General features: G+C 51.2%; 40 protein-coding genes (1 of these 40 cut by a window edge). 28 read left to right on the top strand and 12 right to left on the bottom strand.

Annotation, left to right across the window (positions count from 1 at the left end; genetic code table 11):
* Positions 1–151 precede the first annotated feature (151 nt).
* The 6 genes from rbsR to rbsD form a co-directional block, all read right to left on the bottom strand.
* Positions 152–1153 carry a ribose operon transcriptional repressor RbsR gene (gene rbsR / locus J5224_RS06020; protein WP_264624491.1) on the bottom strand — a complete coding sequence of 334 codons (1002 nt, stop codon included), beginning with the start codon at positions 1151–1153 and terminating at the stop codon, positions 152–154.
* A 3-nt stretch (positions 1154–1156) separates the two neighbouring features.
* Positions 1157–2083, bottom strand: coding sequence for a ribokinase (gene rbsK / locus J5224_RS06015; RefSeq protein WP_264624490.1), 927 nt, complete (start codon positions 2081–2083; stop codon positions 1157–1159).
* Positions 2084–2150: 67 nt separating this feature from the next.
* Positions 2151–3041 carry a ribose ABC transporter substrate-binding protein RbsB gene (rbsB, locus tag J5224_RS06010; RefSeq protein ID WP_264624489.1) on the bottom strand — a complete coding sequence of 297 codons (891 nt, stop codon included), beginning with the start codon at positions 3039–3041 and terminating at the stop codon, positions 2151–2153.
* A 33-nt stretch (positions 3042–3074) separates the two neighbouring features.
* Entirely contained in the window at positions 3075–4040 is a 966-nt protein-coding gene (gene rbsC, locus J5224_RS06005; RefSeq protein ID WP_264624488.1) for a ribose ABC transporter permease, read from the bottom strand.
* A gap of 7 nt (positions 4041–4047) precedes the next feature.
* A complete protein-coding gene (rbsA, locus tag J5224_RS06000) occupies positions 4048–5553 on the bottom strand; it encodes a ribose ABC transporter ATP-binding protein RbsA (protein WP_264624487.1) in 1506 nt (501 codons plus the stop codon).
* 7 nt (positions 5554–5560) lie between these two features.
* On the bottom strand, positions 5561–5980 hold the full coding sequence (gene rbsD / locus J5224_RS05995) for a D-ribose pyranase (protein WP_264624486.1): 420 nt from the start codon (positions 5978–5980) through the stop codon (positions 5561–5563).
* A 373-nt stretch (positions 5981–6353) separates the two neighbouring features.
* Here rbsD and J5224_RS05990 point away from each other — a divergent pair, with 373 nt between their 5' ends.
* Positions 6354–8063: a pectate lyase gene (locus tag J5224_RS05990; protein WP_413544646.1), complete on the top strand. Its 1710-nt coding sequence runs from the start codon at positions 6354–6356 to the stop codon at positions 8061–8063.
* Positions 8064–8103: 40 nt separating this feature from the next.
* On the opposite strand, the gene kup is transcribed toward J5224_RS05990, so the two are convergent.
* A complete protein-coding gene (kup, locus tag J5224_RS05985) occupies positions 8104–9972 on the bottom strand; it encodes a low affinity potassium transporter Kup (protein ID WP_264624485.1) in 1869 nt (622 codons plus the stop codon).
* Positions 9973–10283: 311 nt separating this feature from the next.
* Here kup and ravA point away from each other — a divergent pair, with 311 nt between their 5' ends.
* Together ravA and viaA are read left to right on the top strand one after the other, a co-directional pair.
* A complete protein-coding gene (ravA, locus tag J5224_RS05980; protein ID WP_264624484.1) occupies positions 10284–11786 on the top strand; it encodes an ATPase RavA in 1503 nt (500 codons plus the stop codon).
* Positions 11787–11790: 4 nt separating this feature from the next.
* Positions 11791–13260, top strand: coding sequence for an ATPase RavA stimulator ViaA (gene viaA, locus J5224_RS05975; protein WP_264624483.1), 1470 nt, complete (start codon positions 11791–11793; stop codon positions 13258–13260).
* 20 nt (positions 13261–13280) lie between these two features.
* Here viaA and asnA read toward each other — a convergent pair whose 3' ends face one another.
* Positions 13281–14273 (bottom strand): aspartate--ammonia ligase, encoded by a 993-nt coding sequence (gene asnA, locus J5224_RS05970; protein WP_264624482.1) that lies wholly within the window; start codon positions 14271–14273, stop codon positions 13281–13283.
* A 151-nt stretch (positions 14274–14424) separates the two neighbouring features.
* Between asnA and asnC the strand changes: the two genes are divergently transcribed.
* From asnC to J5224_RS05905, 13 genes are all read left to right on the top strand, one after another.
* The gene (gene asnC, locus J5224_RS05965) at positions 14425–14886 is read left to right on the top strand and encodes a transcriptional regulator AsnC (protein WP_195313263.1); all 462 of its coding nucleotides are present in this window, start codon (positions 14425–14427) and stop codon (positions 14884–14886) included.
* Between the two features lie 91 nt (positions 14887–14977).
* On the top strand, positions 14978–15421 hold the full coding sequence (mioC, locus tag J5224_RS05960; protein ID WP_264624481.1) for an FMN-binding protein MioC: 444 nt from the start codon (positions 14978–14980) through the stop codon (positions 15419–15421).
* Between the two features lie 406 nt (positions 15422–15827).
* Complete coding sequence (gene mnmG, locus J5224_RS05955; protein WP_264624480.1) at positions 15828–17717, top strand: tRNA uridine-5-carboxymethylaminomethyl(34) synthesis enzyme MnmG; 1890 nt, start codon at positions 15828–15830, stop codon at positions 17715–17717.
* Between the two features lie 86 nt (positions 17718–17803).
* A complete protein-coding gene (gene rsmG, locus J5224_RS05950; RefSeq protein WP_264624479.1) occupies positions 17804–18424 on the top strand; it encodes a 16S rRNA (guanine(527)-N(7))-methyltransferase RsmG in 621 nt (206 codons plus the stop codon).
* A gap of 618 nt (positions 18425–19042) precedes the next feature.
* The gene (atpI, locus tag J5224_RS05945) at positions 19043–19426 is read left to right on the top strand and encodes a F0F1 ATP synthase subunit I (protein ID WP_264624478.1); all 384 of its coding nucleotides are present in this window, start codon (positions 19043–19045) and stop codon (positions 19424–19426) included.
* Between the two features lie 37 nt (positions 19427–19463).
* Positions 19464–20234, top strand: coding sequence for a F0F1 ATP synthase subunit A (atpB, locus tag J5224_RS05940; protein ID WP_264624477.1), 771 nt, complete (start codon positions 19464–19466; stop codon positions 20232–20234).
* 50 nt (positions 20235–20284) lie between these two features.
* Positions 20285–20524 (top strand): F0F1 ATP synthase subunit C, encoded by a 240-nt coding sequence (gene atpE / locus J5224_RS05935; protein WP_005976545.1) that lies wholly within the window; start codon positions 20285–20287, stop codon positions 20522–20524.
* Between the two features lie 60 nt (positions 20525–20584).
* Positions 20585–21055 (top strand): F0F1 ATP synthase subunit B, encoded by a 471-nt coding sequence (gene atpF / locus J5224_RS05930; RefSeq protein WP_195313257.1) that lies wholly within the window; start codon positions 20585–20587, stop codon positions 21053–21055.
* 14 nt (positions 21056–21069) lie between these two features.
* Entirely contained in the window at positions 21070–21603 is a 534-nt protein-coding gene (gene atpH, locus J5224_RS05925) for a F0F1 ATP synthase subunit delta (RefSeq protein WP_264624476.1), read from the top strand.
* A gap of 12 nt (positions 21604–21615) precedes the next feature.
* Positions 21616–23157 (top strand): F0F1 ATP synthase subunit alpha, encoded by a 1542-nt coding sequence (gene atpA / locus J5224_RS05920; RefSeq protein WP_264624475.1) that lies wholly within the window; start codon positions 21616–21618, stop codon positions 23155–23157.
* A 52-nt stretch (positions 23158–23209) separates the two neighbouring features.
* A complete protein-coding gene (gene atpG, locus J5224_RS05915) occupies positions 23210–24073 on the top strand; it encodes a F0F1 ATP synthase subunit gamma (protein WP_264624474.1) in 864 nt (287 codons plus the stop codon).
* A gap of 47 nt (positions 24074–24120) precedes the next feature.
* A complete protein-coding gene (gene atpD, locus J5224_RS05910; protein ID WP_264624473.1) occupies positions 24121–25503 on the top strand; it encodes a F0F1 ATP synthase subunit beta in 1383 nt (460 codons plus the stop codon).
* Positions 25504–25522: 19 nt separating this feature from the next.
* Positions 25523–25942: a F0F1 ATP synthase subunit epsilon gene (locus J5224_RS05905; protein ID WP_264624472.1), complete on the top strand. Its 420-nt coding sequence runs from the start codon at positions 25523–25525 to the stop codon at positions 25940–25942.
* Between the two features lie 100 nt (positions 25943–26042).
* Here J5224_RS05905 and J5224_RS05900 read toward each other — a convergent pair whose 3' ends face one another.
* The gene (locus J5224_RS05900; protein WP_264624471.1) at positions 26043–28241 is read right to left on the bottom strand and encodes a right-handed parallel beta-helix repeat-containing protein; all 2199 of its coding nucleotides are present in this window, start codon (positions 28239–28241) and stop codon (positions 26043–26045) included.
* Positions 28242–28583: 342 nt separating this feature from the next.
* Here J5224_RS05900 and glmU point away from each other — a divergent pair, with 342 nt between their 5' ends.
* The 4 genes from glmU to J5224_RS05880 all read left to right on the top strand — a co-directional run bounded on the left by glmU (position 28584) and on the right by J5224_RS05880 (position 34196).
* On the top strand, positions 28584–29957 hold the full coding sequence (gene glmU / locus J5224_RS05895) for a bifunctional UDP-N-acetylglucosamine diphosphorylase/glucosamine-1-phosphate N-acetyltransferase GlmU (protein WP_264624470.1): 1374 nt from the start codon (positions 28584–28586) through the stop codon (positions 29955–29957).
* Positions 29958–30136: 179 nt separating this feature from the next.
* The gene (glmS, locus tag J5224_RS05890; RefSeq protein ID WP_264624469.1) at positions 30137–31969 is read left to right on the top strand and encodes a glutamine--fructose-6-phosphate transaminase (isomerizing); all 1833 of its coding nucleotides are present in this window, start codon (positions 30137–30139) and stop codon (positions 31967–31969) included.
* A 135-nt stretch (positions 31970–32104) separates the two neighbouring features.
* Positions 32105–33496, top strand: a complete 1392-nt coding sequence (locus J5224_RS05885; RefSeq protein ID WP_264624497.1) for a sensor histidine kinase — start codon at positions 32105–32107, stop codon at positions 33494–33496.
* Complete coding sequence (locus tag J5224_RS05880; protein WP_264624468.1) at positions 33486–34196, top strand: response regulator transcription factor; 711 nt, start codon at positions 33486–33488, stop codon at positions 34194–34196. Before J5224_RS05885 ends, J5224_RS05880 begins: the two co-directional genes overlap by 11 nt.
* On the opposite strand, the gene J5224_RS05875 is transcribed toward J5224_RS05880, so the two are convergent.
* Positions 34174–34491 (bottom strand): hypothetical protein, encoded by a 318-nt coding sequence (locus tag J5224_RS05875; RefSeq protein ID WP_264624467.1) that lies wholly within the window; start codon positions 34489–34491, stop codon positions 34174–34176. The two genes, J5224_RS05880 and J5224_RS05875, sit on opposite strands and share 23 nt — an antisense overlap.
* 587 nt (positions 34492–35078) lie before the next feature.
* On the opposite strand from J5224_RS05875, the gene pstS reads away from it, so the two are divergent.
* The 5 genes from pstS (at position 35079) to phoU (ending at position 39668) form a co-directional block, all read left to right on the top strand.
* Positions 35079–36122 carry a phosphate ABC transporter substrate-binding protein PstS gene (gene pstS, locus J5224_RS05870; protein WP_264624466.1) on the top strand — a complete coding sequence of 348 codons (1044 nt, stop codon included), beginning with the start codon at positions 35079–35081 and terminating at the stop codon, positions 36120–36122.
* 122 nt (positions 36123–36244) lie between these two features.
* Positions 36245–37204 (top strand): phosphate ABC transporter permease PstC, encoded by a 960-nt coding sequence (gene pstC / locus J5224_RS05865; RefSeq protein ID WP_264624465.1) that lies wholly within the window; start codon positions 36245–36247, stop codon positions 37202–37204.
* Positions 37204–38091 carry a phosphate ABC transporter permease PstA gene (gene pstA / locus J5224_RS05860; RefSeq protein ID WP_264624464.1) on the top strand — a complete coding sequence of 296 codons (888 nt, stop codon included), beginning with the start codon at positions 37204–37206 and terminating at the stop codon, positions 38089–38091. Before pstC ends, pstA begins: the two co-directional genes overlap by 1 nt.
* Positions 38092–38142: 51 nt before the next feature.
* Complete coding sequence (pstB, locus tag J5224_RS05855) at positions 38143–38919, top strand: phosphate ABC transporter ATP-binding protein PstB (RefSeq protein ID WP_264624463.1); 777 nt, start codon at positions 38143–38145, stop codon at positions 38917–38919.
* A 14-nt stretch (positions 38920–38933) separates the two neighbouring features.
* On the top strand, positions 38934–39668 hold the full coding sequence (gene phoU / locus J5224_RS05850; RefSeq protein WP_264624462.1) for a phosphate signaling complex protein PhoU: 735 nt from the start codon (positions 38934–38936) through the stop codon (positions 39666–39668).
* Between the two features lie 68 nt (positions 39669–39736).
* On the opposite strand, the gene J5224_RS05845 is transcribed toward phoU, so the two are convergent.
* The gene (locus tag J5224_RS05845) at positions 39737–40939 is read right to left on the bottom strand and encodes an aspartyl protease family protein (RefSeq protein WP_264624461.1); all 1203 of its coding nucleotides are present in this window, start codon (positions 40937–40939) and stop codon (positions 39737–39739) included.
* A gap of 434 nt (positions 40940–41373) precedes the next feature.
* Here J5224_RS05845 and J5224_RS05840 point away from each other — a divergent pair, with 434 nt between their 5' ends.
* The 3 genes from J5224_RS05840 to J5224_RS05830 all read left to right on the top strand — a co-directional run bounded on the left by J5224_RS05840 (position 41374) and on the right by J5224_RS05830 (position 43836).
* On the top strand, positions 41374–42213 hold the full coding sequence (locus tag J5224_RS05840) for an ABC transporter substrate-binding protein (RefSeq protein WP_264624460.1): 840 nt from the start codon (positions 41374–41376) through the stop codon (positions 42211–42213).
* A gap of 130 nt (positions 42214–42343) precedes the next feature.
* A complete protein-coding gene (locus J5224_RS05835; RefSeq protein ID WP_264624459.1) occupies positions 42344–43096 on the top strand; it encodes an amino acid ABC transporter permease in 753 nt (250 codons plus the stop codon).
* A 2-nt stretch (positions 43097–43098) separates the two neighbouring features.
* Positions 43099–43836, top strand: a complete 738-nt coding sequence (locus J5224_RS05830; RefSeq protein ID WP_264624458.1) for an amino acid ABC transporter permease — start codon at positions 43099–43101, stop codon at positions 43834–43836.
* A 15-nt stretch (positions 43837–43851) separates the two neighbouring features.
* Here the strand turns inward: J5224_RS05830 and yieH are convergent, their stop codons facing one another.
* On the bottom strand, positions 43852–44378 hold the 3' portion of the coding sequence (yieH, locus tag J5224_RS05825) for a 6-phosphogluconate phosphatase (protein ID WP_264624457.1). 139 nt of this gene lie beyond the right edge of the window; only the last 527 of its 666 coding nucleotides appear in the window; its start codon lies off the right edge, out of view; it ends in the stop codon at positions 43852–43854.

Genomic DNA, 44378 nt, shown 5'->3' with positions numbered 1-44378 from the left:
AGGCGCAGTATAGACACTTCTCGCGCCCTGACAAGGGCTAATTTCAATTTTATTTCTGAGTGCGTGTTTTTTCGGCGAATCGCATAGCAAACCAGCATAGATGACGCTATTTCATCCCAAACGCCCCATTTTACTGCGTCGTGAATCCTATTTACCGATGAGCCACCGACTCGCGCATCACCAACTCTGGCGTTAATACCAGTACTGTTGGCTCGGTTTCAGGGTGTTCCAAACGGTATAACAGCGTATCCACCGCCAGTTCCCCCAATTCATCTTTAGGTTGATGAATGGTCGTTAACGGCGGAGACATATAACGCGCCAGCTCGATATCGTCATAACCCACCACGGCCATATCCCTTGGAATAGATAATCCTGCCTGATAGAGCGCATGATAAACCCCAACGGCCATCGCATCGTTACTACAGAACACGGCATCCGGCCTTTGCGCCAGCGACAGCAGTTTACGCATCGCCTGGTATCCGGTTTCAAACTCGAAATCCCCTAATACCACGTAGTCATCAGGCACGGGCAAACCGGCACGCTGCATTGCCTGCCGATAGCCTAACAGTCGGTTATAGGCCGTTGTTTTATCTTGTGGGCCAGCAATACAAGCGATATTGCGGTAACCACTGTCGATGAGATGGCGAGTTGCAATATCGCCGCCAAGCAGAGAATTGTCCTTGATAACATCACTCACACCTTCAAACGGCGACCAGTCCATCATCACCAGTGGAATTGATGGGTAGCGGCTAATGGTTTCCGAGGAGGGGCGGTGGTTCTCGGTACACATCAGGAGCAAGCCATCAACCCGCTTTTGCATCAAGGTTTCCAGGCTGCGGTCCAGTCGATTGTGGTCACCTTCGGTATTGCACAGGATCAGGCTATACCCGCGCTCGTAGCAACTGCGCTCAACGCCACGCACCACTTCAGCATAAAACGGGTTACTACTGGCCGTTAGCAACATACCTATCGTTTGCGTCTGATTGATCTTCAAACTGCGCGCCAGCGCAGACGGTGCGTAGTTGAGAGCATCGACGGCCGCCAATACCCGCTCTCGCACCGTGTCACTCACAAAGCGATTATTATTGATTACATGTGAAACGGTTGACGTCGACACGCCCGCCAGGCGAGCAACATCCTTCATTGTGGCCACATATCACCCCTGAGAGTGTAAAAATGCGTCGATCTCATTGCGCCACGGCACAGAGGGCTGAGCACCCGCGCGCGTTACCGCAATGGCCGCAGCAGCATGAGCAAATTTCACGGCGGTTTGCATCGGTTGATTTTCCAAAAGTGCAGTGACCAGCGCACCATTAAAGGTATCGCCCGCCGCAATCGTATCTACGGCCTGAACCTGGAAACCGGGAATACGCTGACCTTGCCCGTTTTCACTCAGCCAAACGCCGCGACTCCCCAATGTAATCAGTACGGTAGTAATGCCTTTATTATGCAACAGTTGTGCAGCCTGTGCGGCATCTTGTTCGTTCTGCACGGTGACACCTGTCAGTCGCTGCGCTTCCGTTTCATTCGGCGTAATCATATCCACCAGCGCCAGCAGTTCATCCGGCAAGTCACAGGCGGGAGCCGGGTTTAAAATGACACGCGTTTGGTGCTGATGCGCCAACTGCGCAGCGGCAATAACGGTCTCCAACGGAGACTCGAGCTGCATTAATAAAGCAGAAGCATCAATGATTTTTTGACGGTGACGCGCCAGAACATCGGGAGTGATAGCCGCATTGGCGCCCGCGTTAATGCCAATCATATTCTCAGCATCGCCATTGACAAAAATCAGCGCGACGCCCGTAGTTTCATCGGCAACGGTTTCAACGGCAGAAACATCTATCTGGTCACGAGACAACTGCTCGCGAATACGAGCACCGATATCATCCTCACCCACGCCAGCGATAAAGGCGATATCGGCACCGCTGCGCCCGGCAGCAACCGCCTGATTGGCACCTTTACCACCAAAAGCGACCTGATATTGCTTACCGATAACCGTTTCGCCCGGTTGAGGAAAGTGTGCCAGATTGAGGATATGGTCGGCATTAATACTGCCCAACACCACGAGTTTGCCCGTTTTCATAAAATCGCCCCAAAAGTGATTAAAAGCGCCGCCTTGTTTCGGCGGCGCTGTATATCGTTGTTATGCGTTATTCTTTAGAAACCAGCTTTAGATCAACCGGGATAATCGCCTGTACCTTTTCCCCCTTGATGACCTTGTCAGCGGTTTGTACGCCAATTTCACCGATTTTTTCAGGACGTTGTGCAACAGTGGCAGCCAGTTTCCCGCTCTCTACGGCTTTTACGCCATCCTGCGTGCCATCAAAACCGACCACCATGACGTCTGTTTTACCCGCCGTTTGCAGAGCACGCAGCGCACCCAGTGCCATTTCATCGTTTTGTGCGAACACCGCTTTTACATCAGGGTGTGCGGTGAGCAGGTTCTGCATCACGTTCAGCCCTTTGGTACGATCGAAATCAGCGGGCTGGCTGGCCAGCATGACAAACTTGTTTTTCTCAGCGGATTTCATAAAACCGGCTCCGCGCTCACGCGCAGCGGAGGTTCCGGCGATACCTTCCAACTGAATCACCTTGGCACCTTCACCCAATTTTTTCGCGATAAAATCACCGGCCACTTTTCCACCGAAGGCGTTATCAGATGCCACGTGGCTCACGACCGTGCCACTGCCCGCTACGCGGTCCAGGGTAATTACCGGAATGTTGGCCTGATTCGCCAGTTTCACCGCGTTACCCACAGCATCGGAATCTGTCGGGTTGATGAGCAGCAGTTTGGTACCGCGCACGGTCAGATCCTGAACGTTGGAGAGCTCTTTGGCCGGGTTGTTTTGCGAATCCAATACCACCAGGTCGTAACCCAATTTCTCCGCTTCTTTTTGTGCACCGTCTTTCAATGACACGAAGAACGGGTTATTCAGGGTAGAAACCACCAATGCTATCGACTCTTTCGCCAGCGCATTAGCGCTAACCGTGGCACTTAATGCAACAGCAGAAACCAGCGTAGCCAGTTTTTTCATATTCATAATCCAATTCCTATGCGTGAGAATGAAGGTTATTTACTGCTTTTTGTTATCTACCAAAACCGCCAACAAAATAACGGCTGCCTTAACGATCATTTGGTAGTAAGAAGAAACACCTAACAGGTTCAGTCCATTGTTGAGGAACCCAAGAATCAGCGCGCCGATGAGCGTGCCGACAATGCGCCCTTTACCGCCCGCCAAACTGGTTCCGCCCAGCACCACTGCCGCAATCGCATCCAGTTCATACCCCGTGCCCGCCGTCGGCTGTGCCGATGACAAACGCGCGACTTCGATAATCCCCGCCAGTGCGGACAACAACCCACATAAGGCGTAGACGATAATTTTGACTTTATCGACGCTGATGCCCGACAAGCGGGTCGCTGCTTCATTGCCGCCCAGCGCATAGATATAGCGCCCAAGCCGCGTGTGGTGCAGCATGTACCAGGCCGCGATAAAAACGATAACCATCAACCAGATCGGTGTAGGAATACCCAGAGGGCGACCAATACCAAACCAGCCGAAAGCATCGGCAACGTCAGAAAAACCGGTGTTGATCGGGCTGCCGTTGGTGTACACCATGGTGACGCCGCGCAGCAGCAACATCATCACCAGCGTGGCGATAAACGCCTGAACTTTTCCTTTCGCCACAATAACGCCGGTGCCCGCCCCGATTGCCGCACCCAGCGCCAATGCACCAAACACCGCCAGCAGCGCGTTCACTTCCAGGCCAACAATCGATGCCGCCACCGCACCGGTCAGCGCCAACAATGACCCGACGGACAAATCGATGCCCGAGGTCAAAATAACCAGTGTCATTCCTACCGCCATAATGGCGTTCACCGATGTCTGTTGCAGGATATTGAACAGGTTATTGACCGTGAAAAAGTTAGGGCTCATGGACGAGACCACTGCGATCAGGATCAGCAGGGCAATCAGCGACTTTTGCTCCAACAGCCACTCTTTACTGAACCAGCGCTTTGCTGTGATAGATTCGGAACTCATGTCTGACTTACTCCTGCTTTACGCTATATTGCTTGCCAACCGCCGCCGCCATCAGCACTTCCTGAGTGGCCTGCTCAATAGAGAATTCACCGCTCAAGCGGCCTTCATGCATCACCAAAATGCGATCGCTCATACCGAGAACTTCCGGCATTTCCGATGACACCAAAATGATGCTGAGGCCTTCCTCTTTGAACTGGTTGATTAACTGGTAGATCTCTTTCTTGGCCCCCACATCAACGCCGCGTGTAGGTTCATCGAGAATCAGCACTTTCGGCCGAGTCATCAGCCCACGGGCAATCGCGACCTTCTGCTGGTTACCGCCGGACAACAGGCCAATCGGCTGCGCCATTGAGGGGGTTTTGATATTAAACAAACGGATAAAATCACTGACGGCGGTGCGTTCGTCTTCATGTTTGAGTGCGCCAAAACCACGGCTGAAATAACGCAGTGCCGTCAGCGACATGTTCTCTTTGACGGACATTCCCAACACCAGTCCATCACGTTTGCGATCTTCTGAGATATAAACGATGCCGTTTGCCAGCCCATCCTGCGGACTGCGCGTCACCACCTCACGGCCATCCAGCACCACGTCACCGCGCGTGCGAGGAAGTGCGCCATACAGGATCTTCATCAGTTCTGTACGGCCTGCGCCCATCAAGCCGGAAATACCGAGGATTTCCCCCTGGCGCAACGTAAAGCTGACGCCTTCAACCCCCGGCCCCGACAGATCTTTAACGCTCAGGCGAATATCACCCGGTACGGTATTCAGTCGAGGGTACTGCTCTTCCAACTTGCGCCCCACCATCATTTCAATGAGCTGTTCTTCATGCAGTTGGTTGACCGGGCGCTCACCGATAAACTGACCGTCACGCAGCACGGTCACGTCATCGCAAATCTCGAAGATCTCTTTCAGACGGTGGGAGATATAGACGATGCCGCAGCCTTGTGCGGTCAGTTCCTTGATCACGGTGAATAGGGATGCGGTTTCGGTATCCGTCAGTGCATCCGTGGGTTCATCCATGATGATCACTTTGGATTCAAAACTCAGCACCTTAGCAATCTCGACCATTTGCTGGTCACCAATGGACAACTCACCGACCAATCGGCGGCTGTTGTAGCGCAGGTTAAGCTTTTTCAGCAGCTTATCGGCTTCGGCGTACATCTTTTGCCAATCAATGCGCCCCAAGGCTCCAGTAAATTCACGGCCAAGGAAAATATTTTCGGCAATCGTCAGTTGAGGAATCAGGTTGAGTTCCTGATGAATAATACCGATACCCGCATGTTGTGACGCTTTTGGCCCGCTAAAGGCAACCTCCTGCCCGAGAAAGCGAACATGACCGGCATCTTTGCGATAAATACCGGTGAGCACCTTCATCAGGGTAGATTTACCGGCACCGTTCTCCCCCACCAGCGCCATCACCTTGCCGGGATAGACATTCAGGGCAGCACCGGACAGCGCTTTTACACCGGGAAAAGTTTTTACTATTCCCTGCAACTGTAATAAAGGTTCCATCTCAGCCTCAGAAGGTTACACCAGCACACAAAATAATATTGGCATAGGGCGAGCATTCACCGCTGCGAAAAACGGCCTTGCTTTGCCCGCTTTGCGTCTTGAATGCCTCATGACTGACATAGTGCAACGCAATGGTATTTCCCTGATGTTGTTCAAGCTGTTGCAAATGCTCACGAATAGCCTCATGGAGCTCTGGGTTCTTCTCGATAATCTCTTGCGCAACAATCGCCGCTTCCACCTGCATCTCCTGCGTAATCACGCTCAGCACCTGTATAAAGGTAGGCACATTGTGTGTTAACGCCAGATCAACGCGGGCGGTGGTGGCAGGAATGGGTAACCCTGCATCACACACCACCACTTGGTCAGTGTGCCCAAGGCGGGCAATCACACTCGAGACTTCGGAATTGAGTAATACGCCTTTTTTCATTATGTCACTCGTTTTGATAACGACAGCGAAACGTTTCGCTTGCAGTAAAGTTTAAGAAAAAGTCCTGATAAAGCAAAAAAGAGTTTGCGGAATTGTGATCGCCATCGAAACGTTTCGCTATCACAAATAAGAGAGATAAGAAAAACATTAGGTTAGAAAATAGCCGTTGACCACCGGTGTAGGAAGATTGATCGCTATCACAAATGAAAAACAAACAATGAAACCAAATAATACATTTATTAAAACAGCGTTTCTTTTTTCGTATTATTTACCTCACCTCTTAAAGCTCACGTCACCCTACTCACTATTTAAACAATAACGGCACCCTGACGCCTGCCGAAAAAACTCTGGTTTGTAAACAAGGACTCTAACGATGAAACACCTATCCCTCTCTTTGGCAGCCCTCTGCTGTATGGCTACACTCACCACTCAGGCGCACAGCGCCGATCGTTTAGCTGTCGTAAAACAGTACGCCGATACCGTACTGGATAAAGCGGGCGACCATTATCACGGCACGCAACCTTCACCGTTATTGGCGAGCGGTGTCGATCCGCGCACCGGTAAACAGCTTGAGTGGGTTTTCCCCGATGGGCGCACCGCGGTACTCTCCAATTTTTCCGCTCAGCAAAACTTTATGCGTGTATTGGTTGGCCTCTCTAACCTGACGGGTGATGAGCATTATCAACAGCGCGCCAAAACCAGCGTGCGTTACTATTTCGATCGCTATCAGGATAAAAGCGGCCTGCTGATTTGGGGGGGACATCGTTTTGTCGATTTAAAAACGCTCCAGCCCGAAGGGCCGAGTGAAAAAGAGCTGGTACATGAACTGAAAAATGCCTATCCCTTCTACGAATTGATGTTTGCCGTGGATAAACCGGCAACGGTTCGCTTCATTCGCGCGTTCTGGAATGCCCACGTTTATGATTGGCAAATGTTGGAAACCAGCCGCCACGGTCAGTACGGTAAGGAGATCGGTAAACTGTGGGACAACAGCTTTACCCAGCAACCCCCGTTCTTCGCCACCAAAGGGCTGAGTTTTCTTAACGCCGGTAATGACCTGATCTATTCCGCCTCCCTGCTTTATAAAAACAATCAGGAAGCCGGCGCGCTGGTGTGGGCAAAACGTCTGGCGGAGCAGTACGTGTTGCCACGCGATAAAAAAACCGGTTTGGGTGTTTACCAGTTCACTCAGGCATTAAAGCGCGCTGAAACCAGCGATGACAGCGACACCAACTCCAAATACGGTGACCGCGCGCAACGTCAGTTCGGACCAGAGTTTGGACCTGCTGCGTTGGAAGGCAACATGATGTTGAAAGGCCGCACCAGCACGCTCTATTCCGAAAATGCGCTGATGCAGCTACAACTGGCGAAAGATCTCGGTAAAGACGGCGACGATATCAAAAAATGGACGCTGGATGGCTTGAAAGCGTTTGCCAAATACGGCTATGACGAAAGTAACAACACCTTCCGTCCGATGCTGGCCAACGGCACCGATCTTTCCAACTACACGCTGCCGCGCGATGGTTACTACGGTAAAAAAGGCACGGTGCTGAAAGCCTACCCGGCCAGCAGTGATTTCCTGTTGTCCTATGCCCGCGCTTATACGCTGGAGAAGGATGCCGATCTGTGGAAAGTAGCACGCGGCATCGCCAAGGGGTTGGATCTGGGGGATATCGGCGCAGCACCGGGTAAAGGCGTCAGCGTCAATGTCAGCACCAAGAACAGCGACCCGTATGCTATTTTTGCGCTGATCGATCTGTGGCAGGCAACGCAGGATAAAGCCTACCTGACGATAGCTGAAAAAGTGGCTGACAACATCATCAGCAATAATCTGCACAACGGCTTCTTTATGAACTCCGCCAAATATCAATATGCGTCGATTGATAGCATCGATCCCTACGCGCTGCTGGCACTGGAAGCGACGCTGAAGAATAAACCACAGGCTGTTGCCCCGTTCCTGAACGGCTCCGGCTTTACCGAAGGGGCTTATCGCATGCCGGACGGCAGCGCCCGCGTCTCCACCCGTGATGATGAGCTGTTTACCCTGAAGGAAGGAGAAACCTTAAAACCGAACGGTAAATAATCACCAAAAATGACGCCCTCTATATCGAGGGCGTCATACACTAAATCTCTACCTGAATCCCCAGCTCTATCAGCCGGTTCGGCGGTATCTCAAACTGATCGGCTGCACGCAGAGCATTACGACTCAGCATCATAAACACCTTGCCGCGCACGCGCAGATACCAGGGCCGTTTGCCCATGGTCAGCGACTCATTGGACATGAAAAACGATGTTTCCATCATTTGGCACGCCAATCCCTCCTGCCAACAGCGGTGAAATACCTCTTCCACGTTGGGCGTTTCTCGCCAGCCGTAGTTGGCAATCACGCGCCAAAAGGTCGGGGAAAGCTGTTCAACCGTAACGCGCTGCACGTTATGCACATAGGGAACCGCTTCTGTGCGCATGGTCAGTAGTACCACCCTTTCATGCAACACTTTGTTGTGCTTGAGATTATGCAGTAATGCAAACGGGATAACGTGCGTCGCGCGCGAGAGATAGACCGCCGTACCCGGCACTCGCACCGGCTGGTTTTTCTCAAGAGAGGCAATCATGGCATCCAGTGAATTACCGTGCTCATGCAAACGACGCAGTAAACGGAAACGCTCGCTCTTCCAGGTCGTCATAATGGTGAACATGATTAATCCCAGCGCCAGCGGCAACCAGCCTCCGGAAATGATTTTGACCACGTTGGCAAGAAACAGAGGAAGATCAATCAACAACATCACCACCAGCAGCAGCCACACCAGATAGCGGTGCCAGTGCCAGTTTTTTACTGCCACGGTCGCGGAGAGGATGCTGGTCAGCACCATGGTGCCGGTCACCGCAATACCGTAAGCTGCCGCCAGATTGCCAGAATGCTCAAAGCTGACGATGACAATCACCACCGCCGTATACAGCAGCCAGTTTATCGCCGGAATATAAATCTGCCCAGATTCCATGTCCGACGTATGCACAATACGCATCGGCGGCAAATATCCCAAGCGCACTGCCTGACGCGTCAGCGAGAATACGCCGGAGATAACGGCCTGAGAAGCGATGATGGTCGCCAGCGTTGCCAGGATCAGCAGCGGAATCAATGCCCAATCGGGAGCCAGTAAAAAGAAGGGGTTTTTGATGGCTTCCGGATTACGCAGCAGCAACGCCCCCTGACCAAAGTAGTTGAGCACCAACGACGGCAACACCACGGTAAACCATGCCAAGCGAATAGGGAATTTACCAAAGTGCCCCATATCTGCGTAGAGCGCCTCCACCCCGGTGATCGCCAACACCACGGCACCCAGCGCGAAGAAAGAGATAAATTTGTATTCCAAAAAGAAACGCACGGCATAAACCGGGTTCAATGCCTCAAGCACCTGCGGCGTTTCCATCACGCTGCGCACGCCCAGCACTGCCAGCGTCAAAAACCAAATCAGCATGACAGGAGCAAACAGCTTACCCACGCTGCTGGTGCCGTGTTTCTGAATGGCAAACAGCAAGGTCAGCACAATCACCGACAGCGGCACGATGTAGCTGTCCAGATCGGGGGCAGCAATCTCAATCCCTTCCATGGCGGAAAGCACCGACATCGCTGGCGTTATCACCACTTCGCCATAAAAAAACCCGCCGCCGATCAGCCCCATGATCACCACGATGGATGTCATGCGATCGCTGGTGTGGCGTCCGGCCAGTGACATCAGGGTTAAAATCCCCCCTTCTCCGGCGTTGTCGGCTCGCATCACATAGGAGAGATACTTGAGCGACACCACCAGCACCAGCAGCCAGAAGATCAGCGAGAGAAAGCCAAACACGGAATGCTGCTCGACGCCAAACCCAAACTGCCCGGAAAGGCATTCTCTTAATGTATAAAGCGGGCTGGTGCCGATATCCCCGTACACCACGCCAATAGCTGCCAAGGTAATGGCAGGAAGTGATTGCTTATGCTCTGAGCTCATAGCGCCTATCTTCTGTTGTTTTCACTTTGCGACTTCCGCTGTTTTCACTGCGTAGAGAGCAACGCGTTTTTCGTAGACTTAGCCCGAAAGCGCACAGTATGCATATATTCATGCAAAAACCCATCCCTTCACGCCGAATCGAAACATTCAGAAATAAACTGGTTTATTGATTAACATAGCCAATGATGGCAATAATCGATGCAGATACGATTAAAAAAAATCTGTGATCTGCCGTATATTATTGCATCATCATTGATGACGTTATCGCTTACCACACTGTTTTGCGTCATCAGAGTAAAAACGGATCCCTTATGCTTCAATCAGCCTCTCTGGCCGATCGTATTACGCGCCTCAGCCAAGCCCTTGAACACGGACTGTATGAACGTCAGCACGCGATTCGCCTGTGCCTGCTCGCCGCGCTCAGCGGAGAAAGCGTGTTTTTGCTGGGGCCCCCGGGCATCGCCAAGAGCATGATCGCGCGTCGCTTGAAGTTCGCGTTTCGTGACGCCCGCGCTTTCGAATACCTGATGACACGCTTCTCCACCCCGGAAGAGGTGTTTGGCCCGCTGTCGATTCAGGCACTAAAAGATGAAGGGCGTTATCAGCGTCTTACCGGCGGCTATTTGCCGGAAGCGGAAATCGTTTTTCTGGATGAGATCTGGAAAGCTGGCCCGGCCATTCTCAATACCCTGCTGACAGCCATCAATGAACGGCGCTTTCGCAACGGCAGCCATGAAGAAACTATCCCCATGCGGCTGCTGGTAACCGCCTCCAATGAACTGCCCGAATCGGACAGCAGCTTAGAAGCACTCTATGACCGCATGCTTATTCGCCTGTGGTTAGATAAAGTGCAGGAAAAACAAAATTTCCGCGCATTGTTGACGCACACCGGTAGCGATCGCGACAACCCGGTACCACTGTCACTGAGTGTCAGCGACGAAGAGTACCAGGCATGGCAAAGCGCTATCGATCGCATCGCCTTACCGGATGCCTGCTTTGAACTGATTTACGCACTGCGCCAACAGTTGAATACCACCGACAACGCGCCGTATGTTTCCGATCGACGCTGGAAGAAAGCACTGCGATTGCTGCAAGCCTGTGCGTTCTTCTCTGGCCGTGAAAGCATTGTTCCGCTCGATGTCATCTTGCTGAAAGATTGCCTGTGGCATGATAGAGATTCACAAACGCTGGTGGAGCAGCACACCGAGCAACTGGTTACCGCGCACGCCTATCAACAACAGGCGCTGCTGTTCCGCTTGCAGCAACTAAACGTAAAACGGCAACAATATCAGCAGCAACAGAGCGAGTTGCAGGCGATCACGGTCGAAAAACAGGGGGCATTCCTCAGTCGTAAAGCCCACTATCTGCTGCCCGCGTCGCTGAATAAAGATACGCTGACCGTGGTATTGCAACGTCCGTTAGTACTCAATAATATTGATGTGACACATATCGTGTTAGAAAAAAACGCCTTGCAGTCATGGCTGCAAAAAGGCGGAGAAGGCGAAATCAGGGGAAAACTCAACGGCATCGGGTTTACTCAGCACCTCGATATGTATGTGGATGACCACCTTCATCTTGCGGTGCGCGATATCAGCCTACAGACCACCATTCTTTCTTTACCTGAAAAACGAGACTGTACCTTACCGACAGAACTTACTGATGAATATGAGAAATTGCGTCAACAACTGCGCGAGCAGCGACGTCTGTTTCACCACCATCAGCCGTGTTTGTTCATCCCTGCCGACTGGCTGGCAAAAATAGAAGACAGCCTGCAACAGGTCGACGAACAGATACAGCTCTCGTTACAGGATTGATCGAATGTTGACGTTGGAATCGCTGGAAATGCTGTTGTCCATTGACGAAAACGAGCTCTTGGACGACCTGGTTATCGCGCTGTTGGCTACGCCACAGCTTGCGGTCTTTCTTGAACAGCACCCGAGAATGAAAACGGCGCTGCTGCACGATCTGCCCGAATGGAAAGCGTCGCTCAAGCAGCGTCTGCGTGCGACCGCAGCACCGGCCGATCTGGAGCGGGAATTTACCTGTTACCAAAATACCCAGACCATCGACACGCTGACCTTTCAGTCACGCGTTCCCCGTATCGTTGATACGCTGCAAACGGTGGACTCGCCTTTTCTTCCTCAGGCCAACAAACTTATCGCACAGGCAGCACCAACGCTTGGGCAGCGGTTTAGCAACGCCTTCCACGCGTTGTTCTTGCAGCGCTGGAAAATGAGTCTCTCTTTGCAAACGGTCTCCTTGCACCATCAACTGATGGAGGCCGAAAAAGAGATCTTGCTCGATGAATTACAGCAACGGCTGACCTTAACCGGCAAACTGGAAGCCGTACTGGCAGAGAACGAGACAGCCGCCGGTCGATTATGGGATCTCAGCGCGGGGAAATTGATAAAAACCGAGCTGCAAACCCTGATTAACTTCTGTGATTTTCTGCAAAAACAGCCATCATTGCAGCGTCTGGCCGAGCGTTTAGGCCGCAGCCGGGAAACCAAATCCATTCTCTCCACTGAAGCACCGCGCGAAGCGTTTCGCGTGATAGTACGCGAACCGGATACGGTGCCAGAGCAAGTGGATGGCATCCATCAAAGTGATGATATTCTGCGGCTACTCCCCGCTGAACTCGCCGCAATGGGCATTAAAGAGCTGGAATACGAATTCTATCGTCGCTTGTTAGAACGGCGGTTACTGACCTATCGGTTGCAGGGGGAGAGCTGGCACGAAAAGGTGATAGAGCGTCCGGTTTCGCATCAGCAAAACGAACAGCAGCCCAGAGGCCCTTTTATTGTTTGTGTAGATACCTCAGGCTCGATGGGCGGTTTCAATGAACGCTGCGCCAAAGCCTTTTGTCTGGCACTGATGCGCGTCGCCCTCGCCGATAATCGCCGTTGCTACATCATGCTGTTTGCCACCGATATCGTGCGCTATGAGCTGACCGCCGTCACCGGTATCGAACAGGCTACGCGTTTTCTTGGTCAATCATTTCGCGGTGGCACCGACATGGCAGCCTGTATGTCAGCGTTGCTGGACAAACTGGAAGATGATGTGTGGCACGATGCCGATGCGGTGATGATTTCTGATTTCATCGCACAGCGCTTGCCGGAAGAGACGGTGCAACGCGTTCGGCAACGACAGCAACAACACCACCATCGTTTTCATGCCGTTGCGATGTCACAACATGGAAAACCCGGCATCCTGCACATCTTCGACCATATCTGGCACGTAGATACCGGGTTAAAAGGACGTTTATTGCGGCGGTTGCGCCACGCCTGAGCGTAGCGCCTCTACAGCGATTACAACAAGGCAGGCACGGACTCTCTGACCGGCTGTGGCCACACACCGCACTGCACCTGACCAATATGCGCCAATTGCAGCAACAGCATCACCAGACGGGACTGACCAATACCACCGCCGATGGTTTGCGGCATATCGCCACGCAGCAACGCCTGATGCCACTCCAGTGCCAGGCGATCGACATCCCCCGTCAGCGTCAATTGACGTTGGAGCGCATCAGCATCGACACGAATCCCCATGGAAGAAAGCTCGAAAGCATCGTTTAACGCCGGGTTCCACACCAGAATATCGCCATTCAGTCCTTTCAGACCCTGTTCACCGGCTGACGACCAGTCATCATAATCTGGCGCACGCACATCGTGACGCTCCCCGTGAGACAGCGCACCGCCAATACCGATCAGGAATACGGCACCCAGTTCTTTGGCTATGGCGCGTTCGCGTCCTTTGGCATCCAGTTCAGGATAACGCTTGAGCAGCGTATCGCTGTGGACAAAATGAATGGTGTCCGGTAGGAAAGGCGTCAGGCCAAACTTGCTGCTGACCTCTGCTTCGGTGCTTTTGATTGCCTGATAAATGTGGTTAACGGTGGATTTCAAATAGTCGATGGAGCGCTCGCCATCCCCCATTACGCGTTCCCAATCCCACTGATCGACATAAACAGAGTGGATCGGGCTTAAACGATCTTCATCAGGGCGCAGCGCCTTCATGTGGGTGTAGATCCCTTCCCCAGCGCTAAAGTCATAGTCGCCCAAGGTTTTTCGCTTCCATTTCGCCAGGGAGTGCACCACTTCAAACGTGGCGTCAGGCAATGCTTTCACGTGTACCTGTACCGCTTTCTCACTGCCGGACAGATTATCCTGCGTGCCATCACCCACTCGGCTCAATATCGGAGCCTGAACTTCAATCAGACCCAGCTTCTGTGCCAACTGTGCAGAGAAAAAGGATTTCACAAACGCAATTTGTTGTTGTTTTTCGATATAGCTCTTTTTCATTTACCCATGTCCGTCGTCACTGTCTATGGTGCAATTAAGCAATAGAATGGCGATGAAATTCAATAATCCAGCAAAGAAACAGGCATCATGGTTTTGATTCCTCATTTAACGCATGCTAAAAATGAGAAAGAACTAAATATAAGGAAAAATTATGACTGAAATTTATCAGATCGATAATCTCGATCGCGGCATCCTTAACGCGTTAATGGAAAATGCCCGCACCCCTTATGCCGAATTGGCCAAGCAGTTTTCGGTGAGCCCCGGCACTATCCACGTTCGCGTAGAGAAAATGAAGCAGGCTGGCATTATTGTCGGCACCCGGGTTGATGTCAGCCCCAAGCAACTCGGCTATGACGTGTGCTGCTTTATTGGCATCATTTTAAAAAGCGCAAAGGATTACCCCTCAGCCCTTGAGAAACTGAATAACCTGGAGGAAGTGGTCGAAGCCTACTACACCACCGGGCATTACAGCATTTTCATCAAAGTAATGTGCCGTTCCATAGACGCACTGCAGCACGTACTTATCAACAAGATCCAGACCATCGATGAAATTCAGTCCACGGAAACCCTGATCTCGCTACAGAACCCGATCATGCGGACGATCACCCCATAAACGTCAACAGGTATATCCCTATTATCCACAGGTAGATAACAGCTCGATCACAGCGTACAATACCGCATCTTTTATTCGGACGGGATCGAGCATGGCAGACATTACGCTTATCAGCGGCAGTACGTTAGGCAGTGCGGAGTATGTGGCAGAACATCTGGCAGAGTTACTGGAACAGCAAGGCTTTTCCACTGATGTTCAGCATGGCCCGCAGCTGGACGACCTCCCGCAGAGCGGAATATGGCTACTGGTGAGCTCAACCCACGGTGCCGGTGAATTTCCGGATAACCTGCAACCACTGTTTAAACAGATTAGCGATCGCAAAGCAGATCTTTCGCAGGTTCGTTATGGTGCTATAGGGATCGGCAGTAAAGAGTACGACACCTTCTGCGGAGCGATCGTTACCGCGGATCGTATTCTTGCGGATCGTGGTGCAAAAAGGATCGGCGAGATGTTGCAGATCGACATCACCGAACACGATATTCCCGAGGATCCAGCAGAAATTTGGTTGGCTCCGTGGGTAGAATTACTCAATTAAGCGGTTTATTTAGCCACTTAATTGTGTATAACTTTATGTATATCCGGGTGAAAACCGGTAGTTATCCCAATAACAACCGCTGTTCGTTTTTTGACATGTGAATAACCGCCTGTTTTGATCCCAGGCTATACGGTGCAGGATCACCGATCATTCACAGCAAACGATCGTCAACAATCTGTTGATCTTCATCTGGAAAAAGTACTTATCCACAAGCAGTATGGATCCTAATAATAGATCCAATAAAAAGATCTCTATATAAAAAGATCTTTCTTTAACTACCGACGATCCAACGGGCTTGTCGTTTGCGTAAACTTGAGTAGAATCCCCTTCCCCAAGGCAAGCAATGATCTTAGGCACACATCGTTAACCCGACTATTCTCGTTAACACCACGCGAGGTGCAGTACCATGTTTTATCCAGATCCTTTTGACGTCATCGTGATCGGCGGTGGTCATGCGGGCACAGAAGCCGCCATGGCAGCGGCACGCATGGGGCGTCAAACCCTGTTATTGACACACAATATCGATACGCTGGGACAAATGTCCTGCAATCCGGCTATTGGTGGGATCGGAAAGGGACATCTGGTTAAAGAGATCGACGCCATGGGAGGCTTGATGGCTCGCGCGGTCGATCGGGGCGGCATTCAGTTTAGAATACTAAACAACAGTAAAGGCCCTGCTGTTCGCGCCACCCGTGCACAGGCGGATCGCGTGCTGTATCGTCAGGCGGTACGCACCGCGCTGGAGAACCAGCCGAACCTGACGATCTTCCAACAGGCGGTTGACGATCTTATTGTTGAGAACGATCGGGTTGTCGGCGCAGTCACCCAAATGGGACTGAAGTTCCGCGCCAAAACGGTGGTGTTGACCGTTGGGACATTCCTTGACGGTAAGATTCATATTGGCCTGGACAACTACAGCGGTGGACGTGCTGGCGATCCGCCCTCCATACCGCTATCGCGCAGACTGCGTGAGCTGCCATTGCGTGTTAGCCGTCTTAAAACCGGTACGCCACCGCGTATCGATGCCCGCACCATTGATTTCAGCGTGCTGGCGCAACAGCACGGTGATAACCCAATGCCGGTGTTCTCGTTCCTGGGGAACGTCAGTGAGCACCCGGCACAGATGCCGTGTTACATCACGCACACCAATGAAAAAACCCATGAGGTGATCCGCAATAACCTCGATCGCAGCCCGATGTATGCCGGTGTGATCGAGGGGATCGGCCCGCGTTATTGCCCGTCGATCGAAGATAAGGTGATGCGCTTTGCCGATCGCAATGCACACCAGATTTTCCTTGAACCTGAAGGGCTGACCAGTAACGAGATTTACCCCAACGGCATTTCGACCAGCCTGCCCTTTGACGTACAGTGGCAAATCGTCCGTTCGATGCAAGGCATGGAAAACGCCAAGATCGTGCGCCCCGGCTATGCTATCGAATACGATTTCTTCGATCCGCGCGATCTTAAGCCAACGCTGGAAAGCAAATTTATCCACGGGTTGTTCTTTGCCGGACAGATAAACGGCACAACCGGTTACGAAGAAGCTGCTGCTCAAGGCATGCTGGCTGGCTTGAACGCGGCACGTCTGGCATTCGATCAGGATGGTTGGTTCCCACGTCGCGATCAGGCGTACCTGGGGGTGCTGGTGGACGACCTGTGTACACTCGGCACCAAAGAACCCTACCGCATGTTTACCTCGCGTGCTGAATACCGCCTGATGCTGCGCGAAGATAACGCCGATCTGCGTCTCACTGAAATTGGCCGTGAACTCGGTATGGTGGACGATTATCGCTGGGCGCGTTTCAACGAGAAGCTGGAACAGATTGAGCAGGAACGTCAGCGTCTACGCGACATTCGCGTGCATCCACACAGTGAACAGCGAGAAGCGGTAAACGCGCTGCTGAAAACGCCGCTGTCGCGTGAAGCGACCGGTGAGGAGCTGCTGCGTCGCCCTGAGATGGATTACGCCACCCTGACCACGTTACCGATGTTTTCACCCGCGCTGACGGATGTTCAGGCGGCTGAGCAGGTTGAGATTCAGGTGAAGTATGAAGGGTATATTGCACGCCAGCAGGACGAGATTGAAAAACAGCTGCGCAATGAGAGCACCGTGCTGCCAGCGGATCTGGACTACAGCCAGGTGAGCGGGCTTTCCAACGAAGTGAAAGCCAAACTCAACGATCATAAACCGGGCTCCATTGGTCAGGCTTCGCGTATTTCGGGAATTACCCCCGCGGCGATCTCGATTCTGTTGGTTTGGCTGAAAAAACAAGGGCTACTGCGCCGCAGTGCCTGATAACTGGCGCAGATAGCGCACGACGGTGTGTCATTTTGTGGCTGTTCCTGGCAGCCACGTCTCATCAGATATGGCAGGATAAGCGCGTGAAACACAAATTAGACGCTCTATTGCAGCGGGCTGGCATCGTGATCAGCGAACAGCAAAAAAATTTGCTAATCCAGTATGTCGACATGCTGCACAAGTGGAACAAGGCCTATAATCTCACGTCAGTGCGCGACCCGCAGGAGATGCTGATTCGCCATATCATGGATAGCATCGTGGTTGAGCCGCATTTGCAGGGCGATCGGTTTATCGATGTGGGTACCGGACCGGGATTACCAGGTATTCCACTGGCGATTGTGCGTCCCTCAGCGTCATTCACGCTGCTGGACAGCTTGGGAAAACGCGTGCGTTTTCTGCGTCAGGTTCAGCATGAACTCAAGCTGGATAATGTCTTTGCGGTGCAATCTCGGGTCGAGGAATTCACTGCTGAGCCGCCTTTCGATGGCGTTATCAGCCGCGCTTTTGCCTCTTTGCTTGATATGCTGGCGTGGTGCAAACACTTGCCTGCATCGGCAACCGGACGCTTTTATGCCCTGAAAGGGGTAGTGCCGGAAGAGGAACTAACCGCATTACCTACGTCGATAGCGGTAGAGCGTATTGTGCGTTTATCGGTACCCGAACTGGACGGTGAACGGCATTTGGTGATTCTTAAACCAAACTAATTTTGCGTTTTATCAAACAAATTATAACTAATTGTATCTGAGAGACCTTTTAAGCCTGAAGGGTATTGTTTATAGAAAAATGGACACCGATCACCATTTTTTTACAAAAGCTGCCAGCCTTGCACACTATTTGTTTCTCTTCGAATAGTAACCCGAGAAATTAATTGCTGATGTAGATTGTGGATGAAAAATCCAGATGTTAAAGACATAAAAAAATAATGTTAATGATGTCAATGCTCGGTGCACGGGATGTTTTCGGGGCGTTTTAAAAAGAGTCTTTATTTAACTATTTGAATTTAATTAAGATAAATAGCTATTTTTGCTAAAGACTTAAAAAAATCAGATCTGATATAAATCCGATATGTCATTTTTATGTGATTGATATCACATATTATCGGGTTATTGAAAGGCTTACGGACCGCGGCTGCTGCCAGGATTGTTAGTAAAAATAGGGCTTGAATAAGAGATTTAAATTATTGTTCACCTTTTTGCTACTTATCGATTGAATTCGCAGGCGTGAACCGTATAATTTGCTCGTTTTTTGCCGCTTGACTCGATGGAATAAAGGCAGTTTTATACGTCAGTCAGCCTCTGGAAAAGGAATGAAGAGCAAAACGCATGTCTGTCTCCCTTTACAGTGGAAAACCGGCCTTTTGGGGGTTGATGCTACAGGCAGCTACCTTCGTTTTGGTCAGTGCCGTTTTTTGCCTGCGGAGTGTTGAGGCGGGTGTTTCCGCGTTAGCCGGGGGGCTGGCGGTGTGGCTGCCGAACGTGTGCTTTGTGCTGTTCGCCCTGCGTCATCAGGCGGGTAAACCCATAGAGGGGCGCGTTGCCTGGTCGTTTGCCATTGGTGAGGCGTTGAAAGTATTTATCACCATCGCGTTGCTGGTGGTGGCGTTGGGTCTGTTCAAGGCGGCATTTGTTCCCCTTGGTCTGACCTACCTGGCGGTGCTGATAATGCAGATAGTGGCGCCAGCCATCGTTAACCGTAAGATTCGTTAACCGTTACCGTATTAACAACAACAGGGTAAGGAACATCATGTCTGCATCTACTCCCCAAGAGTATATCGGTCATCACCTGAAACATTTACAGGTAGGTTCGGGGTTCTGGTCGATTAACGTCGATTCGATGTTTTTCTCAATCGCACTTGGGATCCTGTTTCTGGTCATTTTCCGCAAGGTTGCAAAGAACGCGACCAGCGGTGTGCCCGGTAAACTGCAAACCTTTGTGGAGATGATCATCGGTTTTGTCGATGGCAACGTGCGTGACATGTTCCATGGCAAAAGCAAACTTATCGCGCCTCTGGCGCTGACCATTTTCGTTTGGGTGTTCCTGATGAACGCCATGGACTTGCTGCCGATTGATTTCCTGCCTTACATCGGTGAGCACGTTATTGGTTTGCCTTACCTGCGCGTAGTACCGACGGCGGATGTCAACATCACACTGTCCATGGCGCTGGGCGTGTTTATCCTGGTGCTGTTCTACAGCATCAAAATGAAAGGCGTTGGCGGTTTTGTAAAAGAACTGACCATGCAACCTTTCAACCATCCGGTTTTTATTCCCATCAACCTGATTCTTGAAGGTGTCAGCCTGCTGTCCAAACCGGTTTCACTCGGCTTGCGACTGTTTGGCAACATGTATGCGGGTGAGTTGATCTTCATCCTGATTGCCGGTTTGCTGCCGTGGTGGTCGCAATGGTTGTTGAATGTGCCTTGGGCAATATTCCACATCCTGATCATTACGCTTCAGGCCTTTATTTTCATGGTTCTGACGGTTGTTTATCTCTCGATGGCATCTGAAGAGCATTGATTTTTCTTTCAACACAATAACGTTCTAACTGAAACAAATTGGAGACTGTCATGGAAAACCTGAGTGTGGATCTGCTGTACATGGCTGCCGCGTTGATGATGGGTCTGGCGGCGATCGGTGCTGCGATCGGTATCGGCATTCTGGGTGGTAAATTCTTGGAAGGCGCGGCTCGCCAGCCTGACCTGATTCCTCTGCTGCGTACACAGTTCTTTATCGTTATGGGTCTGGTTGACGCCATCCCGATGATTGCTGTTGGTCTGGGCCTGTATGTGATGTTTGCGGTCGCCTAACCCGGTAACGCCGGTTAGGTATTTAACATCAACTATTTAACTTAAAAGAGGCATTGTGCTGTGAATATTAATGCAACAATCCTCGGCCAAGCCATCGCGTTCGTCCTGTTTGTCTGGTTTTGCATGAAGTTTGTATGGCCGCCGTTAATGGCTGCCATCGAGAAGCGTCAGAAAGAGATTGCTGACGGTTTGGCTTCTGCGGAACGTGCCAAAAAAGATTTGAACTTAGCGCAGGCCAATGCCACCGATCAGCTGAAAAAAGCCAAAGCGGAAGCTCAGGTGATCGTAGAGCAAGCCAATAAACGCCGTGCTCAGATCCTGGATGAGGCCAAAGCGGAAGCAGAAGCTGAACGTAGCAAAATCGTGGCGCAGGCGCAGGCTGAAATTGAAGCCGAACGTAAACGTGCTCGTGAAGAGCTGCGTAAACAGGTTGCCATGCTGGCGATTGCCGGTGCCGAGAAGATTATTGAACGTTCCGTGGATGAAGCTGCTAACAGCGACATCGTTGATAAACTGGTCGCTGAACTGTAAGGAGGGAGGGGCCGATGTCTGAATTTGTCACGGTAGCTCGCCCCTACGCCAAAGCAGCTTTTGACTTTGCGGTTGAACATCAGGCCGTTGAACGCTGGCAGAACATGCTGGCGTTTGCCTCTGAGGTCACTCGCAATGAACAGGTTGCCGCTCTGCTGTCCGGTGCTATGGCACCGAATCTGCTGGCGAGCACCTTCATTGACGTGTGTGGCGATCAGTTGGATGAGCCCGGCCAAAACCTGATTAAGGTGATGGCGGAAAACGGGCGTTTACTGGTGCTTCCTGAAGTTCTGGAACAGTTTGCGCAACTCCGCGCCGCGCAGGAGTCGACGATTGACGTCGAAGTCACCTCCGCGAGCGCGCTGAGCGAGCCGCAACTGGACAAGATTACTTCCGCCATGGAAAAACGCCTGTCACGCAAAGTGAAGCTGAATTGCAAAATTGATAAGTCTGTTGTCGCAGGCGTGGTGATCCGCGCTGGCGATATGGTGATAGATGGCAGCATTCGCGGCCGTCTCGATCGCCTGGCAGACGTCTTGCAGTCTTAAGGGGACTGGAGCATGCAACTGAATTCCACCGAAATCAGCGAACTGATCAAGCAGCGCATTGCTCAGTTCAATGTGGTGAGCGAAGCTCACAATGAAGGTACTATTGTTTCCGTCAGTGACGGGATCATTCGCGTACACGGCCTGGCCGATGTCATGCAGGGGGAGATGATCGCCCTGCCCGGCAACCGTTACGCTATCGCCCTGAACCTGGAGCGCGACTCCGTGGGTGCGGTGGTGATGGGTCCGTACGCTGACCTTGCCGAAGGCATGAAGGTCAAGTGTACCGGCCGTATTCTGGAAGTGCCGGTTGGTCGTGGTCTGCTGGGCCGCGTGGTGAACACCCTGGGTGCACCTATCGACGGCAAAGGCCCGGTTGAAAACGACGGGTTCTCTCCGGTAGAAGCGATCGCACCGGGCGTTATCGAACGTCAATCTGTTGATCAGCCGGTACAGACGGGCTACAAGTCCGTTGACGCCATGATCCCGATTGGTCGTGGTCAGCGTGAATTGATCATCGGCGACCGTCAGACGGGTAAAACCGCACTGGCTATCGACGCCATCATCAACCAGCGCGATTCCGGCATCAAGTGCGTGTACGTTGCCATCGGCCAGAAAGCTTCCACCATCTCCAACGTGGTGCGTAAACTGGAAGAGCACGGCGCATTGGCCAACACTATCGTTGTGGTCGCAACGGCGTCTGAATCTGCTGCACTGCAATATCTGGCACCGTATGCCGGTTGTGCGATGGGTGAATACTTCCGTGACCGCGGTGAAGATGCGTTGATTATTTACGATGACTTGTCCAAACAGGCCGTCGCTTATCGTCAAATTTCCCTGCTGCTCCGTCGTCCGCCAGGTCGTGAAGCTTACCCAGGCGACGTTTTCTACCTCCACTCCCGTTTGCTGGAGCGCGCGGCACGTGTTAACGCCGATTACGTAGAAGCGTTTACCAAGGGTGAAGTTAAAGGGAAAACCGGTTCATTGACGGCGCTGCCGATCATCGAAACTCAGGCGGGTGACGTTTCCGCGTTCGTTCCGACCAACGTAATCTCGATTACCGATGGTCAGATCTTCCTGGAATCGAACCTGTTCAACGCCGGTATCCGTCCTGCGGTTAACCCAGGGATTTCCGTATCCCGCGTGGGTGGTGCAGCGCAGACCAAGATCATGAAAAAACTGTCCGGTGGTATCCGTACCGCACTGGCGCAGTATCGTGAACTGGCGGCGTTCTCTCAGTTCGCTTCGGATCTGGATGATGCAACGCGTAAGCAGCTGAATCACGGTCAGAAAGTAACTGAACTGCTGAAACAGAAACAGTATGCGCCGATGTCGGTTGCGCAGCAGTCTCTGGTGCTGTTCGCTGCGGAACGTGGCTATCTGGCTGATGTAGAACTGGCGAAAGTAGGCAGCTTCGAAGCGGCGCTGTTGGCGTATGCCGACCGCGAGCACGGCGATCTTCTGCAACAAATCGACCAGACTGGCGCTTATAACGATGAGATCGAGGGTAAGTTCAAAACTATCCTTGATACCTTCAAGGCAACCCAGTCCTGGTAACGCCCGTGGGCCTGCCATCAGGCAGGCCTTCAGGCATTGAGGAGATGCAAAGATGGCCGGCGCAAAAGAGATACGTAGTAAGATCGCAAGCGTCCAGAACACGCAGAAGATCACCAAAGCGATGGAAATGGTCGCCGCTTCCAAAATGCGTAAATCGCAGGATCGTATGGCGGCCAGCCGTCCTTATGCAGAGACCATCCGCACGGTGATTGGTCACCTGGCGTTAGGGAATCTGGAATATAAACATCCGTACCTGGAAGAGCGTGACGTTAAGCGCGTCGGGTATTTGGTGGTGTCCACGGACCGTGGCCTGTGCGGTGGTTTGAACATTAACCTGTTCAAAAAACTGCTGGCAGACATGAAAGCCTGGAGCGATAAAGGCGTACAGAGCGATCTGGCGATGATCGGCTCCAAAGGCGTTTCGTTCTTCGGTGCTGTGGGCGGTAACGTTGTTGCTCAGGTTACCGGCATGGGGGATAACCCTAGCGTGTCCGAACTGATCGGGCCGGTAAAAGTGATGCTGCAAGCTTATGACGAAGGTCGTTTGGATAAGCTGTACATCGTGAGTAACAAGTTCATCAATACCATGTCTCAGGAACCTCAAGTGGTTCAGCTTCTGCCTCTGCCGCCTGCGGAAGAGGGTGAACTGAAACATAAATCCTGGGATTACTTGTATGAACCCGATCCTAAGGCGCTGCTGGATACCCTGTTGCGCCGCTATGTGGAGTCTCAGGTTTATCAGGGCGCTGTAGAAAACCTGGCCAGTGAACAGGCCGCGCGTATGGTTGCGATGAAAGCCGCAACCGACAACGGCGGTGACCTGATCAAAGAGCTGCAGTTGGTTTACAACAAGGCGCGTCAGGCCAGCATCACGCAGGAACTTACCGAGATCGTATCGGGAGCCTCCGCGGTTTAAACCAGGTTTACGAATTACGTATTGTCGAATTACGTAGAGGATTCAAGATGGCAACTGGAAAGATCATCCAGGTAATCGGCGCCGTGGTTGACGCCGAGTTCCCGCAAGATGCCGTACCTAACGTGTACGCTGCGCTTGAGGTTGAAAACGGTGCTGAAAAACTGGTGCTGGAAGTGCAGCAACAGTTAGGCGGCGGCGTTGTTCGTTGTATCGCAATGGGTTCTTCCGACGGTCTGCGTCGCGGTTTGAAAGTGACAGACCTCGAGCACCCCATTGAAGTCCCGGTAGGAAAAGCCACGCTGGGCCGTATCATGAACGTACTGGGCGAACCGGTAGACATGAAAGGACCGATCGGCGAAGAAGAGCGTTGGGCGATTCACCGTCAGGCACCGAGCTACGAAGAGCTCTCCAACTCCCAGGAACTGCTGGAAACGGGTATCAAGGTTATTGACCTGATGTGTCCGTTCGCCAAGGGCGGTAAAGTGGGCCTGTTCGGTGGTGCCGGTGTAGGTAAAACGGTAAACATGATGGAGCTCATTCGTAACATCGCGATCGAGCACTCCGGTTACTCCGTATTTGCCGGTGTAGGGGAACGTACCCGTGAAGGTAACGACTTCTACCATGAAATGACCGACTCCAACGTTATCGACAAAGTATCATTGGTCTATGGTCAGATGAACGAGCCGCCAGGCAACCGTCTGCGCGTAGCATTGACTGGCCTGACTATGGCGGAAAAATTCCGTGATGAAGGCCGTGACGTACTGTTGTTCGTCGATAACATCTACCGTTATACCCTGGCCGGTACGGAAGTATCCGCACTGCTGGGTCGTATGCCTTCTGCGGTAGGTTATCAGCCGACGCTGGCGGAAGAGATGGGCGTGCTGCAAGAACGTATCACCTCCACCAAAACCGGTTCTATCACCTCTGTACAGGCCGTATACGTCCCTGCGGATGACTTGACTGACCCGTCGCCAGCCACCACCTTCGCCCACTTGGATGCGACCGTGGTACTGAGCCGTCAAATCGCGTCTCTGGGTATCTACCCGGCCGTTGACCCGCTGGATTCCACCAGCCGTCAATTGGATCCGTTGGTGGTTGGTCAGGAACACTACGACGTAGCGCGTGGCGTGCAGTCCATTCTGCAACGTTATCAGGAACTGAAGGATATCATCGCGATCCTGGGCATGGACGAGCTGTCTGAAGAAGACAAACTGGTCGTTGCACGTGCGCGTAAAATCCAGCGCTTCCTGTCGCAGCCGTTCTTCGTGGCAGAAGTATTTACCGGTTCTCCGGGCAAATACGTGTCACTGAAAGACACCATCCGTGGCTTTAAAGGCATCATGGACGGTGAATACGACCATCTGCCGGAGCAGGCGTTCTACATGGTTGGCTCCATTGATGAAGCAGTGGAAAAAGCCAAGAAACTGTAACGTCAGTTAGGAGGGTGATATGGCTATGACTTACCATCTGGATGTCGTTAGCGCAGAACAGGGCATGTTCTCCGGTCTGGTGCAGAAGATCCAGGTGACGGGGAGCGAGGGCGAACTGGGTATTTACCCGGGGCATGCCCCTCTGCTCACTGCCATTAAACCGGGTATGGTGCGTATTGTTAAGCAACACGGCGAAGAAGAGTATATCTATCTGTCCGGCGGCGTCCTTGAGGTGCAACCGAATGCTGTGACTGTGCTGTCCGATACCGCCATTCGTGGGCAGGACCTTGATGAAGCGCGCGCGCTGGAATCGAAGCGTAAAGCGGAAGATCACATTCGTAATTCTCACGGCGATGTGGATTTCGCACAGGCTTCCGCAGAATTGTCGAAAGCGATTGCGAAGCTGCGTGTTATTGAGCTGACCAAAAAAGCGATGTAACGTGCGCCTTCAGTAAAAAGGCCGATCTAGCGATCGGCCTTTTTTATGGACAAAAAACGGCGGGATTATCCCCGCCGTTTCTTCAGCTGTTGTCAGTCAATCATTTCTTCTTGAGGAAATCACCCAGTACCAGGTTGCCTTTCGCATCGCGTGCGAAGGTTTCCGGCACTTTAACGGAGGCAAAGTTCTTCACGGTGATCTCTTTTCCCTGAGCGTTAACAGAGCGACCGTCTTTGATAAAGAAGTTGCTGTTGTCCACGTTACCCACCACGGCGTCGTCGTACTTGCCTTCTTGGGTTTTCAGGGACACGTTATTTTTAAACACGCCTTGTTTTTCCGGGCCAGAGTAAGGGCTTGGACGGAAAATAAAGTTGAAGCGTTGGTTATCCAGCGCCGTGTTGTTTTCTACCACCAGCGCGCCGGGGTTGAAGTTATCAGTAAAGCCATCCAGTTGGTTGCCAACCGCGATGCTGTTTTTCACTTTGTGCGCTACCGGCTGACCTTCACCGCCCATTTTGAAACCGTTGCTGGTGTTGTTCATGGCAATGGAATTCTCGATCACCACAACGCCGTTAGCGCCGTCTTCAATCTTGTTGAACAGGTCGAAACCGTCATCAACGTTGTTATGAGAGAACGCACCGCGAATCACGTTGCCCTCGCCTACGCGCATTTTCACCGCAAAACCGTCGGCATTAATTTTGCCTGGGTCCTGGTTGCTGTGTGATTCCGAGTTCAGAATCAGGTTATGGCTGGCCCACAGCGGACGGCCCACATCACCGGAAGAAGTAACCTGAATCCCGGTGTCGTCACAATGGTGCGCCAGTACCTGCTCGATGGTGTTGTAGCTGCCTTCGATACGGAACGGCTTCTCAGTGATTTCGATGCCTTTCACATGCCAATGGCTGGCGTTCAGTTGCAGCCCGTGAATCACTGCTTTTTTGCCCTGAGCGAACAGTTTTTTCGGCGCTTTCTGGCTGCCGCTGGCGCTGACGGGAATGGAAGAAGCACTGTAATCGCCGTCTGCTAGCCATAAGGTTGCTCCTGCTGGCAATACGTTAATCGCGGTTGCGAAATCTAATGGGGCAGTTTTGCTGCCATTGTTGCTGGCCTGACCTTGCGCAGAAACATAGACATTCTTGGCATCGGCCAGTTTGACTTTCTCTACGCTGAACGTTGCTTCTTTCGCTGCTTTATCATCGCCTTCACTTGGCTGATAAACGATTTTGAAGTCACTGCCTGCACTCAGCTTGGCAGGAACGCTTAGCGTCTCACCGGCTTTAACGGCATGTGCGGCACCCAGCGCTTTATCGCCCTGAGTGATGGTGACAGTACCGGCATAGTTGGCACGCAGTTGCACGTCATAATTATCGCTCGCGCTCTTATTCGAGGACATTACCTGCAATACCGGGGCAAATGCGGCAAATTTGAATTCCGGTGAGGCTTTGGTTTGTGCCGGAGAGGTGGTCAATTGCGCATCACTGACGGTGATTTTGGCGTTACGTGATGCGAAGAAGCCCACATAGTAATGGTCTTTATCCAGCTTGGTGACGAGATCCGCCCCCTTCACGTCTTTGCTTACCCAGTTGTCGCTGTCTTTGGGCGCATAGGACGTGACAAAACCGTCATTGGTACGTTCCACCTTCATACGGAAAGAAGGGGTCTGCTCCAGGTTAATTTTTTCCTGAATGTTGGTCTTGGTGATCTTGGCGCCCGCGTTACCCCACGGTTGCATTACGCCGTTACGCACAATGGTTTGCAACCGGACTTCCGTGTGAGATTTCTTATCCTGCGTCATGATGGCATTCATCACCATGTTGGAGGCAGCAGGGAACTCCTCATAGCCTTCCTTCAACGGATTTTGACGCGGTGCACCGATGATGTCGCGCACCAGAATCCCAGCCCCTTCCTGTGCGGCCGGTTTAGCACCATTTTCCGGGCCAAACTGATCGACGGTCACGGTTGCTTGCAAGGTGAAGTTCACATTGGCTGGCAGCGTAGTGTAGAAGAAGGTTAACCCATCGTGCGTGTTGGCAATTTTACCGCCGCGGCTCTCGAGGGTGATAGGTGCTGAGAGATCGGCCTTATCGTCAACCGTCAGTTTTTTGCCATTGATGGTGACATCGTTAACGCCAACTTTTTCCGGCAGAACGTTGGAGGAGAAGTTAACGTCGGTTGATTGGCCGAAGGCGATGCTATGCCATACCGGAGCGGGTTGTTCAGTGGCGTGTGCAGTGATGCTAAGGAACAGAAAGGACGGCGCCAGGGCTACCGTGGCAAGCCGTAAAGCACTGAGTTTCATTGTATCCCCTTGGGTATTGTTTATTGAGTTGTAGGTTTATGATGACAAAAATGAAACGCTGTTTCTTTTGTGTTTGTCACAAATGGAAACATATAAAACAAAAGTCTGTTTTTCCTGAAACTGGAATTCACTATCCGCCGTCGCGTTTTAGCCCTTTTTCGGAAAAGATGAATTAAAAAAACCACCAGTAAGGTTTAGACTTGGGTACACTTTCTTTTTCCTCGCCATGCGCGGCACAGCGGTATTTTTCGTTGAAAAATATGTAGTAATCCGCGGCGATAACGGGTTTACTTTCATTCAATTGAATCCGTGGGTTATCAATTCGTTTCATCAGGGTGGTGCATGTCTAACAGTGTCATGAGCGTGGTTATCCTTGCCGCTGGCAAAGGAACACGTATGTATTCCGATCTTCCAAAAGTACTTCATCCGCTCGCTGGTAAGCCGATGGTTCAGCATGTAATTGATGCGGCTATGGAAACCGGTGCCAAACAGGTGCATTTGGTCTACGGACACGGTGGCGATTTACTGAAAGACAGGTTAACTAACCCGGATTTGAATTGGGTTCTGCAAGCGGAGCAACTCGGCACCGGGCATGCTATGCAGCAGGCCGCGCCATTTTTTGCTGATGATGAAGATATTCTGATGCTGTACGGTGATGTTCCTTTGATATCACCCGCCACGCTGGCGCGCTTGTTGGCGGATAAGCCACAGGGCGGCATTGCGCTTCTGACGGTGAAACTGGACGACCCTACCGGTTATGGTCGCATTGTGCGCGATGATAACGGATCAGTCGTCGGGATTGTCGAGCACAAGGACGCGACGGAACAGCAGCGCCAGATTAATGAAATCAACACTGGCATTCTGGCCGCAAACGGTCAGGATCTGAAACGTTGGCTGAGCCGGTTAAACAATAACAACGCGCAAGGCGAGTATTACATCACCGACATTATTGCCATGGCTGCTTCCGAAGGTCGCCGTGTTGAAGCTGTACATCCTGATAACCTGAGCGAAGTGGAAGGGGTTAATAATCGCCTGCAACTGGCGACGCTGGAACGTATCTATCAGCGGGAACAGGCCAATAAGTTGCTGCTGGCGGGCGTCATGTTATTCGATCCCGCGCGTTTTGATCTGCGTGGGACATTAACACACGGACGTGATGTGAGTATTGATGCTAATGTGATCATTGAAGGGCAGGTCTCATTAGGGAATCGGGTTGAGATTGGTGCGGGCTGTGTCATTAAAGACAGCGTGATCGGTGATGATTGCATTCTTAGCCCTTACACCGTGTTAGAAAATGCGGTTCTGGACGCTGAGTGTACGGTAGGGCCGTTTGCGCGTTTGCGGCCGGGGGCCGAGCTGGCACAAGGCGCACACGTTGGCAATTTTGTTGAGCTGAAAAAGGCGCGCTTGGGCAAAGGTTCCAAAGCGGGCCATTTAACCTATCTTGGCGATGCGGAAATTGGCGATGATGTGAATATTGGCGCTGGCACCATTACTTGTAACTATGACGGCGCCAACAAGCACAAAACCGTGATTGGCGATCGGGTGTTTGTCGGTTCTGACAGTCAACTGGTGGCCCCTGTGACCATAGCCAGTGGCGTGACCATCGGTGCTGGCACCACGGTAACGCGTGATGTGGAAGAGAATGCGCTGGTGATAAGCCGGGTAAAACAGCGCCATATTTCAGGTTGGGCGCGTCCGGTTAAGAAGAAATAAGCGATATCGCCTCCCCATTCGTGGAGGCGGTTTTGCACAGTGTTTTAGGCTAAAGCGCTGTGCAAAACATAATAATCCCCAACTCTCTACAAGGCTCGGGGACGCCGGAAAAACCGGCACGATCAGGTCTAAGACGTCGAAAGTGACACAATATGTCACGCGTATAGGAATACACATCCATGTGTGGAATTGTAGGCGCAGTTGCGCAACGCGATATTTCTGAAATTCTGTTAGAAGGGCTTCGCCGCCTTGAGTACCGTGGTTATGACTCTGCGGGGCTGGCGGTGGTTGACGCCGAGGGGCACGTTGCCCGCGTGCGCCGCTTGGGTAAGGTACAGATGTTGGCGCAAGCGGTGGAAGAGCATCCGCTGGCGGGCGGTACGGGCATTGCCCATACCCGTTGGGCAACGCACGGTGAGCCGTCAGAAGAGAATGCGCACCCGCACGTTTCTGGCCCTATTATCATCGTTCACAACGGCATTATCGAAAACCACGAACCGCTGCGTGAAACGCTGATCGGGCGTGGCTATCGCTTTGTTTCTGAAACCGATACCGAAGTGGTTGCGCACCTGGTGCACTGGGAACAGCAACAAACCGGTGGCGCGCTGGTTGACGTGGTAAAACGCGTTATCCCTCAACTGCGTGGCGCTTACGGCATGGTAGTGATGGACAGCCGCGATCCGAGCGTGCTGGTGGCAGCTCGTTCTGGGAGCCCGCTGGTGATTGGCCGCGGTGTCGGTGAAAATTTCCTTGCGTCTGACCAACTGGCTCTGTTGCCAGTGACTCGCCGCTTTATGTTCCTGGAAGAAGGCGACGTGGCTGAAGTGACGCGCCGCACTGTGCGCATTTTCAACCGCGATGGCGAACTGGTTGAACGCGAAGAGATTGAATCCAAAGTTAATTACGACGCGGGTGACAAAGGCGCTTACCGTCACTACATGCAGAAAGAGATTTACGAACAGCCATTGGCGATAAAAAACACCCTGGAAGGGCGTTTTAGCCACGGTGAGGTAAATCTGTCTGAACTGGGCCCGAAAGCGGATGAGCTGCTGGCTAAAGTGCAGCATATTCAGATTATTGCCTGTGGCACGTCCTACAACTCAGGCATGGTATCGCGTTACTGGTTTGAAGCATTGGCGGGCGTGCCCTGCGATGTGGAAATCGCCTCTGAATTCCGTTATCGCAAACCGGCCGTACGTGCCAATAGCCTGATGATCACCCTCTCACAGTCCGGTGAAACAGCGGATACGCTGGCAGCGCTGCGCTTGTCCAAAGAACTGGGGTATCTGGGATCGCTGGCTATTTGTAACGTGGCAGGATCATCGCTGGTCCGTGAATCCGATTTGGCGCTGATGACCAAAGCCGGTACGGAAATTGGTGTGGCGTCTACCAAGGCCTTTACCACCCAGTTAACGGTGTTGCTGATGCTGGTGGCGCGTATTGGCCGTCTGCGCGGTATGGATGCCCAGATTGAGCACGATATTGTCCACGGCCTGCAAGCGCTGCCTGCACGTATTGAGCAGATGCTGTCGCAGGACAAGCTGATTGAGTCTCTGGCAGAAGGCTTCTCTGATAAGCACCATGCGCTGTTCCTGGGGCGCGGCGATCAGTACCCTATTGCAATGGAAGGGGCGCTGAAGCTCAAAGAGATCTCTTACATCCATGCAGAAGCGTATGCGGCGGGTGAGTTAAAGCACGGCCCGCTGGCGTTGATTGATGCGGATATGCCAGTTGTGGTGGTTGCGCCCAACAATGAGCTGTTGGAAAAACTGAAATCCAACATCGAAGAAGTGCGCGCACGCGGCGGTGAGCTGTATGTGTTTGCCGACGAAGAAGCGGGCTTTACCAGCAGCGAAAACATGCGCATCATTCCGCTGCCGCATGTGGAAGACGTGATTGCACCGATCTTTTACACCGTGCCGTTGCAGTTGCTCTCCTACCACGTGGCCCTGATCAAAGGCACTGACGTTGACCAACCGCGTAACCTGGCCAAGTCCGTTACCGTGGAATAAAGACATAAGGGGGGATTTCCCCCCTTTTTGCTTTAGGTCAGCTGCTAGGTTAAATACCGGGGTGATTGAACTCCACCCGTTTCCAGTGGTATTCAGGGAAAGATCAGTGCCTATGAGGCTGAAAAAACCGTGCCTATGGATCCTAATACAGCAAATATTGCCTTATCTATTGCACAGTTATGCACATCTATAACGATGGTGGGTGTGTATTTTGCCGCGCCCGTTGAACGTTATACTCGATTGTGGGCCATGTCAGGTGTTTTGACCGCACTGGGTATGGCGCTCATATTACCGAATGCATTTCGTCCACCGGGTGTGATGTTAGTACTCGGGAATGTTGCGTTATTTGCGGGCTGTGTCGTTGTATGGGTAGGGCTAGAATCTTTCTTTGAACAGAAAGCAACCCGTAAAGGGTATTTGCTTATTTTTCTGTTTTCATGTTTCTATTTTTTATTAATAGCAGAAGGCGCAACGCTGATTGTTCGAGCTTGTTTCAGTAGTAGCAGTCTGATTCTGGTTTTTTCTTTGTGCCTGAAAACGTTGCTCAGGCGTACTCATGGTATCTGTTTTAGTCCATCTGGGTTTGCTCGAAACATGGCTATCATTGGCTTAGCTATGCTTATTGTTGCACATTTGCTGCGCCTCATTCTTTTACTTTATACACCGATGCCATTTAGTTTGGTCATGATGTCTCAAGTGCATACCGTTGTTGTCTACCTCATTCCTTTGGTTGGTACTTTGTTGTTTTTTCCTTCTTTGCTCCTGCTGTATTTTGAGCGCATTAAGCATCAACTGTTACTGTTGTTGGAATCCAAACAAGAGGCATTGGAAACTCAAACGCGATTTGTGGATATGTTCTCGCATGAATACCGAACACCTCTGGCTGTTATTCGAACGAATTTGGATATATTGCATCATAAAGATAATAGTCAGGGTAATATTTACGGTTCAAATCTCGGGAAAATGCGCCGCGCGGTATTACGTCTGGTTGAAGTGGCGGAAACTGCCCTTATGCGGGATATGAATGCAGACAACAAAAATGATATACATTATGAGCCTATAGCACTGAATGATTTCATTTATCATGTCATAGACGAGGCGAGCGATTTTTGGAGCGATCGAGCGCCACAGTTTACGTTCGAATATACCAACACATGCGCTGTTTATGGCGAACGGAAGTTGCTAAAAACAGCAATTCTGAACTTATTTGATAATGCCATTAAATATGGGCCTAAAAACGGTACCATAATGGTTTTTCTGATAAAAAACGACGACACTGTGACGCTTACCATTAGCGATAATGGGCCAGGTATCCCCCAGCTGGAGCTGGATCTTGTGTATGGTAAATATTTTAGAGGCAGTCGCACTGGTTTTGTTGCGGGTAGCGGCATTGGTTTATACTTGGTACAGCGTATTATTAGTCAGCATGGTGGTTACATACAGTTAAGTAATCGTCCTGAAGGTGGCACTTCAGCGACAGTCTCATTACCTTGTTATCATGAAGAGGTCCAGAACAATGGCATCTGAAATTAATGTGTTATTAGTCGAAGATGATGAGGATTTGCGAGATAGCTTGGTAGAGTGGTTAGCGCTAAATAATATGACCATTACTGCTGCTAAAAATGCTGCTGAGTTTTATCAATCTTTACCAAAATGTCATTTTCAGGTTGCGGTGATAGATGTCGGTCTACCCGATCAAGTGGGTTATGTTCTTGCCGAATATTTACGGGCGAACACTAACATGGGCATTATCATTCTCACTGCTCGTAGTAGTTTAGAAGATAAACTCAAGGGGTATCGCTCTGGTGCAGATATCTATCTGGTTAAACCGGTGGACTGCCGTGAGCTGTCAGCCGTGATAACCAGTATCGCGCAGCGCATAGATAAGCCAACCGCAGAAGTAAGTGAAGCGCAGAAACAATGGACTATCTTTTCAACGCAATGGAAATTGAGCTGTAATCAGGATGCACTCGTGTTACTCAGCCTAAAGGAGTTGATGTTTCTCGAGTTACTGGCTGATAAGCCTGGCACACCTGTACAAAGAAAGATGATTTTAGAGAGGTTGTACCAGCGAGATGACTACTACAGTGGCCGTTCACTCGATTCACTGGTGCGTCGATTACGTGCGAAAGTCGCTTCTCAGATCGGTGTTGATATTCCGATCCGAACTGTCCATGCCGTCGGCTATTGCTTTGTTGGTGAAATTATTCTCGCTGAAGGGGAGTAATTTCAGCTTCATTCTGATGACTGTTCAGTTGGTACATTTCATCCGGATTGTCGAGGTCAGTTGTTGGCGCGTAGGGGGAAATAATCGCAAGTCTCAAGAAATAAATAGCCTGATCGCGCCTACCATAGAAATTGGCGATTAATCCAAGTAGACGTAAGGCGTCGGGCTGCTCTGGCAATATTGCTAACACCTGCTGGCAATATTCTTCTGCTTGAACCACCTGACCTGATCCCCAGTGCTGATGCGCTTTTTGTAGAATGGATGTTACCTGATGAGTATCAATTGAATTTATCATGGGCGTCACCAGTAAAAAAGAGTAAGGGCAGGTGTGCCTTCAAGGTTAGCGCCCTCTTTGTCTCTCACGATCAGAACAGATGTTCGATTGGCTGAAAAGTAAGGCTCTGGTTATCTCTGATATGCACACGGGAAATGGGCTTCCAGCGAGCCTTTATTGGATATGGCTTTTCGCTGGTGATATCACTGTCATCCTCTGCATGGGTCTACTTGCTAATGGATGGTAATGATTCTGTTACTTACGCTGCAACCCACCAAAAAACACGGAAAGTGACCAATTGTGACGTTGTTTTTTTTGTAGTTGTTTGAAATATAATATATTTTATAGCCTTATGTCTGAAGTTTTGTGCTGTATGATGTCGCGCTTGTTTTTTGATTTAGTCCTTTTTGATATGAAAAGGGCGTAATTTTGCGTTAGCGTAAGCAGTTATCACATCAATTATTCTCTGTAATTTTCCCTTGTCATAAAACTGTCATATTCAATACATTTTACTGTCATGTAATTGTCCTATTTTTCCTCCTGCGAACTACACTCTGATCAATAAAGAATCTGGGTCGACACCTTTAAAAAATCCCACAGGAGGGATTATGAAACTGATGCGTACCACGATTGCCGGTCTTGTTATGGCAACCTTCTCCCTGACGGCGGTCAACGCCTCAGCTGCCGTTAACCTTACCGGTGCAGGTGCTACGTTCCCAGCGCCGGTCTACGCCAAGTGGGCAGACTCTTACCAGAAAGAAACGGGCAATAAAGTTAACTACCAAGGTATTGGTTCTTCTGGCGGCGTTAAACAGATTCAAGCAAAAACCGTTGATTTCGGTGCATCTGATGCGCCACTGGCTGATGAGAAGCTGGCTGAAGATGGCCTGTTCCAGTTCCCTACCGTCATCGGTGGTGTGGTATTGGCGGTTAACGTTCCGGGCATCAAATCTGGCGAACTGACGCTGGATGGTAAAACGCTGGGTGATATCTACCTGGGTAAAATCAAAAAATGGAACGACGCAGCCATCACTAAACTGAACCCGGGCGTTAAACTGCCGGATCAGGATATCGCCGTTGTTCGTCGCGCTGACGGTTCCGGTACCTCTTTCGTGTTCACCAGCTATCTGGCGAAAGTGAACGCTGAATGGAAAGAGAAAATTGGTGCGGGTTCTACGGTTAACTGGCCGACCGGTCTGGGCGGTAAAGGTAACGACGGTATTGCCGCGTTCGTTCAGCGTCTGCCAGGCTCAATCGGTTATGTTGAATACGCTTATGCCAAGCAGAACAACCTGGCTTACACCAAGCTGATTTCTGCCGACGGTAAAGCCGTTCAACCGACCGGTCAATCATTCAGCAACGCTGCTAAGGGTGTCGACTGGAGCAAATCTTTTGCTCAGGACCTGACCAACCAGCACGGTGCTGACGCATGGCCAATCACTTCTACCACCTTCATTCTGGTTCACCAGAAACAAGAAAAACCAGAGCAGGGCGCTGAAGTGCTGAAGTTCTTTGACTGGGCGTTCAAGAAAGGCGGTGAGCAAGCGGTAGCGCTGGATTACGCTACGCTGCCAACCGAAGTGGTTGAGCAGATTCGTGCCGCATGGAAAACCAGTGTAAAAGACAGCAGCGGTAACGCGCTGTTTAAATAAGCATTGAAACGCTATGCAAGCCCTTGTGCGGTTAACAAGGCACTGACATAAGTTATGGCGGATGGGCGGGAAGCCCGTCCGCCTTTGCCTGTCAAATGATTAACACTGAAGAAGAGAGCCCTATGGCTGAGTATAAGCCAACCATGAAAGCCCCCGGAAAGCTGGGCGACGTCATCTTTAGCGCACTGGTGAGATTCTCCGCGCTGCTGACGCTGCTGCTGCTGGGTGGCATCATCGTATCGCTGATCGTGGCATCCTGGCCGAGCATTCAAAAGTTTGGCTTTGCGTTTCTGTGGACTAAAGAGTGGGATGCCCCTGCCGGGCAGTTTGGTGCGCTGGTGCCGATTTACGGTACCGTCGTGACCTCGCTGATTGCCCTGATCATCGCTATTCCTATCAGTTTCGGTATTGCCTTGTTCCTGACCGAACTGGCACCGAATTGGTTAAAACGCCCGCTGGGCGTTGCCATCGAATTATTGGCCGCCATTCCGAGTATCGTTTACGGCATGTGGGGCCTGTTTATTTTCGCACCGTTGTTCGCCAAATACTTCCAGCAACCGGTCGGGAGCATCCTGTCCGGCATTCCTTTTTTGGGCACGCTGTTCTCTGGTCCGGCGTTTGGTATCGGTATTCTGGCCGCCGGTGTGATTCTGGCCATCATGATCATTCCTTATATCGCTGCCGTAATGCGTGACGTGTTTGAGCAAACGCCGGTAATGATGAAAGAGTCAGCCTACGGCATTGGTTGTACTACCTGGGAAGTGATTTGGCGCATCGTATTGCCTTACACCAAGAACGGGGTGATTGGTGGCGTCATGCTGGGGTTGGGCCGTGCGCTGGGTGAAACCATGGCGGTGACCTTTATCATCGGTAACACCTACCAGCTCGATAGCCTGTCGCTGTTTATGCCCGGCAACAGTATCACGTCCGCGCTGGCGAACGAGTTTGCCGAAGCGGAATCTGGCCTGCACACGGCGGCGTTGATGCAGCTTGGCCTTATCCTGTTTGTGATTACCTTTATCGTGCTGGCGCTGTCTAAGTTGATGATTATGCGTCTGGCAAAAAATGAGGGGGCACGCTAATGGCGGCGTTAGGAATGGAACAAGAAGCCACGTTGGCGCGCACCCGGCAGAAAATGCAGGCCTGGCGTCGCCAGAAGAACCGCATTGCGCTATGCCTCTCCATGACCACCATGGCGTTTGGCCTGTTCTGGCTGGTGTGGATCCTGTTCTCCACCGTAGTGAGAGGGATCGATGGCATGTCGCTGGCGCTGTTTACCGAAATGACGCCACCGCCCAATACCGCAGGCGGCGGGCTTGCTAACGCCATTGTCGGCAGCGGATTGCTGATTTTCTGGGCCACCGTGTTAGGTACACCGCTCGGTATTATGGCGGGTATCTACCTGGCCGAATATGGTCGTAAATCCGTTATTGCCGAAGTAACTCGCTTTATTAACGATATCTTATTGTCAGCACCTTCGATTGTGGTTGGCCTGTTTGTTTACTCGATTGTCGTGACCAAGATGCAGCACTTCTCGGGGTGGGCGGGGGTGATTGCGCTGGCGCTGCTGCAAGTGCCTATCGTGATTCGTACCACGGAGAACATGCTGAAACTGGTTCCCGATAGCCTGCGTGAAGCGGCCTATGCGCTGGGAACGCCGAAGTGGAAAATGATTTCGGCCATCACATTAAAAGCCTCTGTTTCCGGCATTATCACTGGTGTGTTGCTGGCAATCGCCCGCATCGCCGGGGAAACCGCACCGTTGCTGTTTACGTCGCTGTCCAACCAGTTCTGGAACACCGACATGATGCACCCCATTGCCAACCTGCCGGTGACCATCTTTAAGTTTGCCATGAGCCCGTTTATCGAGTGGCAACAGCTGGCCTGGGCCGGGGTGCTGCTGATTACGCTGTGCGTGCTGTTGCTGAATATTGTGGCGCGTATTTTGTTCGCGAAAAAGAAACATTAATGGATTCAACGGCGTGTCGGATGACGTGCCAGTTAAAAGAGAGAAGTCTTAATGAGTATGGCTACCGAGACATCCAACTACAAAATCCAGGTGCGCAATCTGAATTTCTATTACGGGAAATTCCATGCGCTGAAAGACATTACGCTGGATATTGCCACCAATCAGGTGACCGCGTTTATCGGCCCGTCTGGCTGCGGCAAATCCACGCTGTTGCGTACGCTGAATAAAATGTATCAACTGTATCCGGAGCAGCGTGCGGAAGGGGATATTTTGCTGGATGGCAACAATATTCTTACCGACAAGCAGGATGTGGCGTTGCTGCGTGCCAAGGTGGGCATGGTGTTCCAGAAGCCAACCCCGTTCCCGATGTCGATTTATGACAATATTGCCTTTGGTGTGCGATTGTTCGAAAAGCTTTCTCGCGCTGATATGGATGAGCGCGTGCAGTGGGCATTGACCAAAGCTGCATTGTGGCAGGAAACCAAAGATAAGCTGCACCAGAGCGGATACAGTCTCTCGGGTGGTCAGCAGCAGCGTTTGTGCATTGCGCGCGGTATCGCTATCCGTCCTGATGTATTGCTGCTTGATGAACCTTGCTCGGCGCTGGACCCTATTTCTACGGGTCGCATAGAAGAGCTGATTTCCGAGTTGAAGAAAGATTATACCGTGGTGATCGTCACCCACAACATGCAACAGGCGGCACGCTGTTCGGATCATACGGCATTTATGTACCTGGGCGAACTGATCGAATTTAGCGATACAGATACCCTGTTTACCGCGCCCAAACAGAAACAGACCGAAGACTACATTACCGGTCGCTATGGTTGATTACAGGAAGCATCATGGACAATCTGAATCTGAACAAACACATTTCCGGGCAGTTTAACGCTGAGCTTGAGCACATTCGCACCCAGGTGATGACCATGGGCGGTTTGGTTGAGCAGCAACTGACGGATGCCATTACGGCAATGCACAACCGTGACGCGGAATTGGCCCAGCGCGTGATTGAAGGTGATGCCAAGGTGAATTTGATGGAGGTGACCATCGATGAAGCCTGCGTGCGTATCATCGCCAAGCGTCAGCCAACGGCGAGTGATTTGCGTCTGGTGATGGCCATCATCAAGACCATTTCTGAGCTGGAGCGTATCGGTGATGTGGCGGATAAAATCTGTCGCACCGCGTTGGAAAAATATTCGCATCAGCATCAGCCGTTGCTGGTTAGCCTGGAGTCATTGGGGCGCCATACCGTGGAAATGCTGCATGACGTACTGGATGCCTTTGCGCGCATGGATCTGGATGAAGCTATCCGTATCTACCGCGAAGATAAAAAGGTCGATAAAGAGTATGAAGGCATTGTGCGCCAACTGATGACGCACATGATGGAAGACTCACGCACTATTCCGAGCGTATTGACCGCGCTGTTTTGCGCCCGCTCAATCGAACGCATCGGCGATCGTTGTCAGAACATCTGCGAGTTTATTTTCTACTTCGTTAAAGGGCAGGATTTCCGCCATATTGGTGGTGATGCGCTGGAAAAACTGTTGGAAAAAGAGAAAAACGGGCCCACACCTCAGTGATTTTCACTGGTTACTACGCCCCGCTAGGGGCGTAGTAGTGTTCTAGGCATCGCGTTCAGCGCGTTGTATCAGAGCACAATATCCATGACTTGATTTTCACGCTGAATAGTCAGTGCCAACGTTCCCTTGGGCTCTTGACGTAACAATTTTCTCACCGTTTTTATTTTTTCTGGTGAATATGTAGTGTTGTTGATGGTTAATATCTTATCGCCATTTTTTAAACCATACTTTTGTATTTCTTCGTTATTGTTGTAAAACACTTCAATGCTTCCATCCATATAGCGAACCGCAATGGATCTTTCATGAGGAATGCTGTTTTTTTCAATAGAGTCAGCGTCATAGCAAAACATCATGCGTGAAGGGATAAATGTATAGCGTTTAAACCGAGACAGGAAATCCATTCCGACATGAAATTTCCCTTCCTGATTATCTGAAAGCTCCATTTTATTTAACGGCAACCCATTAAATATAAAATCCTGTAAGATATATTGGGTGCTTTTTGTTAAACCACCCGCTTCGACGGTTGGTTCATTGCTAGGCAATAATTCAAACGATAGCTTATTTTCTTTGACATAATTGATGAATTCATTGGAAACGAAGCTGTGATCGGCGCCGGTATCCATGCGGAAGGCCACATCATTATTTTTATATTTAAACCAGAGTTGTGGCATCCGGTTGTAACTGTCATCATAGCCGGTACACGCCTGATAATCCGATGCGGAGGGAAGCGTGTCAGAAATAATCACCTTTTTTTTGTCATTATCGACTTTCCAATTGAACCGTCTAAACGTATCAATACCGATGATGCCGTCTATTTTTGTCCCCATCGATTGCGCCAGCAGTGACAAATCGAGAGAAACCCATATGTCGCTGTCATTGATCTCTTTTGTGCCGATGACGAAAGCGGTTGGTTTCAGTAGAGTGAATTGATGGCCTTCCAGTCGTCCAGAAACCGTTGCGACGTTTGAAAATTCCTGGCGATAATTTTGTGGAATTTCTGATGGGAGTAAAGGGCGTGTTATCGAGTTCGCTATTGTTTCATCAATAAAGGTTACGCTGGCACCCGTATCAACGAGAAAGTTTAATTTTTTATTGTTTATCACAACGGGGATGACAATGTCATCTTCTATGCTTGTTTCGAGAACGGCCCCGGATTTTTTATTATTTTGCGAATCACGCGGGCTATTCCCCAGATAATCACACCCTGTCACGCTTGATAAAAAAAGTAATATTGATGTTATTTTGGCTGTTTTTTCGTGGCTTAGAGGCATTTTTATTCCTGCATGCTGAGTTTTTTGAAAATTCTATTGTTATTAATTTAAACAACATATAAACAGCACTTTAGTTTGCGAGAATTAGACGTATTTTTAAAAATAAAGCGCGCCTTGATTGAACGATGTGTAATATCGCAATGGCGTGTTTTTAAGGTTGAAAGCAGAGTCCACCGCTGCGGTGGTTACATGAAAAAGACTAACTGGCCCGGTGGCGCTTTCGGTTTGTCATACAGGTTATCCCTCCTGACTGGACGAATCGTCCGGTTTCACCCTTGGTTACCTGGGTTTTATCTTTGCTAAAACGCCCTCCCTGAGTCTTAAACTCGGCTATGTGACATAAGATTATAATATTATCCATTTTTATTATTTCCTGATTGTCGCGCGGGCTGTTAGCGTGCTGGCTAACAAAACAGAGAAGGGTGACAAGGTAAATGGTGAAAAAACAAGTTGTTGCATTAACGTTATTGGCGAGTTTGATTTCTGTTTCCGGTATCGCTCAGGCGGACAAGCTGGATGATATTCAGAAAGCGGGCGTCGTTAAAATTGCAGTGTTTGACAGCAACCCGCCGTTTGGTTTTGTCGATCCGCAAACCAAAAAGCTGGTGGGTTATGATGTGGATATCGCTAACGCTATCGGCAAAGCGTTGGGGGTGAAAGTTGAACTGCGTGCCACCAACCCGGCTAACCGTATTCCTTTGCTGACCTCGCAGAAAGTCGATCTGATTGCCGCCAATTTCACCATTACGGATGAGCGCGCCAAGCAGGTCAATTTCAGTATTCCCTACTTTGCCACCGGGCAGAAATTTATCGCCCGTAAAGGCGTGCTGAAAACGCCGGAAGACATTAAAGCGTTGCGTATCGGTGCGGATAAGGGGACCGTGCAAGAGATCACACTGCGTGAACACTACCCGACGGCAAAAGTCATCTCCTATGACGACACACCGCTTGCGTTCGCCGCCTTACGTAATGGTAACGTACAAGCCATTACTCAGGATGACGCCAAGCTGGTGGGCTTACTGGCCAACGTGCCAGATGCACAAAAAGCCGAGTTTGAGATCTCTCCGTTTAGCATCACTAAGGAATACCAAGGGGTGGGCGTTCCTAAAGGTGAAGATCGCCTGACACAAAAGGTGGATGAAACGCTGCTGCAACTGGAAAAAACCGGTGAAGCGAAACAGACCTACGATCGCTGGTTTGGGCCGACCACAAAATCTGCTCAACCACGTGGCGATTTCACCTTTGCGCCGTTGGATAAACAGCCTAAAGCCTGATGCCATTATCCGTTCACACGAGCCAACGTGAGGCTACACGACGTTTCAGGTAACACCGCATTCTGCCCTCTGTTGAACAGAGGGCATTGTCGTTTCTGCAACAACGCGTTTTTACTACCGCAAACAGGGTATGACATTGATTGAAAACGTTGCTTCTTTTCTGGAAAACGGGCTGCTGGCGTCTCGTTATCTGTCATGGTTGTGGCACGGGTTTTTGCTGACACTGTGGCTTTCGTTATGTGTGGTTGTGCTATCAACGTTGCTGGGAATGGTGCTAGCCGCCGCAAGAGATAGCCATCGTAACCTTTTGCGCTGGCCGGTAATCGCTTACAGCGCCTTGTTTCGCAATACGCCGTTGCTGGTGCAGTTGTTCTTCTGGTATTTCGGTGCGGCGCAGTTGCTGCCGGGCGCACTGTTGCAATGGCTGAATTCACCCCATGATGTGACCATTGCTGGTCAGGTTTTGAGTTGGCCCTCTTTCGAGTTTCTTGCCGGATTGATTGGCCTGACACTCTATTCCAGCGCGTTTATCGCCGAAGAGATCCGTGCGGGAATAGGCGGTGTCGCGCGCGGACAAAAACACGCCTCGCTGGCATTGGGGCTGACGCCCTGGCAAGCCATGCGTTATGTGGTTCTGCCTCAGGCGCTGAAAATTGCTATGCCGCCGTTGCTGGGGCAGTACATGAATATCATTAAGAACTCCTCTCTGACGATGGCGATTGGCGTAGCCGAACTCTCTTATGCATCGCGACAGGTTGAGACGGAAACCTTGCGGACCTTTCAGGCGTTCGGCGTGGCGACGGTACTGTATATCGCGATCATTGCGCTGATCGAAGGCTGGGGTATGTGGCGGCAACAACGTCAATTGGCGCGAGGGTACTGATCATGGATTTTACGATTATCAGCGATAACCTCAGCTATCTGCTGTGGGGCACCTTTCCTGATGGCCCACTTGGTGGGGCCGCACTGACGCTCGTTATCAGCGCATTGGCCGGTATCGCTTCTGCGATGTTGGGCACGGTGTTGGGCGTGGCGCTGGCGATGTCGCGTGGCTGGCTGGGCGCGCTGTTGGCGCTAGTGTTGGGTTTTTTCCGCGCTATTCCGGTGATCATGTTGATTTTTTGGACCTATTTCCTGCTGCCCATTGTATTTGGCGTTGATATTCCTGAAATTACTACCGTGGTGTGCGCACTGGCGTTTATTGGCGCGGCCTATCTGGCGCATGGCGTCAAGGCGGGGATTGTTGCGATCAGTCAGGGGCAGTGGCAAGCCGGGCTGTCGTTGGGTTTTAGTCGCTGGCGTGTACTCTGGTTTATCGTGTTGCCCCAGGCGCTACGCATGATGGTTCCGTCGTTTATCAACCAGTGGATTTCCTTAATCAAGGATACCTCGCTGGCGTATATCGTGGGCGTGGGGGAATTGACGTTTCTGGCCACGCAGGTTAACAACCGCAGTATGGTCTACCCCACCGAAGTGTTTCTGTTTGTGGCGCTGGTTTACTTTGTTATTTGTCTGGCGCTGGAGCTGTTGGCGCATCGCGTCAGCCAGCGCTATGCGGTGCATGCGCGGGTTGATGCGCCAAAGCGGCGGTTCTGGTGGCGCTGGCGGCCGCGCCCAGCCTAGCGCGGCCTACCGCTGTCAGGCGGTAATGTTCCAGCCTTTTTCACGCCACAGTTGCGGTAAGTCACCCATGTTGTGGAAGGTGGTAACCCGTGGATGATCGATCGGCGGATTGTGCGGATCGGCGCAGTAGTAGTACACCGGAATGCCTGCGGCGATACCCGCCTCCACGCCTGAAAATGAATCTTCCACCAACAGGCAGTTCTCCAGATTGACCTGCATCTGCTGAGCGGCATGATAAATAACGGCAGGATCGGGCTTCCATTTTTTCAAATCGTAGCCGCTATACAGGCGATCGGCGAAGTATTCACGCAGCCCGGTTAACCCGAGCGAGTGGTGCATTTTGCTGACCGGGCCATTCGATACCACGCCCATTGGCACGGTAATCGCGGCAAGCAGTTCTGGAATGCCGTCAATGGGTTGCAGTGATTCCTCAAACAGCCGGGCGATCTCTGCACGGAAGTGTTTTTCCAGCGTTTCAGGCACCACCGTCAGGCCATGTTGTGCGCTCACACGATCGATAATGTCGTAGAGCTTGACGCCTT

The sequence above is a fragment of the Candidatus Symbiopectobacterium sp. NZEC135 genome (assembly GCF_025962695.1).
This window is presented reverse-complemented; position numbering and strand designations above follow the sequence as displayed.

Bases quoted from the DNA above. Each gene is read 5' to 3' on its own strand.
- rbsK (WP_264624490.1), bottom strand. From the start codon at position 2,083: ATGAAAACGGGCAAACTCGTGGTGTTGGGCAGTATTAATGCCGACCAT.
- rbsB (WP_264624489.1), bottom strand. From the start codon at position 3,041: ATGAATATGAAAAAACTGGCTACGCTGGTTTCTGCTGTTGCATTAAGT.
- rbsC (WP_264624488.1), bottom strand. From the start codon at position 4,040: ATGAGTTCCGAATCTATCACAGCAAAGCGCTGGTTCAGTAAAGAGTGG.
- rbsA (WP_264624487.1), bottom strand. From the start codon at position 5,553: ATGGAACCTTTATTACAGTTGCAGGGAATAGTAAAAACTTTTCCCGGT.
- rbsD (WP_264624486.1), bottom strand. From the start codon at position 5,980: ATGAAAAAAGGCGTATTACTCAATTCCGAAGTCTCGAGTGTGATTGCC.
- J5224_RS05990 (WP_413544646.1), top strand. From the start codon at position 6,354: ATGAAACACCTATCCCTCTCTTTGGCAGCCCTCTGCTGTATGGCTACA.
- kup (WP_264624485.1), bottom strand. From the start codon at position 9,972: ATGAGCTCAGAGCATAAGCAATCACTTCCTGCCATTACCTTGGCAGCT.
- ravA (WP_264624484.1), top strand. From the start codon at position 10,284: ATGCTTCAATCAGCCTCTCTGGCCGATCGTATTACGCGCCTCAGCCAA.
- viaA (WP_264624483.1), top strand. From the start codon at position 11,791: ATGTTGACGTTGGAATCGCTGGAAATGCTGTTGTCCATTGACGAAAAC.
- asnA (WP_264624482.1), bottom strand. From the start codon at position 14,273: ATGAAAAAGAGCTATATCGAAAAACAACAACAAATTGCGTTTGTGAAA.
- asnC (WP_195313263.1), top strand. From the start codon at position 14,425: ATGACTGAAATTTATCAGATCGATAATCTCGATCGCGGCATCCTTAAC.
- mioC (WP_264624481.1), top strand. From the start codon at position 14,978: ATGGCAGACATTACGCTTATCAGCGGCAGTACGTTAGGCAGTGCGGAG.
- mnmG (WP_264624480.1), top strand. From the start codon at position 15,828: ATGTTTTATCCAGATCCTTTTGACGTCATCGTGATCGGCGGTGGTCAT.
- atpI (WP_264624478.1), top strand. From the start codon at position 19,043: ATGTCTGTCTCCCTTTACAGTGGAAAACCGGCCTTTTGGGGGTTGATG.
- atpB (WP_264624477.1), top strand. From the start codon at position 19,464: ATGTCTGCATCTACTCCCCAAGAGTATATCGGTCATCACCTGAAACAT.
- atpE (WP_005976545.1), top strand. From the start codon at position 20,285: ATGGAAAACCTGAGTGTGGATCTGCTGTACATGGCTGCCGCGTTGATG.
- atpH (WP_264624476.1), top strand. From the start codon at position 21,070: ATGTCTGAATTTGTCACGGTAGCTCGCCCCTACGCCAAAGCAGCTTTT.
- atpA (WP_264624475.1), top strand. From the start codon at position 21,616: ATGCAACTGAATTCCACCGAAATCAGCGAACTGATCAAGCAGCGCATT.
- atpG (WP_264624474.1), top strand. From the start codon at position 23,210: ATGGCCGGCGCAAAAGAGATACGTAGTAAGATCGCAAGCGTCCAGAAC.
- atpD (WP_264624473.1), top strand. From the start codon at position 24,121: ATGGCAACTGGAAAGATCATCCAGGTAATCGGCGCCGTGGTTGACGCC.
- J5224_RS05905 (WP_264624472.1), top strand. From the start codon at position 25,523: ATGGCTATGACTTACCATCTGGATGTCGTTAGCGCAGAACAGGGCATG.
- J5224_RS05900 (WP_264624471.1), bottom strand. From the start codon at position 28,241: ATGAAACTCAGTGCTTTACGGCTTGCCACGGTAGCCCTGGCGCCGTCC.
- glmU (WP_264624470.1), top strand. From the start codon at position 28,584: ATGTCTAACAGTGTCATGAGCGTGGTTATCCTTGCCGCTGGCAAAGGA.
- glmS (WP_264624469.1), top strand. From the start codon at position 30,137: ATGTGTGGAATTGTAGGCGCAGTTGCGCAACGCGATATTTCTGAAATT.
- J5224_RS05885 (WP_264624497.1), top strand. From the start codon at position 32,105: ATGGATCCTAATACAGCAAATATTGCCTTATCTATTGCACAGTTATGC.
- J5224_RS05880 (WP_264624468.1), top strand. From the start codon at position 33,486: ATGGCATCTGAAATTAATGTGTTATTAGTCGAAGATGATGAGGATTTG.
- J5224_RS05875 (WP_264624467.1), bottom strand. From the start codon at position 34,491: ATGATAAATTCAATTGATACTCATCAGGTAACATCCATTCTACAAAAA.
- pstS (WP_264624466.1), top strand. From the start codon at position 35,079: ATGAAACTGATGCGTACCACGATTGCCGGTCTTGTTATGGCAACCTTC.
- pstC (WP_264624465.1), top strand. From the start codon at position 36,245: ATGGCTGAGTATAAGCCAACCATGAAAGCCCCCGGAAAGCTGGGCGAC.
- pstA (WP_264624464.1), top strand. From the start codon at position 37,204: ATGGCGGCGTTAGGAATGGAACAAGAAGCCACGTTGGCGCGCACCCGG.
- pstB (WP_264624463.1), top strand. From the start codon at position 38,143: ATGAGTATGGCTACCGAGACATCCAACTACAAAATCCAGGTGCGCAAT.
- phoU (WP_264624462.1), top strand. From the start codon at position 38,934: ATGGACAATCTGAATCTGAACAAACACATTTCCGGGCAGTTTAACGCT.
- J5224_RS05845 (WP_264624461.1), bottom strand. From the start codon at position 40,939: ATGCCTCTAAGCCACGAAAAAACAGCCAAAATAACATCAATATTACTT.
- J5224_RS05840 (WP_264624460.1), top strand. From the start codon at position 41,374: ATGGTGAAAAAACAAGTTGTTGCATTAACGTTATTGGCGAGTTTGATT.
- J5224_RS05835 (WP_264624459.1), top strand. From the start codon at position 42,344: ATGACATTGATTGAAAACGTTGCTTCTTTTCTGGAAAACGGGCTGCTG.
- J5224_RS05830 (WP_264624458.1), top strand. From the start codon at position 43,099: ATGGATTTTACGATTATCAGCGATAACCTCAGCTATCTGCTGTGGGGC.